Below are 57,671 nucleotides of genomic sequence, written 5' to 3'. Positions count from 1 at the left end.
ATGACTGGTAAAGCTGCTTTTTGTGCAGTACTTTGCATATATTGTCTTCGTTTTAGAAAGCATTTTTGCGAATCATAGCACTGCCTCCAAACTTTTTCTGCAAATCAATTGTTTCAAGCTTGGCAGACTGGTTTTTTTTCTATATCATCCACCGCCATGGTGAGGTGTCCGAGTGGCTGAAGGAGCACGCCTGGAAAGTGTGTATACGTTTATAGCGTATCGAGGGTTCGAATCCCTCTCTCACCGCCAAGATTCATAATCATGTAGCCACATGATGTCTTAAAAGGTTTAAATCCGAAGGATTTAGACCTTTTTTGTTGGCTGTAATTAAATATCATGCTGCAATTTCACTATTGGCTATTCCTCAACGCCTTCATTTTTAGCTCCTAGAAAAGAAAAAAATATTTAATCAGATTCTTTAATTTTTACAGCTTAATGAAAGAAAATTCATTAAGATTTCGGCTAAATTCCATTTTTAGAAGTTACAGCAATTTTAATTTTATGAATCATTATCAAGCTTGTAATATTCTGCCAATTGTTTGAAAAGTGATCTAATATAAAATGTGTAATCAGAGGCTCGCTGTAGTTTCTTTTCCAATTTAATACCTCCTTCCTTATGATGGAGGTATTTTTTTTATTTAAAAAAATCAGTTCTTATACAGTGGTGAATTCTCTTATACTCTTATTATTCAGCCCCGGATAACAACTAGAAAAGACGATGAAAAAACTAACCTTTACTACCCTGCTCGTTATGTTTGTTATTGCTGGTTGCCAAAAGCAGCCTGAGCAGGCAGAAGCCGCAATGTCGACAGATAAAAACTCTGTAGATGTCATTCAGTTTGAACAGGCAGATCAGAAAATCAGTGGTTTTCTGGACCAGTTAGATAACCCGGCTACGCCTATGGAACTTCGCAAGAAAATCATTTGCGAAGATTATCCTGAGGTGTATTTTAAAGAATATGTACCTGCCTTTATAAAAATTGCGCCAGAAAGCACAAAAGAACAGTTAGCACAGGATTTGAAGCTGGCACTGGATTTTTATAAGAAGAAGGACAATGTCGTTTGCTAATGCTTGTCTTTTAATTAATGAACAAATGAATTGCCCTCTTTTCCCTATATATACTTCATGAAAGTTATACAAAAAATTCAGTTACTGAATTCTAACTTGGCATAAAAATAGCTTAATTTTATTGTCATCATCGCTATGTTATGTTGCTCTTAGCGGGCACATAAAAGGAGAACAAAAACCAGTAGATCCAACCAACCACGCCATTGATCTTGATTCAAACTAAAAGCTAAAAGATAGACACACTGCTATTCGGGAGCGAACATGAATAACAGCGCAAACTATGCCAAACAGATCAAAAATGCTAAACGTGGCGGTTACACTCCGACCATTGCCAAAGACGTCAACAAACACAAGATTCAAAAAGCCCTCAGACTCATCGAACAGTGGAGAAGCCTCGCTCAAGAACTCAAACCCCAAATGCAGTTTGACATGGCCTTTACCTTGGAGGAATGTGCTCAGGATCTGGACCGTATCCTAAAAAGCCGATAAACCTAGTTTTTATTCATCTCTGAAACCAGTTTAAATTTTCCACCCTCGCCCACACTTTCGCATGTGGGCGATTTTCATGAATCCAGCTGATGTATTTCAAGTTTTGCAGCTTTTCGTATCATGTAGAATTCAATCAAACTTAAAATTTTACCAAAGCATTTAAACGGTTATTTTTTGGCTTGCATCACCTCAAAAAATCTGTAGAATGCACACCACAACGCCGGCATAGCTCAGTTGGTAGAGCAACTGACTTGTAATCAGTAGGTCCACAGTTCGAATCCGTGTGCCGGCACCATTTTCTTAGCCTCGCTTTTTTAGTGAGGCTTTGATGTTTCTGGAGTCTGCATTTTCTTCGGGCTTAATCTTTTCAGGCACTGTTCTAGTGCTTTGCTTTCGCGCTGATCTGCACATACCGCACCACACCTTCTTCAAAAAGCTTTCGGCATAGTTTTGCGGTCATCTGAATTTTAAATTCATCTAGTCTGGATGCCTTCACAGACTGAATCATTTTTTTTGAATTTAAATCCTGCTGTACATACCTGGCAAAACCGGCAAATACTGATTCTGACAGATCTTCAACCTGAACATCTGTGAATTCAAACTGATCCAGACATTCATATAGCGCACCCAGCGGCATCAAATCACTTAAATTGACATCTGCTGATTTCAGCAAAAGCTGGTATTTACGCTTTTGAAATGAATTTAAAGTTTTCCAGCGCTCAGACAAGACCAGATGATGAAAACCGATTCGTGCTTTTGAATTCAAAACTGGGACTATCTGTTCCAGCAAGCTTGGTACGCTATTGTGATAAGCCGCATCCAGACACAGCACAGCGTTAAATTTATGTGGGAAATGGATATCTTTTAGTCGAAGAAAAGAAGCATGATAAATTGCATTCAGTTCAGGTAAATACTGCTGAATCCTGGTAACACAAGTTTTCTGTAGCTCTACGCCTGCCAGGTATTGCACCTGATAGTGCTGCTGCCAATGCAGCAGACTGGCACCCTGACCGCAGCCAAGATCCAGTAATTTATCTTTTGAATTTAAATGAATGGTTTCAGCCAGATGATTAGCCAAAGCCTGACAAGCAGCAACATAGTCTTGCTGCCCTATCTGCCAGTAACCAAGATTGCTCCAGGGCAATAGTGAAGTATCTCCAAGCAATGCTGCATTAATAGCATATTTATGCTCGGGTAGACGCTGCCGAAAGGCCTGGAACAGTTTCATGCTTAATAACCGAGTTGTGGTGCAACCTCAATATTCGGTTTTAATCCCTCGAATGGCAATGGTGCACCAAAGATTTCTGCAATCTTCATCGCTGAAGTAACTGCAGATTCCAGAATTGGCAAGCCATCACATGACCATGAACCACAATAGAATACCTTACGGCCCTGATCCAGATGACGTTGCTGTAATTCCTTGTTCAAGGCTACAGTATGCGCATCAACCACTGCGCGGGTCAGTGTCACAGAAGAAATAATTTTCTTCGGATCGATATCAGTCACCGGGCGCCAGGTCTGGAATACCGGAGATTTACCTACCAATGTTGGTTCAACCGCATTGAGCCATACCGTGAACTGCTGACGGGTAAACTTGCGGTCCATCATATAGCTTAGTACTGCCCAGTCTTTACGTTTCGGCGGCATCACGCTGGTATCGGTATGAATCACCAATTGCCCCTGCTCAAACTGGAATTTTTTCAATAATTCAATATCTGTTGCAAACTGGTCTTTATCAAGAAATTCCTCGATCTTGTTGGTGGGTGTAGCAACGATGACACGGTCAAATAACTTGGAATAACCCGCCGCATTTTCTACACGGACCTGATCACCCTGCTGTTGTACCAGCGTAGTTGCTGCACCACTGACAATGTCGATGCCTTCAATCAGTTTATCCACCAAGGCTGGTGTACCGCCCTGCATACGCAATAATGCATCGCCATCTGTCAGCTGACGCAGGAAAATCAATAAGGGCTTGGCTGGCCATTCACCAATTGTTTTCGGGTTACAGGTACAGATGGTATACAGTACCGGCATTACCGCACCATGCCAGAATACTTCTTCAATATCATTGCGATTAATAAATTCTGCCAGGCTGATATCCTGATTCTTAGATTTAAAGAATTTGTTCAACGCTGTTTTCAGTTGTAATAAGCCTTTAACCAGACGCCAGCCATACTGCTGAAGGCCTTTACGGTTATTGATAATCGGAAAGTTACCAATCCGGCTACGCGAAGTTGTCAGCCAGGTTTCAGTCCGATCCTCAAATAACCAGCTGCACGCCATATAAGTGCGTACCGAATAGGTCTTGATCCCCAGATGAGTCGCAAGACTTAGCGTATTTTTCCACAAGTACGGATTCATCACACGCAAAGGAGCATCTACTAGTCCACCTTCAAACTCGAGGCTGTGACTGTCCATGCCGCGCCCTTGCAGCGCTTCGAAAATAGTGATGTGATGTCCTGCATCCTGAAGAATTCTGGCTGTAGCCAGTCCGGCCATGCCACTACCAATTACTGCGATATCCAAACTGATCATCCGTCATTGAGAAACTTTTAGAAATTATGTACCAAGCCTGCCGTAATTAGGCTATTAAAATCTTCCAGATTGCATTTTTTTCAGATGGACTAAAGCGCTTGAAAATTCATAATTTTTTACATTTTTAATATAAAAAGTTAACACTGTTTAAATTTATGCTTTTATTGATATTTTTTGTATTTTTAAAAAAATTATCCTTTAAAAACAATATATTTAAATTAACCATTTTTTTAACTTTCGTTTTACAAAAGATACAAGAAGCGCTATAATTTTCTGCATAATAAAATGATAACTCCATCGCCCTCCACAGTGTTGAAGTTATTTAAAAAATCTTATAATCAGAAGAACTTACAGCGCATAACTATTTAAAAGCCTCTGCACTGCAGAGGCTTCTTTGTTTCTGGACTGACATTTTTATTCAGCAGCTACCGGAATTTCTCCAAATTTACCCTGATTAAAATCCTGGAAGGCTTGGACAATTTCTTCCTTGGTATTCATCACAAAAGGACCATAACCTTGAATGGGTTCCTTCAAGGGTTCACCGGTCAAGACTACGAATTTGCTGTCCTGATAAGCCTGAATCTGGATTATAGGATCGCTATCCTGAGCAAATATCACAATAGAACTGTCCAGAACTTTCTGGCCGGCATTCACTACCAGCTCTCCACTCAATAGCACCAGCAAAGCATTATGACCGGCAGGTATCTGCAGCATCGTTTCATAATCTGCTTTGAGCTCACCGTCCCAGACATTGACCGGACTAAAGGTATGCGCCGGACCATGATGCCCATCAAGTTCACCAGCGATGACCCGAATATGCCCTGCACCTTCATCCATTTCAATCCGGGGAATATCAGTTGCAGTCAGTGCCTGATAACGCGGTGTAGTCATTTTGTCTTTGGCAGGTAAATTTACCCACAGCTGGACCATTTCAAACAGACCACCATTCCGGGCAAAGTCTGGAGAATGGAATTCTTCATGCACCACGCCTGCACCTGCAGTCATCCACTGTACATCACCTGCCTGAATCGTACCGCCACCACCGCCAGAATCCTTATGCGTTACTCCACCCTGATAGGCGATTGTCACGGTTTCAAAACCACGGTGTGGATGTGAACCGACACCCTGCTGCACCGTAGTCGGATCAAAATGATACGGCGCTGCATAATCCAGCAGCAGGAACGGACTGATGACCTGACCAAGACGGTCATAAGAAAACAGGTTTTTAACCGGAAATCCATCACCGACCCAATGCATGTGTTGATTACGGTAAACGCCTATGACTTTTTTCATCTTTTTACTCCTATCTGAATAGGATGAACATGCAGTCATTGTATGCGTTGTGGACAGCTATCGATACTAGGCCAATGAAATGCAGTATCCCGAATATAAGACAATACTGGTGTCAGTACTGGTACCCTACAACTGGTTTATACCTTATGTAAAAACCAGCGTCGGGTGATGAAAAAACTGATAGAGCATCTGATTGAAGGTTTGCGTGCCGTAGCCGAAAGTCATAAAGGCTATATGATTTAATTGTCCTTTCATTTTCGAATAACCATAAAAAAATCCAGCGCTGAAGGCTGGATTTTTTTAGATTTGATAAAGATTTATCGAATTAGATTTTACCTACCAGGTCGATTGAAGGAGCTAGGGTTGCTTCGCCTTCTTTCCATTTTGCAGGACATACTTCACCTGGATGAGCATGTACGTACTGAGCTGCTTTTACTTTACGAAGCAGTTCCTGTGCGTCACGACCGATACCACCTGCGTTGATTTCAATGATCTGGATTTTACCATCCGGATCGATCACGAAAGTACCGCGGTCAGCCAAACCTTCAGCTTCGATCAGCACTTCAAAGTTTTTCGCCAGAGTCCAGGTTGGATCGCCAATCATTGGATACTGGATTTTACCAATCACGTCAGACGTGTCATGCCAAGCTTTATGGGTAAAGTGCGTATCCGTAGATACACCATAGATTTCTACACCCAATTTCTGGAATTCAGCATATTGATCAGCAAGATCGCCTAATTCTGTTGGACAAACAAAAGTGAAGTCAGCAGGATAGAAGAATACAACAGACCATTTGCCTTTCATGTCCTGCTCAGATACTTCAATAAATTGACCATTGTGATAAGCAGTTGCGTTAAATGGCTTAACTTCAGTATTGATTAAACTCATGTGATTTTTCCTATCAGTTCGCGGGAATTCATTCGATGAACTAATAATACGCAAAAACCAATAATAGATAAAACCGTAACTTTTTATAAAAACTATCGGTTTTTTAGATTTATAAATTCTATTAATTTTTTACTTATTATCTTTTATTCCAATTTAACTCCTGACCTTTACCGAGAAAAATGCTGTAAAGAATCCCAAACTGACTGTGCCAAAGCAGATGCATGTTTTTGCGGAGAATCCTTGACTCGACCTGCCAGCCAGGCACGACAATAGCTTTCTGTCGCGCCAATTACTAAAGAGGTCAGTAAAGCAGGTGGGACAGCTTGCAGACAAGCGGCATCTGACTGCTGGGCCAGCCATTTCTTTAAATCCTGATTACGCTGGCTGGTACGCTGTTCCAGATCCTGACGCAGTTCTGAGGTATGTACCACATGATGAGCCGCATAGAGAAAACGGGCAAAGTCTGGATAACTGATGACCCAATCAATATAACTTCGAATAATGGCATGAATACCCTGTTCAGCACTTTTCGCTTGGGATAAAGCATCTAAACGTCGGCTGGACTGGTCCTTTAAAGCGGCTAGATACAGCGCAGCTACGATCCCATCCTTGTGATTAAAATGATGATAAATTGCGCCAACACTGGTTTCTGCCCGATCCCGAATCATTTCAATTGTCGTTGCAGCTATGCCACTTTGTAAAAATTCCTGTAGCGCACAATTCAGAATTTGACGCTTTAAGGCCAAGCGTCCACCTGGATAACTCCCTTCCAATACATCCATACCTTGCATTCTCCTTAATGTGCTCGGCACCGTTAATCATTAACTTGTCTATTTTAAACACTTTTCTTGTGAGTCCTGCAAATACAGAATATTATTCTGTATGAGGATCTTATTATTATTCACCTCTTACGCAGGATCGCGACCATGAGCCAGGCTCTAAAAATATGGAAAACCTTTCACAAAAAACCAGGTGGTAAATACATATTTTCCAGATTACTTTGCATCAAAATACCTTATTTCAGCAGTATTTCCCCATTGCTCGAAACGCTTGCTCCGTATTATTGCGAAGTGAGCATGAAGAAACATGCGGCTGTACTCAATCATCTAGATACAATCCATGCGATTGCCATATGCAATCTGGCTGAACTGGCAGCAGGTACCATGACCGATGCCAGCGTCCCCAAAACCCATTCCTGGATTCTAAAAGGTATGCAGGTCGAATATCTTAAAAAAGCAACGACCGATTTAAGAGCCATTGCCACACCTGCAAAGTTAAATGTTGAATGGCATGAAATTGCTGAATACCAGGTTAATGTTGAGGTTCTGGATATGGCACAAGAAACCGTATGCCGTGCCCTCATCACAATGTGGGTATCTCCTAAAAAGAAGAAAATAAATAAACGTGCTTAAAAAAACCCGTCGGGTGACGGGCTTTTAAGGATGCTCTTCTGTTTTAAATTTTAATCAAAATGGTAAGTCATCATCCAGGTCTGCTGCAGGCGCTGCAACTGGAGCTGGTGCAGATTTTGGCGCAAAACCGCTTGGGTTATTATTGCCATAGCCATTACCACCCGCAGGTGCATTATTGAAGCCACCTTGCTGTGGTGCATTATAACCTTGTTGACCAGCATTGTTATTGCCATAGCCGCCCTGGTTATTGTTGAAACGTGGCTGTGCAAAACCGCCATTGTCTGACTGTTCACCTTGAGGACGGCCAGAATCCAGCATTTGCATCTGCTCACCACGGATTTCTGTGGTGTAACGCTCTTGACCACTTTGGTCTGTCCACTGACGGGTACGTAGTGAACCTTCGATATAGACTTTAGAACCTTTACGTAGATACTGCTGTGCAATTTCACCTAAACGGTTATGCAGCACAATGCGGTGCCATTCTGTTTGCTCTTTACGCTCACCAGTGTTCTTATCCGTCCACGAATCACTGGTCGCGATAGAGAATTGAGTGAGAGAACCCCCATTCGGGAAAGTTTTTGTTTCAGGATCTCGACCTAAAGTACCTACTAAAATAACCTTATTTACACCACGCATGAGACCTATACTTCCTATTTGTTTCTATATTTTACTTTATAAGAGTTATGCTTAAATGGCTACCTCTTTACCCAACAAGTGCGTTAATTGTTGTCGCGCAGTATCATTAATCTGCTGTTTATCAACCTTGACGTAGGCCACTTGCTGTTCAGGCATCACCACGACTTCTTCAATACCATGAATAGATAAAAGCTGTGAAGTCCATTCATCTGTTTGTCGATTTTCAGGCAGGCTTAAAACCAGGGACGAAAGATAGCGCGGCTGAGCCAGACCAAAACTGATGAGCAGCCAAATTATAGCAACCGCAGTCAGAATACTCCAACCCATGGAAGTGTCATTCAGCAACAAAAGTTGTCCGCCTAGCGTACCGCCAAAGAAGGCACCGAGGAACTGACTGCTGGCATTCACGCCCATCGCTGTTGCCTTGGACTGAATTGGCGCAACCTTGGATAACCACGATGGTAATAAGGCTTCCATTACATTGAAGGCAATAAAGAAGATCCCTAAACCAGTGAGCAGGATATATTTCGATTCAAAGCCAAAAATCAGTACCAATAGGCCAACGATAATTCCCGCAATTGCAGTCAGGAAAATACCACGCATTTTGCGGTATTTTTCCGCCAGAATAATGCTTGGAAAAGCAAAGAACAGACTAATTACGAGTAAGGGCAGATATACCCAGCCATGACTGTCCAAAGGAATATTAGCGAACTCGATCAGCTGCGAAGGCACATAGATAAACATTGCCGTGAGTAACAGATGCAGGCTGAACACCGAAACATGCAAACGATTCAGGTCGCCCATTTTTAGGACTTGTTTCAGCTGGATCAGATACCCCTGCTGAAAATTACGATGATGACGGGTCACTTTTGGCACCATCAGCAGCATCGCAATTGCCGCCAGCCCCATCACGGTAGTCACCCAGAACAGCCCTGAAATACCTACCAGACCCGTTAACCAAGGACCTAAGGTAAATGCCACCACAAAAGATAAGCCGATACTCATGCCCATGGTTGCCATGGCTTTCATGCGGTTTTCTTCACGGGTCACATCGGCAAGCAATGCCATGACCACCGCCGAAACCGCACCGCCGCCCGCAATGGCACGCCCAATAATCACTCCATAGATTGTGTCCGACATGGCGGCAATTGCACCACCCAATGCAAATAGCAATAACCCGATGACCACCAGCGGTTTGCGACTGAAACGGTCTGCAATCAGGCTAAATGGAATCTGTAGAATGGCCTGAGTCAGACCATAAACCCCTACTGCCAGGCCAATCAGTGCCGGCGTAGCATATTCATATGACTGTCCTGCAACCGAAAATACAGGGATAATCATAAACAACCCCAGCATGCGCAGTGCAAAAATGCTGCTAAGCGCAAAGGTTGAGCGACGTTCTAGGGCATTCATCATAAATTATGGCAGTTCAATTGATGGATCTTCAGGCGAAGATTATAGGACATTCGGCCGGGATGGATGCAGGAATTTTATTTGAAATAAAGATGATGCTGATCTAAAAAATAAAAAAGCGCAGCCGGAGCTACGCTTTTGCATCAGGATCACAGGCCTTAGTGATGTAAAGCCTGACGTTTCTTGTACTGAATCGAGGCAATCACGGCCCAGACAATAAAGGCCACCCCGATCAGGCCGGTCACTATTTCCGGTACATGTACACCAGTACCGCTGGCAATCATGATGAAAGCCAAGGCGCCAATCGCGTAATGCGCACCATGTTCCAGATAGATATAAGCATCCAGCGTGCCTTTTTCCACCAGATAAATCGTCATTGAACGGACAAAGATCGCACCGATTGCCAGACCCAGCATGATGATTACCACGTCCGAGGTAATTGCAAAGGCACCGATCACGCCATCAAAACTGAATGAGGCATCCAGGACTTCCAGATACAGGAATCCTCCAATACCAGCTTTCACCACGCCAGTAGGTACGCCATTTTCATCATGACGAACTGCATTGCCATTTTCATCCACTTCAGGTTCACCACCGAGCATATGACTCAGCACCTGCACCCCGATATAAATCACAATACCCCAGATTCCCGCCATGGTCACGACCAGACGCTTGGCTTCATCGACATTGGCTGCCATGATTAACAAGGCCACCAGCGCAATAAAGACCGACATTGCCGGAACACTAGCCAGGTTGGATAAACGGCGTTCTACTCTTCTGAACCAGTGCGTATCCTTTTCTTCATCCAGAAAGAAATTCAGGAATACCATCAACAGGAAGGCACCACCAAATGCCGCAATTTCAGGATGATGTGCCATCAAACGCGCTGAATATTCTTTTGGATCATTCAGGGCCAGACGTACCACTTCCATAAAGCCCAGGTCTGCAGTCACTGCAACAATGACCACCGGGAAGATCAGACGCATCCCGAAAACTGCAATCAGAATACCTACTGTCAGGAATAGCATTTTCCAGAAATGATCCCAGCCACGCAGGACAGATGCATTGACAACCGCGTTATCAAAGGACAACGACACTTCCATAATCGCCAGAATGGCGGTAATGGTCAGTGCTGTGAACATGGTTTGCAGGCCCGCTTCCGGACCATGGGTATAACCCCAATAAGCAGACAAACCAAGGCACACGATCGAAAATGCGATTGAGAAACCAAAATGTTTCAACATACAAATCGACCTTAGATAAATTTCATTGAGTGTATTTCTTTTATTGTAGGGAAATACCAAGACTAAAACTTGTCTCAATTATGAAACTTTTGCTGCATAAACCAAAGCACTTCCTGAACCATTTTTGCGTATTTTCTGCTTTTCAAATCTGTCGATCTTTTCAACGGGTCGATCTTTGCTATAGTGCTGCATGCTTTGACTTCAACTGCTCAGGATTTCAGTATGAGTTTCTCTCAAGACGTATGGCAACGTAACCTCGAACTTTATCAAAAGACCTTGGCACTGCCTTTTAACCAGCAGCTGGCACAGGGCACATTGAACCGTGATGCCTTCAGTCATTATGTGATTCAGGATGCGCATTATTTGCTGGCCTATGGCCGTGCACTGGCAGTCTGTGCCGCCAAAGCCTTTGAGGCTGATGATGTGATCCAGTTTAGTGAAGCGGCTAAAATTGCGATTGTGGTCGAGCGCAGCCTGCATAATGGCTTTATGCAGGATTTCGGTATCAGCAAAGCCCAGTTCGAAAATACGCCGTTGACGCTGGCCTGCCATCACTATACTTCCTATTTGCAGGCAACTGCCTGGGCCGAAAGCTATCCGGTGGTGCTGGCAGCCCTGCTGCCATGTTTCTGGATTTATGCAGAAGTCGGCAAGGATATTGTCGATAAGGCCGCAGCCAATAATCCTTATCAGGCCTGGATTGATACTTACGCCGGGGAAGATTTCCATACTGCTGTACGCAATGTGATTGCAACTGTGGATCGCGTAGCAGCGCGTGTCGATGCCGACACCCTGGAAAAAATGCATACAGCCTATACCCATGCAGCGCGTCTGGAATGGTTGTTCTGGGACAGCGCATTTGAGCAACGCCAGTGGCCTGGTCTGGATTGATACAAGCTGAATTCAGCCCTGTTCAATACGGGGCTTTTTATTTTTTCTACAAAATTCTAAATAATACAAAATAATTTTAATTTTTATCTTGGATCAATGCTCTGCAATTCTACGCACTCTGTGTTTTTTTACAGAGCTTAAATCCATGTTCAAATGCTTTTATTAAAAGCAGGGCCAAAATTTTAATCGGAAAAAATACCTCGTACATTTTTAACTTATTGCTTTGGTACTGATCTTTTGACCAATCACCGACATAACTTGACGTTTAAAATACTTTTATTTGCACTTGAACATTTTTCATCCGGTATCATATAAGGGTTTTTGATGAATATTCTAGGATCATTGCATGAGCCAAAGCCACATCCGTATTCGAGGCGCACGTACCCATAACCTTAAAAATGTGAACCTTGATATACCACGCGACAAGTTTGTGGTGATTACGGGACTGTCTGGTTCAGGTAAGTCATCACTGGCATTCGATACCCTGTATGCCGAAGGTCAGCGCCGTTATGTCGAGTCATTGTCTGCCTATGCACGCCAGTTCCTGTCCCAGATGGAAAAACCGGAAGTCGATTCGATAGAAGGCTTAAGTCCGGCCATCGCGATCGAGCAGAAGTCGACCAGCCACAACCCGCGTTCAACCGTGGGCACAATTACTGAAATTTATGACTATCTGCGTCTGCTGTATGCTCGCGTCGGTACACCTTATTGTCCAGAACATGACCTGCCGATGGTCGCGCAAACCGTGAGTGAAATGGTGGATGCGGTAAAAGGCTTGGAAGAAGGTACTGGCCTGATGCTGTTGGCGCCCGTTGTACGTGAACGCAAGGGTGAATATTCCGCATTATTTGAACAGTTACAGAGCCAGGGTTTTGTACGCGCCCGCGTGGATGGCGAGATCATGGAAATTGATCCTCCGCCAGAACTGGATAAAAAGAAAAAGCATACCATTGAAGTGGTGGTTGACCGCTTTAAAGTGCGTGATGATCTGGGTAATCGTATTGCCGAGAGTTTTGAAACTGCACTTCGTCTGGGTGGCGATATTGCCATTGTCTCCCGGATGAAAGGCGAACGGCCAGATCGTGTTTTCTCAGCCAAACATTCCTGCCCGAAATGTGATCGTGCTGTGGCGGAACTGGAACCACGTCTATTCTCGTTCAACAATCCATTTGGTGCCTGCCCGGTTTGTGATGGCCTCGGTACACGTAGCCATTTTAGTGCAGATAAACTGATTCCAAATCCTGAACTGAGTATCAGTCAAGGCGCAATCCGGGGTTGGGACCGTCAGCGTCCATATTATTACAGCATGATCGAAAAGGTCGCCAATCACTTTGGCTATTCGCTGGATACGCCGTGGAATCAGCTCGAAGCCGATGTTAAAAAGAAATTCCTCTATGGTACCGGTCGTGAAAAGATTGACCTGAGCTATATTGACGAACGCGGTCGCCGTCATAATCGTGTGATTGCTTTCGAAGGTGTACTGCCGCATTTAGAACGCCGTTATCGTGAAACTGAAAGCAATTATGTCCGTGATGATCTGGCACAGTACTTGTCCAATGCCGCCTGTGATGCCTGCGATGGTTCGCGTCTGAATGAAATTTCACGTAATGTCAAAATTCTGGACAAGACCATTGCTGACATTACCCGCATGTCGATTGGTGACGCCGAAAGCTACTATCAAGGTTTGAATCTTGAAGGTGCCCGCGGTGAAATTGCCGATAAGATTTTTAAGGAAATCCGTGAGCGTCTGCACTTCCTGGTGTCTGTTGGTTTAAATTACCTGAGTCTGTCCCGTTCAGCTGAAACTTTATCTGGCGGTGAAGCACAGCGTATCCGTCTGGCATCTCAGATCGGTGCCGGTCTGATGGGTGTCATGTATGTGCTGGATGAACCCTCGATTGGCCTGCACCAGCGTGATAACGACCGTCTGCTACAAACCTTGGTACGTCTGCGTGATCTTGGTAATACGGTATTGGTCGTTGAACATGATGAAGATGCGATTCGTGCCGCCGACCATATTATTGATATTGGTCCAGGTGCCGGCGTACATGGCGGTCATGTGATTGCTGAAGGAACCTATCAGGAACTTGCTGAACATGAAGATTCCCTGACTGGTAAATATCTGTCTGGCAAGCTGAAAATTGAAGTACCGAAAAAACGGACCCAACCACCAAAACCGGAAGAACAGATCAGGCTGATGGGTGCAGCAGGCCATAACCTGAAAAATGTCGACCTGACCATTCCATTAGGGGTGATGACCTGTGTCACGGGTGTATCAGGTTCAGGTAAATCGACGTTAATTAACCGCACCTTGTTGCCACTAGCAGCAACACAGCTCAATGGTGCGACTACTCAGACCTCAGAGAAATTTGATTCGATCGATGGTCTGCAATTCCTGGATAAAGTTGTAGATATTGATCAGAGTCCGATTGGACGTACACCACGTTCCAACCCAGCGACTTATACCGGTCTGTTTACTCCGATTCGTGAACTGTTTTCACAAACACAGGAAGCCAAGGCACGTGGTTATGCAGCCGGCCGTTTCTCGTTTAATGTGAAAGGTGGTCGCTGTGAGGCCTGCGAAGGCGACGGTATGATCAAGGTAGCAATGCACTTCCTGCCGGATATGTATGTGCCTTGTGATGCCTGTCATGGCAAGCGTTATAACCGTGAAACGCTGGAAGTAAACTACAAAGGTAAGAACATTTCTGATGTACTGGAGATGACTGTTGAAGATGCCATGCATTTCTTCGATGCCATTCCAGTGATTCACCGTCGCTTGGAAACCTTGCATCAGGTTGGCTTAGGTTATATCCGTCTGGGTCAGTCTGCGACAACACTTTCTGGTGGTGAAGCACAGCGGGTGAAACTGGCACGTGAACTGGCAAAACGTGATACCGGCCAAACCCTGTATATTCTGGATGAACCGACGACTGGCCTGCATTTCCATGATATTGCCAAATTGCTAGATATCCTGCATCAGCTCCGTGACAAGGGTAATACCATCGTGGTGATTGAGCATAACCTGGATGTGATTAAGACTGCGGACTGGATCGTGGACTTAGGTCCTGAAGGTGGTTCAGGTGGTGGTATGATTATCGCGGAAGGTACGCCTGAAGAAGTGGCAAAGAGTAAGACTTCGCATACCGCGCGGTTCTTAAAGCCGTTATTGAAATAAGGAATCTCCCCTAGCCCCTCTTTTTAAAAGAGGGTTAGGGCGGATTCTAAAGAATTAGATTTTGCTAAAACGGTGATTTATTCATCGTTTTTTCATTTTAAAAACATGGATATATAAATTAAAAGACATTAAAAATATATGAACTAAACCTCAGCCACTGCATTACGCCCTTGACCTTTAGCCACAAACAAAGCCTTATCCGCTTTGGTAAACAGGCTGATCCAAGACGGCGCGCCTATCGCCACCCCCACACTGACCGAAACCTGAATCTGATCGCCATTTTCACTTAAAATATAAGCATCCTCTACTTCGCTTCGAATCTTATCGGCAATCTTACGGGCATTATCGAAGTCAATATTTTCAATCAGAACCAGAAATTCATCCCCGCCATAACGTACCAGTAAATCAGAAGTACGGACATTGTCCTTCAGGCACTGCGCCACAAACTGAATGACTTCATCTCCGATAATGTGTCCATACTGATCGTTCACCTGCTTAAAGTGATCAATATCAATAATCATCAAACACGTCTGACTAAACTGTGAAGGATGTGATTCCAGAAAACGAGTGTATTCCTCCAAGGCGAACCGATTCGCCAGTCCGGTTAAAGGATCGGAATGAGCAATATTTTTAAGCCTGAATTCTAAGGCATCACGTTGCTGCAACATCTGTTGCAACCTTTGAATGGCAGTAAATAAGGATTCAGATTTAGTATGGGCATTCGATGATAAAGCTTTGGTATCACCATTTTCCGAAAGCGTAAACAGAATTTGACGCGCTTCTATCAGCGGCTGAAATACACTTTTACGTGCAAAAATCATCGTCGCAATTGCTGCTCCTAAAGACACGAATGAAAGTAAAACTGTCCAGAGCAATTGCTGCAAATGAGAAGATTTTTCCCGCTCTGCAACCTGATTGCTGTACTCAAGTAAATAGCTTTGCAGGTCAACAACGGTAGCAAATTTATCAACCATCGCATTGGTGAGTTCTGTTCCTGTCAAATGATAAGGAACCTGCTGAATGCTCTCTTCCACCAGACTTGAAACGATCGGTAAGCCTTTTTGAATAAATACCGTATCGACAGCATTATGCAACCGGTTGAATTCTTCAGTCTTGTCCTCTTCCGGCTGCAATGTGCCGATTAAATCCCAAAGATAATGGATCCGATATTGGACTTGCATAGCACGGGTTAGGTTTGCAGCAGGAATCGGTTGGTCGAAAGTCACATAAGCCATGATTGTAGAGGCGGCACGCCCTGCCTGATCCCTCAAGTCAGATAAAAATAAAATCTGAGAAATAAAATTATTTTGTGAGGTAGAGGTGGTATTAGAAGCAATTACTACTCCTTTTAGGATAGTACGACAACTGTCCCAGGCCTTAAACATTGCAGCAATCGCTTGATCAAGTGCTTGAGCATTACGCTGTTCCCAAGGAATTTTTGCATAACGATCGATCTGTAAACGTCCCTGCTCCAGACTTGGTCGAACCGTACTTTCCAAACGTTGACTTAAATGCGGGAAGCCCACTTGCTGTAATACTTTTGCTGTATGCTCGAACTGCTGATCTACTTCTTTACGGTAAATTTCGAGTTCTTGTTGTCGTTGGTGAATTTCTTCAGGCGTACTGGAAAGGACTTTATTGGCAGGGGCTCTTTCCTTGGAAATCTTATTGGCCAGAATGGCAACTTCTTGCAAGGCATGTAATTCGTCAGAAGTACGCACAGCCTTAAGGTAACTTTGAGTGCTATTCACAATGAGAGGAATGCAAATGAACAGCAGACATAAAATAATGACAGACATTGCGCAATAAAGATGTTTACTGATTTGTTCAGAGCGCAGAGTATTCATTGTCTTAGCGTACGCCCTCAGACTAATAATTAATAAAGTATTTGATTTATCTTAATTATTATACAAAAAATCCATTTCTTCAGAAAGAAAAAATTCTTTATATTAAATGCTTTTATATAACTTTACTGAACTCAAAAGTCATATAGATCTTAATTTATGTTCTTATATTTAAATTAAAAATTTTTAATTTCAGCAAATAACCAGCAGATGTATCAAACAATTTCAAAAAAATTGAAATTCGTATTGTTTACTGTTTACATATGCAACAATTAAGTGCATAATGCACCGCATTAGGGCGAATTAAATTTTTCCTCAGCAGATATTTTAATTTACCCGCAAATTTTGGCCAAAAAACCCCAATTTTCATTGAAAATTGGGGTTTTTTTTACCTATTTAATTTTTTATATAATATCTTAACAAAGATAATGCACCATTATAGTGCTTTTATTTCTTTTAAAATATACTTTGATTTGTTTAATATTTATACGTATTGATTAGTCTTTATCTCCTTCACTCATCTCTACTTAAGTTTCAGGCAAAAAAAAGCCCAACCTTGGGGAAAGCTGGGCCGATAAAACACAAAATTCGTGGAGAATCAGGTCAAATAAAGAATTTAAGTAAATACATCATCTAACTTGATGAATTAATTATCGTAACTTTCATGTAAAATGTAAAGCATATTAAATTAGTTGGATTTGATATTTGTCTGTTTTTTACACAAAATTAGATTTAATTTAAATAAAAAATAAATTTAATGAATTAGAAAAGAATTATTGAATCAACTAAATAAGTGATCTAGGCATTCTTAATCATTTATATGGAGAGGTTTGACTCTATAGAATTGGTTTTTCCAATTCTTATATACATTTGAATTAAATTAAACAATAACCACCTGTTATAAATGTGAATTTTCACGTGTTTTATATTATTTCTTTTTATTTAAGTAATTATTTGTTCTATCAGTATTTTTTTTAGGACTAAGCAGTTAAATAATAAATTCACAATCTTTACAAAAACATAACAATTAGAAAATTCATATTTATATGATTTTAAAAGGTTTATTGACTTAATAAATTGTTACAATACAATTACCCCTGTTTTACCTCCCTTTTAAAAAACGGTAATAATCATGAAAAAACTAGGTTTAGCCACTGCTTTATTATTAGCGATGACCGGTGCTCAGGCGTATCAATTTGAAGTTCAAGGCCAGTCAGAGTACATCGACAATACGGTAAATGACAAAGACTTCACTGGTGCTGTTCAAGGTACTTACTATCTCAAGGACGTTGATACTTCTAAAGGTCCTTTAGCTGAAGCAGCATTCCTAAACCAAGCTTCTAACGTTTCTTTAGCTTATACATACGGTGAATACGATGTAGCGGCAGATACTCGAGTTTCAGAAGAAGGTGTAAACCAGACTTCTCATACTTTCGGTGCGAAAGGTGAAGTCTACATTCCAACTAAACTTGTTCCAGCATATGCAAGCGCTTCTTATAGCCATACTATTACTGACGGTAAAGATGGCCAAAAGAATGACAATGGCGATCGTTATGCATTAGAAGTGGGTGTATTACCTATTTCTAACTTCCTGGTTGCAGTAGGTTATACAAGTGTTGCTGACCAGACTTCTTACGATGCTTTCAACATGTTTAACAACGGTGTTGCTAAAGCTGCTCTTGAGACGATGACTATCAATGAAGATCAAGATGCAATTACTGCGCGTACTAAATACGTAGGTGCAATCGATGGTACAAATATGTCGATCGGTTTTGAATCTGGTTTAGTTTACGGTGAAGACACTGCTTATAACCTAGGTACAACGCTTTACCTCAACCCTAAACTAAGTGTTGGCGTTTCTTATATGGAATCTAGCTATGCAGGTTCTCCAGATAAAGCTTTAGGTGCGAACGTAAACTACTTCGTTACTCCAGCAGTATCTGTAGGTGCTAGCTATGTTAATGCTAACTACGAAACTAAAAATGCTAATCTGGATCAAGATGTTGCAACAGATACCCAAACTGTGGGCTTGAATGCTAAATTCCGTTTCTAATTTCTGATTAGATTCTGAATACAAAAAAAGGACACTTTATGTGTCCTTTTTTTCTTGCTCTGATTTTCTATGCGGTAAATGAGAAATATATTGCAGCCCTACCAGTCGAGAGACAATCAGTGCCAGATACATCACGCCAAAGAACATCTGGATCATGGTGAGCATTCTGGCAAATGGACTCACTGGCATAGTATCCGCCAATCCTGTCGCGGACTGCACGCTAAAACTCAAGAACAACAAATCTAACCAGGGCTGATAAGCTTGTAGATCTGGATCAGCAAAACTATAGGGAACCAATAACTGACAGATACTATAAAGAAAAGCGAAACCCCAAGCCATCAAAGTAAAGGCTGCGCCTGCCGCAAATAATTCATCTTTGGTCAGGTAACGGTCATGAAACATATAACGCAATAAACCATAGGATGCACTAAAATAAGCACATGCTTCAAAGGCATGGGCGGTAATTAAGACCCAGACTTGTTTCATCCCGAATAAAACCAATGATGAAAAAAATAGCGCACCAACAACGAAACTTAATCCCAATAAGGTAAATACGGGAGTCTGACGAATAACCCTAGCGATCACCAGTAAAACCAATACGCCTAGTACCCAAGTTGCAGCCCGATAAGGTGCGTATTCATAGCTCAGTACTGACAGGATCAGAATGATGAATTGCAGACAAAGCAGCCATGCAGAAGGCAGGCGCTTAAAGGTCGTCCAGCACATTAACAAAGCTTGCTTCATCTAATCCTTCTTCTTCATGACACTACAATCTGCAGTTTTATTGTTATCTGCTCAAACTTAACATGTAATCATGTCATATGCAGAGCAGTGCTTTGTATCAAAATGATGTATTCATTTAAAAATATAAGCAGTTAAATCACATCTAATTTTTTAGTTTATTAATATAGATTTTTACTTCATCCTTTTACGAGCTAATTATCTATATTTTTATTAAAGAATAAATGAAATTTTTATTATTTATAAATAAGTTAAGGGTTCATATCCTTGTTAAATTTTAAGATAATCCGAATAAAAAAGGACACAATATGCATCCTTTTTTATTCGGTTTATTAGGTTAATTAAGCGATAGCACCACTTAGCGCACCCTGCTCAAGAAGTGTAGATGCCGTTCATACTGATCCAAAATATCCTGCAAAAGATCTTCCCGGGTCCATTCCATCACATCATAGTTTTGCCCACCTTCATTGAGGAAGACTTCAGCCTGAAAATATTGTCCTGCATCTTCATCCTGAGATGGCATAAAACTTGGCGGTAAGATCTGGCGTGCAACCACTGCATAAACGAAATTCGCTTCATCCTGATGATCTACTCGTAAGCAAAGTCCCTGCTCTATTTCATCAATGATGACGGCATGATGACGGCGTTGAAACTCTTTCTGAATACTTAAAAATGCCTGTCTGACTTCCGACTGGATATACGCTGTCACTTCCTGTTCATTATGAGCATAATGCATGATGAGTCCCAAACGCTGCTGCCAGCTACGCGGATTATGAATTGCTCGTGGTGTAATTCGGGCTTCTTGTAATGCATGCATTTTGGTGACTTCCAGCCGCAGTGCTTTGATCAGCCCCCAACTAATCACCAACATGATCAAGGTAAAAGGCAAAGCACTCAACATGGTGGCCGATTGCAATGCAGCCAGGCCACCTGCATATAACAGCACAATTGCCAGTAAAGCCATGATCACTGTCCAGAACAGACGCTGCCAGGTCGGAGACTGATCAGATTTCGCAGTCAGATAATCGGTAACCAGTGCACCAGAGTCAGCCGAAGTGACGAAAAATAACATCACCAAGAATGTGGCGACTACACTCATCACTGCCGAGAAAGGCATCCCCTGCAGAAATTCAAACAGTGCCACAGATGAGTCACGCTGTACTGCCTGCATCAGGTTAATATTCGCTTCATGCAAAATGCTGTAAAGCGCAGCATTGCCCATAAAACCCATCCAGATCAGGGTAAAGCCGGTTGGAATCAGTAAAACGCCCACGATAAATTCGCGAACCGTTCGACCTCGAGATACCCGGGCAATGAACATCCCGACAAATGGTGACCAGGAAATCCACCAGGCCCAGTACATAATGGTCCATCCGCCAATCCAGCCATTAGGCTGATAGGCATACAGATTAAAGGTCATACTGAATAGACCAGACACATACTGTCCGACGTTTTGAATAGTCGTTTGCAGCAGATAAATAGTCGGTCCTGCCAGAAAGACAAAAAGTAATAGTCCCAAAGCCAAAACCAGATTCAGTTCGGATAGGCGCTTAATCCCTTTATCCAGACCAAAAAATACCGAGAGTGAAGCCATCGCACTGACAATAATAATCAGGATGACTTGTACTCCAGTACTTTGCTCAATGCCAAACAGATAGTTCAGACCAGAATTGATCTGTGTTACCCCGAAACCCAAAGTGGTGGCGACACCAAATACGGTTCCAATCGTTGCGAAGATATCGACACCATCCCCGATCGGGCCGTAAATTCGCTTGCCAATTAAAGGATAAAGTGCAGAGCGGATTTTCAAGGGCAGCTGATGCCGATAGGCAAAATAAGCCAAGGATAATCCGACCAGTGTATAGATCGCCCAGGCATGGAGTCCCCAGTGAAAGAAAGTTACACGCATGGCCTGCTGTGCCGCCTGAATAGTTTCCGGTTCACCCGATGGCGGAGTGACATAGTGCATTACCGGTTCAGCAACACCGAAGAACATCAGCCCAATGCCCATGCCGGCAGTAAACAGCATGGCAAACCAGGAGGTATTGTTATAATCCGGCATACTATGGTCCGGACCAAGCTTAATCCTGCCCATGTCCGATAGTGCAATAAAAATCAGCAGAATCAGGAAAATTGCAACAGAGAGTACATAGAACCAGCTAAAAGAGGTCGTCACCCACTGGTTCAGTTGCTGCGTCATCAGTTCAAACGAATTAGGTGCCAGGACCACCATTAAAAGAAATAGTCCAATGATGATGACAGTTGTTAAAAACACACGAGGATTCACATTGGAATACCAGGATGTGGTTCTGGAAGACATATCCACTCCATTTTTGCTTTTTATTAATCAGACCAGATCGGTCCCACATACATTACTCAAAAAAACCTGAATAAAAAAATGTATTTCGATCACATATCGAAACTTAAGTAAAATGATAAGTTATTGTTCTTATTCGCTTGGTTGTACTCCTGTGTTCTTCTCGTAACATGTCATAGAAAAGACTTGATCTTCTATTTTTTCCAAAATTTCGAAATCCAGCTATGCAATAAAGGGACGGAAAAGATGAACTTCCTTATGAGCGTCGGGATCTACAGGTAATAAAAAAGTCCCTTGCGGGACTTTTTTATAGGTGATCAAATCATCTTAGTGATCAGAGGCACCTGAGATACCAATACCTGTTTGTGAACGTACAAACTGTGCATCGAATGCTTTGCGTTCCGCTTGCGCTTGTGCAGAGTTATCTGTCACAGAGAACAACCAGCAGAAGAAGAATGCTAAAGGCATCGCAAATAATGCAGGACCATTGTATGGATTAATTGGTGTATCAGAAATACCCAATGTATCTACCCAAACTGCTTTAGACAGTACGATAAGTACCACTGCTAATACTAAACCTACAAGACCACCTGCTACTGCGCCACGAGTTGTTAAACCTTTCCAGAACATGGAAAGTACAAGTACTGGGAAGTTTGCACATGCAGCCACAGAGAAAGCTAGACCAACCATGAAGGCAACGTTTTGCTTCTCGAACAGGATACCCAAAATCATGGCAAAGATTGCAAGACCTAAAGTCGCAATTTTAGACATACGCAGTTCAGATTCAGGTGTGGTTTGACCTTTCTTAAATACGTTGGCATACAAGTCGTGTGAGATTGCTGAAGCGCCAGACAAGGTCAAACCAGCAACTACCGCAAGAATTGTTGCGAATGCTACTGCCGAGATGAAGCCCATGAACAAGTCACCGCCAACAGCATCAGACAAGTGAACTGCAGCCATGTTGTTACCACCAACCAGCTCTAGTTTGCCAGTCATAGCCATTTTCGCTACATCTAGGAATTGCGGGTTATTCGATACATATAGAATCGCACCGAAACCGATGATGAAGGTTAACAGGTAAAAATAACCAATAAAGCCTGTCGCCACGACCACCGATTTACGTGCTTCTTTGGCATCTTTTACTGTGAAGAAGCGCATCAGGATATGTGGCAGACCTGCTGTACCAAACATCAAGGCAAGACCAAGAGAGATAGCATCGACCGGGTTAGACGCCAAGCTACCCGGACCCATGATTTTGGCTGCATCAGCCAAGCTCAAATCATGCACTTTTGAATAAACACCAATCGCCTGTTCAAACATATTGGTAAAACTGAAGCCCACGCCTTTCATTACCATGAAAGCCATGAAGGTCGCACCAGATAACAGCATTACGGCCTTGATGATCTGCACCCAAGTCGTTGCCAACATGCCACCAAACATCACGTAAGCCATCATCAGTAAACCAACAATAACAACTGCAATGTTATAGTTCAGACCGAATAGAAGCTTGATCAGCTGACCTGCACCCACCATTTGTGCAATCAAGTAGAACGCTACTACAACCAAGGAGCTTAATGCAGCCAAAGTACGCACCGGTTTTTCCTGTAAACGGAAAGAGACGACATCTGACAAGTTGAATTTACCCAGGTTACGCAGACGTTCTGCCACCAGGAACAATACAATCGGCCAACCCACCATAAAGCCTAGAGAATATAGTAAGCCGTCAAAACCTGACAGGAAGACCATTGCGGAAATACCGAGGAAGGATGCAGCTGACATAAAGTCACCGGCAATTGCCAGACCATTCTGAAAACCTGATATCCCGCCACCCGCAGTATAGAAATCATTGGTACTGGTGGTTTGTTTTGCTGCCCATTTGGTAATGAAAAGCGTTGCGCCTACGAAAATCACGAACATGATAATCGCGTGCCAATTCGTGGCTTGTTGTTCAGCTGCACCTAAATCAGGTCCTGCAACTGCCATACCAGACATCAATAATGTTGATGCCGCAAGTGCTTTAAATGAATTCCATTTCATCTTAGTGCAGCCCTTTTTCATGAGTGATTGCTTCAACTTCGCGCATTGCTTCTTCGTTCAGTTGATCAAGTTGGTTATTGGCAATGTAGGAATACACACCACATAAAACAAAAGACAATACGATAATGCCAAGTCCTAATGGAATCCCCCAAGTCGTCACACCACCTGAGACTGAACTCATTAGAAATTCTTTGTTATAACCAACCAAGAGCATGAAACCCACGTATACAAACAACATGATTGCCGTAAGTGTCCAGCTAAGACGACTTTTTTTGGCGACCATTTCCTTGAATTTGGGATTTTGTAGAATCTGTTCTACTTGTCTCTCATCCATAAATATTCTCCTTGCTATGCCCAACCTTAGGCATCCATTTTTTAATTCGAATTATCACCTGTACAAATTAACAAGCTTTATAGGTGGTTGTAATTTAGACTTTGGTCGTTAAAAAATAAGCAATTTGAACGCCTGCGTTCATGATGCTGTATTATAGCCGCATGCTCAGTACACTTCAGGCAATATGAACAGTTGGCTCATCATAGGGGTGCTCACCCTCTATATCGCATTACTCTTTGTTTGTGCATTTTTCGGGGAGAAACACGCCAGTCGTCTCAGCACTCGTGGACGCATGCTATTGTTTAGCTTAACTTTAGGTGTCTACTGTTCTTCCTGGACCTTTTATGGAGCAACAGGTGCTGCAGTACGTGAAGGGATTATTTTCCTACCTATCTACCTCGGCCCACTGCTTTTTGTCGCGATTGGTTATGACATCTGGCGCCGGTTGGGACGAGTACGTCAGCACCATGCCATTTCCTCGATCGCAGATTTTGTCGCGGCACGTTATGGTAAAAGTGGACCACTGGCTTCACTGGTTACCATTCTGGCAGTCATCGCGATTATTCCCTATCTGGCCTTGCAATTGCGTGCGATTGCCCTGAGTGCATCCGTGATTCTGGAGCCTTCAGCGGGAATCGCCAGCACTACCAATAGTGTACTGTTCCTGACCGGAGTTCTGGCTATCCTGGCCATGATTTTCGGTACGCGACAGATTGCCAATACCGAACAGCATGGCGGTCTGATGCTGGCAGTCGCCTTTGAATCTTTCGTTAAGCTGTTTGCATTACTGGCAGTTGCTGGTTTCTTCATGTTTGCTGCACCGGAAAATTTGTCACAGATTGCGGGTGATATCAAAACCACCTTCCATGAAGTGCAGCTGTTTGGCGTGCCAGAAAGTTTCTGGGTACAAACCCTACTCGCGGCATTGGCGATTATCTGTTTGCCGCGTCAGTTCCACGTGGCCGTGGTTGAACTGCGCGATGAAAAGCATATCCGTGGCGCCCGCCGCTGGTTTGCAGTCTATCTGATTCTGACCACCATCGCGATCATTCCAATTGCCAGTTGGGCACTACATGCGGCACCACATTATCTGGCGATTCCAGATGTAGCAGTACTGTCTTTACCTCTGAGCTATAACCAGGACTGGCTGACCCTATTAGCCTTCCTCGGAGGATTCTCGGCATCCACCGGGATGTTATTGGTGTCTTCCGTTGCCTTATCGATCATGCTGAGTAATGACTTGATCATGCCGGCGCTGTGGCGTTTTAATCTGATTTCACGCCATGACAAACGTCTGCCACTGGTACTGAAATTTACCCGACGCATCTCTATCTTAGCTGTAATGCTGATGGGCTTCCTGTTCTTCAATTTCTTTAATGATATTGATCAGCTTTCTATCTTCGGTCTGCTGGCCTTTAGTGCGGTGGCACAGTTTGCCCCTGCCCTGATTGGTGGTCTGTACTGGCGGGGTGGCAGTAAACAGGGTGTCTATGCCGGCTTGCTGACCGGTTTTGCTTTGTGGGCTTATACCTTACTGTTCCCGACTATTCTGCGTAGCCTGCCCGAAACATATCAGCAGTTTAGCCACAACTTTCTCAATTATGGTCCACTGGCGCTCAACTGGCTTCGTCCTGAAGCATTACTGGGTTTTGAATCCTTTGATTCCTTGACTCATGGCGTGGTGTGGTCACTCGGTCTCAATTTACTGCTCTACATTTGGGTGTCACGCATCTTCCGCCCAAGTGTGGCAGAGCAGATTCAGGCGGAAAGTTTCTTCTATTATGAAACAAAGCCACTTCCTTCACAGAGCCCAACCACTGAGGTGAGCTATTCCCATCAGGATGTGGCCCGTTTAAAAGTCGGTGACCTGATTACCCTGGCCAAACGCATTACCGGTGAAGAACCTACCACGCGTGCGTTCAAGCAGTTCTGTACCCAGAATAATGTCGAGCTGAATGAAAATAGCAGTGCCAATGGCATGTGGTGGCGCTTTACCGAGCAATATCTGGCTGGCACAATCGGTGCTGCCTCAGCGCGTACCTTATTGACCACTGCGATGGTAAATAACGGTCTGGCTCTTGGTCAGGTCGCCAATATTCTTGACCAAGCTTCCCAGTGGCAGCGCTTTAACCAGAACCTGATCATGACCATGATCGACCATATGACCCAAGGTGTCAGTGTCGTCGATGAAAACATGTGCCTGGTAGCCTGGAACAACCAGTATCTGAAGCTGTTTGATTATCCAAAAGATATTGTCTATGTTGGTTGCCCGATCGCTGACCTAATTCGTTATAACGCCGAGCGCGGTGAATGTGGGCCGGGTTCGGTCGAAGAACATGTGCGTAAACGGATTCACTGGATGCAGGTTGGTAGTGCACATGAATTCGAACGGATCCGTAAAGATGGCCGTGTGATTCAGATGCGTGGTAATCCGATTGAAGGCGGTGGTTTTGTTACGACCTTTGCGGATATTACCGCCTTCCGTGAAAATGAAGCCGTACTGGAAGCACGTGTGCGTGATCGTACCCAGCAGCTTGCGGATGCCTTGTCCGAACAGCAACTGGCACGTGAACAGGCAGACAAGGCGAATATGTCCAAAAGCCGCTTTATTGCAGCAGCCAGTCATGACCTGTTGCAGCCGATGCATGCAGCACGTCTGTTCAGTACGGCACTGGAACAAAGTGTACAAAGCGAAGAAGATCGCAAGACCTTACAGCAGCTGGACCGTGCCTTGTATGGTGCAGAAAGCATGCTCTCTGCCCTGCTGGATATTGCCCGTCTGGAAGGTGGAACGATTCAGCCGAAGCGTCAAGCCTATCCATTGCATGATCTGCTCAGCGATCTGGAATTACAGTTTAAATCCATCGCAGCACAGCGTGGCATCAAGTTCAGTGTGCATGATGCGCAGTTCTGGATTGATACTGATCCACAATGGATTCGCCGGATTATCCAGAACTTTGTCAGCAATGCACTCCGTTATACTGCCAGCGGTAAAGTGATTGTGGGTGTACTGCGCTCCAGCAGCAAACCGAATCATATCCGTATTGGCGTATGGGATACCGGACCGGGTATTGCTGAAGAACAGCGGATCAAGCTGTTCCAGGAATTTGAGCGCTGTGGTCATACCTCTCCGTGGGGTGAACAAGGTTTGGGGCTGGGTCTGGCGATTGTGCAGCGTATGACCAGCATGCTGGACTATCCGGTACACGTCTACTCTGAATATGGCAAAGGCTCCTGCTTCATGATTGAAGTACCGCTCACTGAGGCACCAAAAGTTGTGGCGGCTCCAGTACAGGCAGTACCGCTGAAGTCCAAAGCCTTTAAAGTGCTGTGTCTGGACAATGATGAAACCATTCTGGAAGGTATGTCGACCTTGCTGACCAAATGGGGATATCAGGTATTTAAAGCTACAGAGCCTGAACAGGCACAGGAGATGATTGAACAGGAAAATATTCAGGTCTGGCTGGTGGATCAGCATTTGAATCATGACCAACGCGGCCTGGACTTTATCGTAGATAATCGTAAGCCAAATGTACCGGTTGCCTTGATCACTGCGGATTCTGATCCTGAACTGCCACAGCAGCTTAAGGAACTGAATATTGTGCTGCTGAAAAAACCGCTGAAACCTGCTTCATTACGTTCATGGTTATCGGGTTTAAAAATCTCAGACAGTTAAGTAGTTATGGTTTCGATAAGTGCCTGCTTTACTGTATAAAGCAGGCACTTTTTATGTTAAATGTCACAAAAAATTTCAATATTTGCATGATTTTTAAGCGCATGTGCCAAAAATATCAGAATCAGGCTAAAAATCCTTACATCAATTGACCAAAAATATCATTTTAAAAATCGCTATGGCAAAACTTCACCATTCCTGACGTGAACCTGTGTGTACTTGGTTACAATATTGTAAGTTATTATTTTATATAGACTAATATAGGATTAATTTGATGGTTTGAACTTTAGTCGTATTTTTTCATGCCCCTATTTCGCTCTAAAAATATGACTTAGAAACGATCAGTATCTATTCATGCCTATATTCTTCATCCGCATGTCAGCTGATCATTTATTACTGCATAAAGGATGACTAATCATGAGCTTAGACACTACTACTGAGATCAATCAGAACCGACAGTTTCATCGTCAATACGGTGCCAATGCCATGCTGCCGGCAATCGACTGGAATAATCTGTTTAAATACAGCAAACTTGATCCTGCTCAAATTGAAGCGCTAGAAACCCTGTATCAATCTGCAGTTCCTCTCGCCCTACAGGTATTTGAAGAACTGCACTTTGATGTGTTTGAGCCTTTTGCCTATAAGCCGCAAGGCCTGGGGCTGTTCGAGCGTCTGGCAGAGCAGGAATCGAAGCTGATTCAGTCTCTGGAAACCGAAGCTGCAGATTTAAGTGAAGATACCCGTCATCAGATCTGGAGCATGTTATTGCGCGGTGGTGCGGTACTGGTATTTAAAGCATGGCTGGCCAAGGTTAAAACTGGTGATGACCAGCTGGACACCTCACAGTTTGATGAACTTTCTGAGCTGCTCTTTATTAAAACCTCGCCAATTGAGCTGGCAGAGCGCCTACGCGTCGATCCAAAGTCAGAACAGGATCATATTTTCCTGATGTATGGCAATGATGTTTACCTGGATCGCTTTAACAGCCTGGAAACGGCTGCGCTGTTTGTCGATCTGGGTGTGTATGATGCAGCTTTTCTAAGTCTGCGTGACGACCGTGTTGCTGAATACCTGATGTCAAAAGGCTATGTGACTCAGGAGCAGATTGATGAACTGCAATGTGCCTTGAACCCGCTGTTCTGTGCTGACCTTACGCCAAAACAGGACTGTATTGCCTAAAAGTAGATATTCAGACCATAAAAAAAGACCTCTGCGGAGGTCTTTTTTGGTGCTTCGAAAAGCTTAAATTTTCTTTTCTTCAATATTCAGCGCATTGATCGCCAAGACAGCCTGGGTACGGTTTTGTACGCCAAGCTTACGGAAGATCGCAGTCACGTGGGCTTTAATGGTTGCTTCCGATACATCCAGTTCATAAGCAATCTGCTTGTTCAGCAAACCTTCTGCTACCATCATCAATACGCGGAACTGTTGTGGGGTCAAAGACTGAATACGTTCAGCCAGTGCAGTTTCATCAGCCGCACGTGGATCGAAGTTCATATTAGCGGGCAGATTTGGCGGTAACCAGATTTCGCCTTCCAGTACTTCACGAATCGCTTCACCAATATGGCTTGGATGTGCTGATTTTGGAATATAACCCATCGCACCATGTGCAATTGCGCGTTGAATGATGCTAACTTCTTCGTGAGCCGATACCACAATAATTGGAAGCGAAGGATATTGGGCACGAACATGCACCAATGCAGAAAAGCCGGAAGCACCCGGTAAATTCAGATCCAGCAGCACAAGATCAGGTTCAGGACCATTTTCCAGGCGTTCATAAAATTCATTGACTGCTGCAGTTTCATGAATTTGTGCTTGCGGTAAGCTATAACGAACGGCTTGAATTAAAGCATGACGAAACAGTGGATGATCATCAACGATTAAAATATTCATAGGACGTGAGAGAGATCTTGTGCACGGTAGCTTATATTCTACCTGTAGTCGGTAGGTCAGCGATATGCAAGACTGTACAATTTTTAAAAATAATATCCAGTTTCTTTACATAAACTCTAGAATATCGGTATTTCACTAATTATTTAATTCTCATCATTTTTTTGTATATACATTATCAGCTGACTAAAATGCTTATTCTTATTCAATATAAGTCAAAATATCAATGTATTAGTTGCGATTCGCTTTCCAAAAAGCAAATATTTCAGTTATATCTCAAATTTAGATAACTTTTCAGCTTTTCCTTATTTTACACCCATGAGCGCATTTTGGATTAATAGGCTCATTCCGAGACTAACCCGTTTTTAGGTTCCAAAATGTCAAATCAAGATCTACAAAAGCCGCTCAATATCGTTGCCGTTTCTGGTGGTTTAAATCATCCTTCTAAAACTGAAGCGCTGGTACAAACGATTATTGATGAGCTGGGTGAAGCCACACCTATCAATGTACATTTCATTAAATTCAGTGAAATTGGTCAGTTACTGGGTGGCGCAATCTACCGTAACCAGTTACCGCAACGCGTTCAGGATGATTTGGCAGCTGTAGAAGCAGCGGATGCACTGATCGTCGGTACTCCAGTTTACCGTGCCTCTTTCACTGGCCTGTTCAAACACTTCTTCGACTTTGTAGAGCAAACGGCACTGGTGGATGTTCCTGTCCTGTTAGCAGCATCCGGTGGCAGTGACCGTCATGCACTGGTGCTTGAACATCAATTACGTCCATTATTCAGCTTCTTTCAGGCACAAACATTACCAATTGGTGTGTACGCAACGGATCGTGACTTCACACCTGAATATACCATTCACAGCGAACTGCTTCGCGCACGTATCACACTGGCTGTCGCACGTGCATTACCAATCCTGGAATGGACACCCGCCAAAGGTCAACGTGCTGAAGTGATTAAAGAAAAGTCTCAACAAGCCAACCAGAACCTGGGTATCAATAAACAGATCGAACAGGAAGAAGTGCTGCCTTCAGCAGCAGTGCCTAGCCTGGATGCAGCAGAGTCCCGCTTACACAGCAAAAAAGCACCAAAAACTCAAGTTGCTTAACGAAGAACTTCTTTAGAGGGTGAGAAGAATGTCAAATAACAAACATATTACTTTTGCATATTGGGTTCCAAATGTGAGCGGTGGTCTGGTGGTGAGTAACATCGAGCAGCGTACCGACTGGAGCTATGACTATAATGTACGTCTGGCACAGACAGCGGAAAAAGCTGGCTTTGACTATGCCCTGACCCAGATCCGTTTTACTGCAGGCTATAACGCAGAAAATCAGCATGAATCAGTCAGTTTTAGCCACGGTATTCTGGCCAAGACTGAACGTTTGAAAGTCATCGCTGCGATTCTGCCAGGTCCATGGAAACCTGCGCTGGCTGCTAAACAGCTGGCAACCATCGATCACCTGACCAATGGCCGTATTGCAATTAATGTAGTCAGTGGCTGGTTCCGCGGCGAGTTTGATGCAATTGGTGAAGAATGGCTGGAGCATGACCAGCGCTATGCCCGTTCGGAAGAGTTTATCCGTAGCCTGAAAGGGGTCTGGACCCAAGATCATTTCAGTTTTGATGGCAAGTATTACCAGTTTAATGACTATAGCTTGAGTCCAAAGCCGGTACAGAAACCGCATATTGAAATTTTCCAGGGGGGCAGCTCCCGCGCTGCACGCGATATGGCTTCGCGTGTATCCGACTGGTACTTTACCAATGGCAACACACCTGAAGAACTGAAAAAACAGATTGATGATATCCGGGAAAAGGCCAAAGCCAACAATCACCAGGTGAAAATCGGTGTGAATGCCTTCGTTATTGCGCGCGATACTGAGGAAGAAGCACAAGCAGTACTGCAGGAAATCGTTGCCAAGGCCAATGTCCAGGCAGTGAGATCTTTTAGTGATGCAACGCGGGAAGCAGGTGCAGCAACCGCAGAAGGTGAAGGTAACTGGGCCAAGTCTACTTTTGAAGATCTGGTTCAATACAATGACGGCTTCCGTACCAACCTGATTGGTACACCGCAGCAAATTGCTGAACGCATCATCGAACTGAAAAAAGTCGGTGTGGACCTAATTCTGTCTGGCTTCCTGCACTTTATTGAAGAAGTTGAATATTTTGGCCAAAAGGTCTTGCCTTTGGTCCGTGAACTTGAAGCACAACAGGCAACAGCTGTGCAACAAGAAGACGCTGAGCTCGTATAAGTATTCTAACAAATCTCAGCGCTTTCCATTCACTCCCCTAAGGCTCGGCTTAGGGGATTTTTTTATCTGGGCAGAAAACCAGGCAGTACAGTACAACGCTAGCCGGATTCTGTATTCCTCCCTACAATGTGATGCAATTGCAAGAATAGATGTTTTAACTATGTATACCGGTATTGTCCAAGGCCTGGAAAAGGTCGTCGAAATTCGCAAAGGCGATGGCTTTGTTACGATCATTGTCAGTGATCAGCAAGGTTTCTTTGCAGATGTGTTTATTGGTGCCAGTGTCGCAGTAAATGGTGTATGCCTGACCGTGACCACGATTGACCGTGAACAGCAACAGATTCATTTTGATATTTCTAATGTCACGCTTGAACTCACCACCTTAAAATCGCTTAAAGTCGGTGATGAAGTGAATATTGAACGTTCAGCAAAAGTGGGTGCGGAAAATGGCGGTCATAATCTGTACGGACATATTGAAGGCACAGCTCAAGTCACTCAGATCGAGCGTCGCGGTGAAACCTTGCATATCGACCTGCAGATTCCAGCTGGCAATATCAAATACTTTTTCCTAAAAGGTTTTATCGGACTGAATGGCTGCAGCCTAACGGTGAACTATGTTGATCGTGTCAAAAGTGAGATTTCGATTGACCTGATTCCAGAAACCCTACGCCTAACGACCTGGAAATCTGTTCAGGTTGGTGATGAAGTGAATTATGAAATTGACCAGATGACCCGAACTCTGGTAGATACGCTGGAAAATATCCATCTCGCCAAAGGCTAATACCTTCAGAGCTGATAGTGACAAACTTCAGCTCCTATCACGTTAATATTTCTCTACTATTTCTGTTTGATCAGATTATCTAGAATGCATGGCATCTTATTGATTTAGAAAACTATCATGCATCTGATCTGGTTCCGGAACGACTTACGCCTTCATGACCACGCTGCCTTATGGCATGCAGCACAAAGCAGGCAATGTCTGGCGCTGGTCATCCTGTCACCTGAACAATGGCAACTGCATCAGGATGCACCGATCAAGATCGACTTCTATCTGCGCCGGCTAAAAATCGTGAAACAGCAGCTAGAAGCATTGAATATCCCTCTTCTGATTTTAAATATTCCGCTCTGGCCAGATATTCCAGAGCAACTTTTGGCACTATGCCAGCAATTTCAAATCAGTACCGTGTACTACAATATCGAAACCGGGCTTAATGAGCAGCAGCGTGATCAGGCTGTCGAGCAATTATTGCAACAGCATCAGATTAGTTGTGAATACTATGAAGATCGTACCCTGTTTCCTTTAGGTTCGATCCGCAATCAGAGCCAGCAGCCTTATCAGGTGTTTAGTGCATTTAAAAAGAAATGCTATGAACGACTGCTTATCGATGTGCCTTCCTGTTATCCAGATATTGAAGCACAGCCTAAGTTACAACTCGATCTTTCTCAGTTTAATTTTAATTTGGATAAATTTTCTAAGGCTTATCGGCCAGAAACAGCCAACCCGTATTGGCCAGTTGAAGATAAACACGCCTTTGAATTACTGAATGAATTTATCGCAGACCGGCTAAAGGATTATAAAACCGATCGGGATTTTCCAGCGATCGATGGTACCAGCCAGTTATCGCCGTATTTAAATATCGGTATTCTTTCAATCCGGGAGTGTGTGCAGGCTTTATTCACCTCTTCTCAAGGTTATTTCCAGCTTGAAGATGTCGGTCAGCAGACCTGGCTGGATGAACTGCTCTGGCGTGAATTTTACCAGCATACCCTGCACGATTTTCCTAAAGTGTCCAGACATCAGCCATTTAAGGAAAATACCAAGGCGATAGAATGGCGTGATGCTCCAGAAGATTTAGCTGCCTGGCAGCAAGGCCGGACGGGGATTCCGATTGTTGATGCTGGTATGCGCCAGCTGCTGGCAACGGGCTGGATGCATAACCGGGTACGTATGATTACTGCAATGTTTCTGAGCAAAAACCTGTTGATCGACTGGCGGCTGGGCGAAGCCTGGTTTATGCAACATCTGATTGATGGTGACCTAGCTGCTAACAATGGCGGCTGGCAATGGTGTGCCTCGACCGGCATGGATGCAGCACCTTATTTCCGGATTTTTAATCCGGTGAATCAGTCACAGTGTTTCGATCCCAACGGCGACTATATCCGTGAATGGGTTCCAGAACTGGCACATCTGGATGCTAAAACCATTCATGAACCTTATGCCAAAAATCCAGATTTAGGGCTGGATTATCCAAAACCGATTGTCGATTTAAAACAGTCCCGCGTCCGGGCAATTGAAGTATTTAAACAAATTTAAGTCAAACTACTAACCAATAAAAAGCCTCCAAATGGAGGCTTTTTAAAAGATGAATCAAGAATAAAAACTTGGATCAGGCACTTTACCCGTCAGTACCCATTCACCTACTTCCTGATATTTATAATCCACCGGATCATGCAGGGTCTGAGTGCGTACATTGCGCCAGAAACGGTCCAGATTTAGCTTGGCTGTCGTTGCTCGTGCGCCCATGACCTGGAAAATATTCTGGGTAATATACAGTGAAGTATTAGTTGCAGCGATTTTTGCGGTGGCAATGGCAATAGATACTTCACCACGCTCTTCAACTGTTAGATCAGGGCCAACATTCCAAGCCTTTTGCAAAGTCTGAATGGCTTTATTTGCCAATAGACGTACACCTTCTAGCTGTACATAAAAATCGGCAAAATGCTTCTGGGTAAAGGGATCATTGACTGCGTTTTCAACCAGTGATTTCGACCAGGCTTTCTGACTTTGTACAGTCTGCTTGGCTACTTCAAAGGTCCCTTCCGCTACACCGAGGAACATATGCACAAAAATCAGCTGGGCAATCAATGGACGCAGGCTGGAATATGGTGTACTCAATGGCCCTGGATTCAATAACAGCTCATCTTTATGAATTTTCACCTGTTCAAAATGACTGGTCCCACTGTCGGTTTGACGCTGGCCCATATTGTTCCAGTCACCCAGGAAGCTGACGCCTTCACGCTGGGTTGGAATTACGCCAATCAGTAGTTGGCCCTCTTCGTTATAACCTGAACAGAGCAGGATGTCTGAGTCGATTGAACCGGAACAGAAGCTCTTGTCTCCATGGAAAATATATTCTTGGTCAGAAGTTTTACTAACTTTCGTACGGCGATCCAGCGGGTTTAAGGTATTGCCCCAGAATAGGTTTTTACGTGCAGTCTGTTCAAACCATAAGCCATATTGTTCCGGCTGTGAGAACAGCTGTACCGTCGCAATCAGTAAATGATGAAAGCCATAAACATGTGCCAGTGAACTGTCTACGCGTGCAATTGCCTGAATGGTCTGAAAAATTGTCTGCCAGTCTGCACCCTGCCCGCCATATTGCTTTGGAATAGACAACCCCAGCAAGCCACTGTCACGAATCAGGTCGCGTTGCTGCTTGGGATTGCCACCCTGTTTATCACGTTCAGCTGCGCTCAAGGCAAATTGATCTGCCAGAGACTGAGCAATATCAAGCGGAGATTGATTCAGGTATTGTTGTCGCACATTCATTCTTTTGTACTCATTTTAGCTATCTACAGCATGCCAGAAGCTTAACAGATCAAACTCGGAGCCCATATCCGAAAGCATGCAGAGCTTATCAGTGATATAAAAATACCGGCTAAAGAAAGCCGGTATTCTCTTGATTTTATAAAAATTTAAGCGGTTCTTTGCACTTCGGCAATCAGGTTATCCACCACCTGTGGTTCGGCTAAAGTTGAAGTATCACCTAAGCTATCCAGTTCATTCGCTGCAATTTTTCTCAAGATACGGCGCATGATTTTACCAGAGCGGGTTTTCGGTAATGCCGGCGCCCAGTGCAGTGCATCTGGCGTCGCGACTGGTCCAAGAATCTTGCGCACCCAGGCCACCAGTTCAGCACGCAGTTCTTCCGTACTCTCGGTTCCTGCCTGCAGAGTCACGAAAGCACAGATACCCTGACCTTTAATATCATGCGGCATACCCACGACTGCAGCTTCAGCTACAGACTCATGTGCCACCAACGCACTTTCAATTTCAGCTGTTCCCAGACGATGACCTGACACATTCAGCACGTCATCGACACGACCGGTAATCCAGTAATAGCCATCTTCATCCCGACGCGCACCATCACCCGTGAAATAGGTGCCCGGATAAGTCGAGAAATAAGCCTCGATAAAGCGTTCCGGATCACCCCAGATGGTGCGCATCTGACCTGGCCAGGAATCTTTGATCACCAGATTACCTTCCACTGCACCTTCCATCTCTTTGCCTTCAGCATCAACAATCGCTGGCTGCACACCAAAGAATGGCCGGGTTGCAGAGCCCGGTTTCAGATCGGTCGCACCCGGTAATGGGGTAATCATGAAACCACCGGTTTCGGTTTGCCACCAGGTATCCACGATTGGACAGCGACTTTCACCTACCACACTGTAGTACCAGTTCCAGGCTTCCGGATTAATCGGTTCCCCGACTGAACCGAGCAGGCGCAGGCTGCTGCGGTCACTTTCACGGACAAAGGCATCCCCTTCACGCATCATGGCGCGAATCGCAGTGGGTGCGGTATAGAGAATAGTGACATTGTGTTTGTCCACGATATGCCCGGTGCGTGCCCAGCTTGGATATTGCGGAACCCCTTCAAACATGACTGTGGTGGTACCATTCGACAATGGACCATACAGTACATAGGAATGACCCGTAATCCAGCCCACATCAGCGGTACACCAGAACACGTCATCCTGCTTGATGTCGAAAACTTCGCGGAAGCTAGAGTTCACATACGTCAGATAACCACCGGTGGTATGCAGTACCCCTTTTGGCTTGCCTGTTGAGCCTGATGTATACAGAATAAACAGTGGATCTTCTGCATTCATGGGTTCAGGTGGGCAGATCTCATTGACTGTCATGATTTCCATGTGATACCACAGATCCCGACCTTCTTTCATTTCGATCGGATTACCCGTGCGATGCACCACCATGACATGCTCTACTGATTCAGTACCAGCAATTTTCAGGGCTTCATCTACATTGGCTTTCAGTGGAATGGGCTTGCCGCCACGCATACCGGAGTCAGCCGTGATGACCATTTTCGCCTGACTGTCCTCAATACGGCTAGCCAGCGAGTCTGGCGAGAAACCGCCAAATACCACGCAATGTACTGCGCCGATACGGGCACAGGCCAGCATGGCAATCGCAGCTTCAGAGACCATTGGCATGTACAGCACCACACGGTCACCTTTCTTGATGCCATTTTTTTTCAGAACATTGGCAAAGCGGCAGGTTTCATCATACAGCTCATGAAAAGAGATAATCTTGTGACGGGATGGGTGATCGCCTTCCCAGATAATTGCCGGCTTATAAGGATGCTCTTTTAGATGGCGGTCCAGACAGTTGGCACTGACATTCAGCTGGCCATCAGCAAACCATTCGATCTTGAAATTATCTTTGTCGAAGCTGGTATCTTTAACTTTGGTAAATGGCTTGATCCAGTCAAGGCGCTGGGCTTGCTCGGCCCAAAATTCATCCGGTTCTTCAATAGAGCGCTGATAGCGTTCGAAATATTCAGCCTCGGTGGTCCGTGCGGTTTTTTTAAATTCTGCTGGTACAGGATAGATCTCTTTCATTATTTACTTCCTTGATCTTATTCCCTCTCATCACGAGAGGTTGATGCCACGTTATTGATTGTTTTTTATGCATAGCTCAGTATGAACGGCTTATCTCAAATTGGACAATCATGCTTTGGTCGTATTCTGATCAATTCATTTAAAACATAGGTTTACAGGTGAATCCAATACATTCCTGTCTAGTTTTCGTATCTCACCATTCCGTTTAATCTTATAATAGTGTTGAATTTTTATACTTCCTTACAGGCAAACATGTTTGCCTGTTTTCAATTACTTGAACTGGCTCAGCCCATGAACTCTAAAGATACTTCGCCATTCTTCTCCCGCTCTCCGGTACCTTCCAATGATAATCCGCTATCTCTTGAAGGGCGCTTTGGCCGGCTCAGCTTTATTGGCTGGTACGCTTTCCTGCATATCATTTTTTTCTTTGCTTCGATTGCCCTCAGTCTGGTCAGCGGTATTTTCAGCCTGACCACCTTGTCTCTGGATAATCAGCAGTTTGTTGATGCACTGACTGGTTTGGCTGGCTTGGGCTATCTGCTGTTGGTTGTGTTCTATCTGTATTTCTATATTGTGGTAGTGGCACGCCGCCTGCATGACCTAAACAAATCTGGCTGGCTGATGCTGCTGATGCTAGTGCCGGTGGTTAATATTTTATTTATTTTCTATCTGCTGCTGGCAAGAGGCACAGCAGGACATAACCGCTTTGGTGCACCGCGACCAACTGCAGTCTGGGAAAAAATTCTGGCCTGGCTGATGATACTATTGACCGTGTTAAGTCTATTTGCTGCTAGCAGCATGGTATCCTTTATGATGGGAAGTGGTGAGCTAGAAAGTCCACAGGAAGTGATCCAGCAAGGGACAGAATATTTTTAAGCTTATGTTAAATTTTGCTATCACCCGCAAGGGCTATGCAACTTTCTATTAAGTTCAATGTAAAAATCAGGCAAAATAATGCGATTTTTTTATAATCGGGATACTCGTGGCTGAAAAAGACAATGCTCTAAGCCAAGTGACTGAAGAGACCACTGAGCTGTTGCATCAAGCAACTGAAAAAACTGCTCAGACCGTCATTGAGCACACGGCTAAATATAATGATGCGTATTCAACCGTCGATAAATTTATTGAGGCGTTTTGGGAGCGCCTGCCTTATATCTGTATCGCACTGGTAGTTTTCAGTATCTTTTACCTGCTTTCGAAACTGTTCAAGTTTTTTGTACGTAAAGCGATTGGTGAACGGAGTTACAGTAAACAGAACCTAGTATTGGTACTTAACCGTGTCGGTACATCTGCAATTCTTTTTATTGGCTTCCTGATTGCCATGGTCATTGCCATTCCAGGCTTTACACCCGGGCAGCTGATGAGTGCCTTGGGGATTGGTTCGGTGGCGATCGGTTTCGCCTTCAAGGATATTTTCCAGAACCTGTTGTCCGGCGTGCTAATTCTGCTCGGTGAACCGTTTAAAATTGGCGATGACATTATTGTCTCAGGCATGGAGGGTACGGTAGAAGATATCCAGATCCGTGCAACTTTCCTGCGCTCACCCGATGGCCGCCGTATTGTGATTCCAAATGCAACGGTATATACCAGTGCCGTGACGGTAAATACGGCTTATCCGCGCCGCCGCTGTCAGTTTGTGGTTGGAATTGGCTATGAAGATGATGTGCAGAAAGCCAAGAGTATCATTATGGCAATTCTGGACAAGGATCAGTTGATCCTCAGCCAGCCTGCTTTTAATGTCAATGTGACTCAACTGGCTGACTTCTCGATTAATCTGACAGTAACCTGGTGGGTCGATACCCAGGAAAATTCGACAGGTAATTCAATCAGTACCGTTCAGGAACATGTGATTGAAGCCTTCGCGGAACATGGCATTTCAATTCCTTACCCTGTACAAGAAGTAAAAGTGTACCGTGGTGAAAATATTGAAGATGCTTCAGGCCGTGCTAAACAGTCGACCTAAGACATAAGGGATTACTGTTTCAGTACGGATAATACGGTTGCCAAGGCTCACAGCTTGGCAACCGTTTTTTATAAGTAGATCTATTTCATAAGGAATAAAACCGCCTTCTGGTCCAATCACCACCGTACACCGATGCTCAATTGCAAAAGGCATTTTGCTTTCAGCATAAGGATGCGCCACATAACCCGGGCAATCTGTACTAATCAAGGTCGGTAGTACATCTTCTACAAAGGGCTTAAAACGTTTATAGAGTTCAATTTTCGGCGCAATCGTATCCCCGGCCTGTTCCAGTCCCAGCTCTATATAATGATCTAACTGTTGTAAAAATGGAGTTTGCCAATAGCTTTTATCAACCCGATAGCTATGCAGCAGAATGATCTTCTCCACCCCAAGTGTCACCGCATCCATTATCAGACGACGCAGTACCTTTGGACGTGGTAAAGCCACAATCATCGTCACTGGCAACTTCGCAGGCACAGCTTCTTCTTTTAAGGGTTTCAGACGAACTATTTTTTCTGTAATTTCGATAATTTCTGTGAGATACCGTTTCCCTTCACGGATACCCACTTTTAGCGTATCACCGACTTGAATGTCCAAATGTGTCTGCAAATGTTCCAATTGGCGTTTGGCACTGATCGTCCAAATCTCAGATTGGGTTTGACGAGGATCAAGTAGGACGATGTTCATAACTAAAAACCAATCAAAAGATTTAATTCAGTAACGCATTGTCTGCACGACAATCATCAGCACAACAATGAGTCATATAGGAATAACAACTCGCCATTGGCATTCGTGACAGGTGACATGGATGTCACCCGTTTGATTAGGGTACATGGATGTATCCTCAATCAAACAAAAGATTTTTGCTAATTTTCATCTCTGAAAAGTAGGTCATCTCTACAATTAAACTTTTAGTAGTAAACCGATATATGCGAGTGTGGTGCAGTTTTACAAATACTGATCTATTACTGCAATATGCTTGGCAAGCGAACCCTGATTCTGCTGCATAATCTTTTGTGCTGCGGTATTTAAACTTTCTGCCTTGGAGGAATTATTTAGAATCTTCAGCAAAGTTGTAGCTGCCTGCTGAACATTCTCTACCACTTCTACAGCTTGAGCTTCAACAAACTCATCGACAATGGTCTGGAAGTTAAAATAATTCTTACCCAGAATCGTAGGTACATTTAGTGCAATCGGCTCCAGAATATTATGTCCACCACCTGGCTCATTTAAAGAACCACCGACATAGCAGACTTGGCTAAGTGCATACCACAGCCACATCTCACCCATTGAATCTGCCAGATAAATCTGGGTATCCGCTTCAATTTTCTGTTCCAAACTACGGCGTTGGGTGGTTAAGTTGAGAGCCTGCGCGGCCTGAAACACTTCATCAAAACGTTCCGGATGACGTGGCACCACAATACACAGTAAGTTTGGATCAGTATCTAGAGCTGCTTTTAATTCGGCCATCAGCTGCTGCTCTTCCGGTGCATGGGTACTGGCCAAGGTAATGATCTTACGGCCTTGTAAAGTCCATTCCCGTTTTAACTCACTCGCACGCTCAATAAACTGCTGTGGTGCCGTGATATCAAACTTGATATTGCCTAAAACCTGGGTTTTTTTAGTTTCGATGCCTAAATCAATATAACGTTGTTGGGTTGCAAGATCTTGAGCCAATAGCTGCTGCATTGCGTTCAGCATGCCACAGGTTAGCCCTTTGACCTTGCCATAACCTTGAGCTGATTTTTCTGAAAGACGGGCATTCAGCAACAGACAGGGCACCTTATAATTCTTTGCCTGATCAATGAGGTTTGGCCAGAGCTCGGTCTCCATCAATAATAGCAATTTAGGCTGATATTTCTGATAAAAATCCCGAATCAGATGTTTTTGATCGGCAGGTAAATAAACTGCCTGAAATAAATTTAAATAAGGTTCTTTAAGAAAAAGAGATTTAGCGCGTGCCTGACCTGTTTTAGTGGTATTGGTCACCAGCACCGGATGGCCTGATTTTAAATAATATTCAATCAGTGGCTGTGCCGCATTGGTTTCTCCAACCGAAACCACATGAAACCAGATGGCATGTTTGTTTTTGGGGGTCTGAAACGGACCAAAACGCTCAAGCAATTCCTGTTGTAGTTGTTCAGGACTTTCCGCACGCTTGCGAATACGTGACTGATATAAAGGCTTGATCAGTGTCAGTGCCGCGTTGTACCAAAAAGGAGTAGCCAAATGTTGCCCCGAAATTGAGTGAATCGGCAAAATATAACAGAGCCACATCGACATGTTAACCGATGTGGCTCATTTTCAGATTATTCTATTGTGCTTAAAACTTTTACTTCTGCCAAAGTCGGGTAATCAATATAACCCTCAGCCGCCTGACTGCCGATCATATTTTCCAGTTTTAGCTCGTTCAGCGGTGCATCTTGCAACAGACGCTCGTATAGGTCCGGATTGGCAATATAGGCCTTACCAAAAGAGACCGCATCTGCTTTACCTGAGGCTAAAAGTTCAATAGCATCCTCACGGCTCAAGCGCATGTTGGCAATATACGGCACGCCACCTGAACGCTGTTTCATATATTCAGAAATGCTGTCTTCAGCCAGATATTCACGGGTAAAGAAAAACGCGATTTGACGTTTGCCCAGCTGCTCCATCGCATAACCAAATGTTTCACGTGGATCATCATCACCCATGTCATGCTCGTCACCACGTGGTGCCAGATGCACACCAACACGATCTGCGCCCCAGACTTCGATCAAGGCATCCACCACTTCCAGCAGGAAACGAGCCCGGTTTTCAACGGAACCACCGTATTCATCATCACGCTTGTTGGTCTTGGTTTGCAGGAACTGGTCAATCAGATAACCATTGGCGCCATGCAACTCTACTCCATCAAAACCGGCGTCTTTGGCACGAATAGCAGCCTGCTTATATTGCTCGGTAATGGCATGAATTTCTGAGATTTCCAGCGGACGTGGAAGAACATAAGGGCGCTTAGGACGTAACAGGCTGACGTGACCGGCTTGTTGTACTGAACTTGCAGATACCGGTGTTTCACCATTTAACAGCTCTGGATCAGAAACACGCCCCACATGCCATAGTTGGGCAACGATTAAACCACCCTTCTCATGTACAGCATTGGTTACCAGTTTCCAGCCTTCAACCTGTGCATCTGTAAATAGACCAGGTGTATTGCGGTAACCATTGGCTTCTTCAGAAATGACAGTCGCTTCAGAAATGATCAGGCCTGCACTTGCACGTTGGGCATAGTACTCAGCCATCATCGCGGTTGGGACACGCTCATCGGTTGCACGACTACGGGTTAAAGGTGCCATGATGACACGGTTTTTTAATTCAAGCGCACCCAGTTTCAGGGGGGTATTTAATTCAGCCATACTGACTCCGACCTCCAGATCTATTTTAGAGGTGTTGTTGTAGATGTTCGATGTACTGCTGAATCAAAGCTTCGTTGCGGGAGAAATATGACCATTGCCCATGTTTAGTGGCAGTAATTAATCCCGCCTGCTGTAACACGGACAAATGATTGGACATGGTGGACTGCGAGACTTGCCCTAATTTTTCAATCTGGCCCGCACAAACACCACGCTGAAAGCCGCCACATTCTTCGGCAGACAAAAACTGCTCTGGTGTTTTTAACCATTCCAGAATTTGTCGGCGTGTGGGATTTGCCAGTGCTTTAAAGATCAGATCAAAGTCCATAGTCACATCACATAGTCGTGCGCAACAAAGCTGATTGCAGCATTTATCCCAGTATATCGTATTTTTTCGATTTATATATCGAATATTTTAGATATAAGAGTCACAAACTGTATCTGCTTTGCTACGCAGAGAGTTAAAAGGTCTGTTTACAGGCCTTGTTTTAAGCTTGCTTCAATAAATTTATCCAGATCACCATCCAGAACTGCACCTGTATTTGAATTTTCAACACCAGTACGTAAGTCTTTGATACGTGAGTCATCCAGTACATAAGAACGGATCTGGCTACCCCAACCAATGTCAGACTTCGAGTCTTCTAATGCTTGAGCCGCTTCATTACGTTTGCTCATTTCCAGTTCATAGAGTTTTGCACGTAACTGTTTCCAGGCATGGTCACGGTTGGCATGTTGTGAACGCTGGTTCTGACAGGCCACCACAATACCGGTTGGAATATGAGTCAGACGTACCGCAGAGTCAGTTTTGTTAATGTGCTGACCACCGGCACCCGAGGCACGGTAAGTATCTGTACGAACATCTGAAGGATTGATTTCAATCTCAATATTGTCATCTACTTCAGGCGATACAAACACTGCAGAGAATGAGGTATGACGGCGGTTACCCGAGTCAAATGGTGATTTACGTACTAGACGGTGTACACCTGATTCGGTACGTAACCAGCCATAGGCATACTCACCTTCTACACGGATCGTAGCAGACTTGATCCCGGCTACATCACCGTCAGACTCTTCCATCACTTCTGCTTTAAAACCATGACGTTCAATCCAGCGCATGTACATACGCAGCAGCATCGATGCCCAGTCTTGTGCTTCTGTACCACCTGAACCTGCCTGAATTTCCACATAGCATGGATTTGGATCCATTGGATTACTGAACATACGACGGAATTCAAGCTTTGCCAGCTCTTCTTCTGCTGTTGTTAATTCTGCCTGAACATCTTCAAGCATGGCTTCTTCATCGGCTTCTACAGCCAGATCAAGCATGGCTTGTGCATCTTCAAGCTGATTCGCCAGACCATCCAGTACATTCAGTACATTCTCAAGCTCGCCTTTTTCTTTGGCCATAGCCTGCGCACGGTTCTGATCATTCCAGATGGCTGGATCTTCTAATTCACGGAGAACCTCTTCCAAACGCTCTTTTTTCAGATCGTAGTCAAAGATACCCCCGTAGTGTTTGACCACGTTCGTTCAAGTCTTTTAGCTGGAGTAGATAAGGATTAATTTCCACGTGAATTTCTCTCAATCAATAAGGCATAAATTTTTAGCAGGCAATTATATCACAGTCCTTTCCCGCAGTTTGAACAGGACATCTGTATGATTTCTGCCTGCCATAAATATTTATTTCAATAATTCAACTCAATCAATTTAGCAGTGTTGATTCATCTTCATATAGAGAGAAAATGCATTCAAAATGAATTTTATTAACGAAAAATTTCTAATTTTTTAAAACTCAACCAGTCTATTTAATCATAAATTTTCTGATTATTTATTAATCAAAATCTCTAAAATTCACAATCTTTACATAGTTTTAATAAAACAAAACATTGTTTTTTTATTTATATTTCAATGAATTAAAATCATAAAATTACACAAAATTACTGAATTGACATTAATGTAACTTTCCCTTGATTGACGATCTGTCGATTTGGGCTAGACTGAAACTGTAACAAAAAATTTATTAAATCCCAGCCAATATTTCAGAGGGGAGTATCCGCATGAAAAAATTAGCAATCGCTTCAGCACTAATTTCAGCCGTAGCTTTTACGGGTACCGCAGCACATGCTTATCAAGCAGAAATTGGTGCATCAGCAGGCTTAACAGATCCGGACAACGGTAGTTCAAGCGGCTCTTTCGGTGTAGATGGCACTTACTACTTTAATCCTGTACAAACGCGTAATTCACCATTAGCCGAAGCTGCTTTCCTTGATCGTGCAAGTAATGTGAAAGCTGAATACCAATATGATGAAATTGGTGATGCTGAAGCACATCGTTACGGTGTCGGTGCAGAATACTTTGTACCGAATTCAGACTTCTATCTAGGTGGTAAGGTGAGTGGTCATGACTTGCAAGACAATGATGACTTCGATAATGACCTAACGACTTATGCTGCAGAAGTGGGTTACCTTCCAGCACCAGGCTTATTGATTGCTGCTGGTGTGAAAGGATGGGATAACGACCGTGATGACGGTGTAGATCCAACACTTCGTGCAAAATATGTGACTACCTTAAGCAACGGTAAAGACATTAACCTTGAAGCTGGTGCCGCTTTTGGTGATCTCGATGAGTACAACCTGAAAGCTGACTACTTTATCGATAAAACTTTAAGCGTTGGTGCTGACTATCAGAACAATGACCTTATCGACCGTAGTGAATTTGGTGTGAGTGCACGTAAATTCATCAACCAGCAAGTTAGCCTTGAAGGCCGTGTAGGCTTTGGTGAAGCAGGTAATAATGACTACAACAAATTTGGTGTAGCTGCAAAATACCGCTTCTAATCTAAGTTAGACATAGCTTTAATAAAAAAGCCCTTCTTCGGAGGGGCTTTTTAATGCACCAAAATAAGACCAATGGTCTTGACCATAAGAATAAAAAACATACAATTTGTTACAAGTATAAAATTTCAAGTTTTATCAATAACAACCGAGACTTTTACATGTTAAAAAAAATTGTACTTGTAACTGCCCTGCTGGGTACATTTGGTTTGAGCCATGCTTATCAGACTGAAGTAGGTGGCACTATTGAGATCCTAGACCGCGACCAAGGTGGTTCAGATGTAGGTTTTTCGATTGATGGCACTCATTACTTCAGCCCAGTTCAAATCAAAAATTACCCTTTAAACGAAGCTGCATTCTTAAATCGCGCGAGCAATATAAATGGTGCTTTAAGTTATGTAGATGACTCAGAGATTTTTGGGATTCAAGCAGGTATTAAATACTTTGTTCCAAATTCAGATTTTTACTTGAGTGGTAGTCTTTCTCATTTTGATAATGATTTTGGGGATTTAACCAGTTATAGCGCTGAAGCAGGCTACTTACCAGTTCCTGGTTTATTAGTTGCTTTAGGACTTATCGGCATTTCTGAAGATGACGCAGATGATGAAATTGATCCAACGTTACGTGCGAAATATGTAACTCAAGTTGGAACTTATGATATGAATTTTGAAGCTGGTGCCAGTTTCGGTGACATCGATGCGTATAATCTGGGAGCTGATTTATATCTAGATAAAACCTTTAGTGTAGGTATTGGATATACTGATTCTGACTTAGAAGGTACTGACGTATTTAGTATACGTGCTAAAAAATTCTTTTCTCAGCAATTTAGTTTAGAAGGTGGTATTACTTTTGGTGACAATGCTGACATCTTCGGTGTACGTGGTGCCTATCGCTTCTAATTAAATATTACAGAGTATAAAAAAACCGCTCAAAAGAGCGGTTTTTTTTATTTACTGTTCCAGATGTGCAATCCGCATCTGCAAACTGACATTTCCATTGAAGATATTTTTATCCAGTTCATAGACCAGACGTACACTGTCCTGCATTGGGTCAAACTGATATTTACTGGCTGCATTAAAAGCAATCGCATCCACCACCTGTCCATTTTCCAACGCCACTCGCAGCTTCAGATGTACCTCTTTAAGCCAGCGATAATCCAATACTTTAAATATGCCTTCAAATATAGGTTGTGGAAATTTCTGTCCCCATGGGCTCAGATTATGCAAAAGATCTACTGTATCAATCTGAAATGCAGAGGCTGGCAACTCACCATCAGTCCATAACGTTGCAGTAAACAGACTTTCATCCATACTGCCAATTAACTGTTCAAAGGTCTGCTTAAATTCAGCAAAATGTGCTTTTTTAATGGTCAGTCCTGCTGCTGCTGCATGCCCACCAAAGTGACTGACAATATGTGGATTTTGTTCAGCCACCCGCTCAATCGCATCACGGATATGAATCCCCTCAATTGAACGTGCAGAACCCTTGATATGAATGCCATCTGCATCTGCAGCAAAAACAATACTTGGACGATGAAACTGTTCTTTTAAACGTCCAGCGACAATTCCAATCACGCCTTGATGCCAATGCTGTTCAAACATGATCAGGGCAGCTGGCAGCTCTGTTTCATCCAGCTGGATTTTTTCCAGTTCAGCCAGCGCCTCCTGCTTGATCTTGCCTTCGACCTGACGGCGCTCGACATTGAGCTGATTCAGCTGTTCTGCGAGTGGATAAGCAGTTGCCAGATCTTTAGCGAGCAGACATTCAATCCCGATATCCATGGTTTCCATACGTCCAGCCGCATTAATGCGCGGACCGAGTACAAAACCGAGATCTTGGGCTTTTAACGTTGCTGCATCCCGCCCTGCGATTTCCAGCAGTGCACTAATCCCTGGACGGCATAAGTGCTGCTGAATCCGCTTCAGTCCAGCATCAACCAGAATGCGGTTGTTATAGTCCAGGCTAGCTACATCTGCATAGGTTCCCAGTGCCACCAGATCCAGATAATTGGTGATTACTGTAGAAGACTTACCAAGCTTCTTACGATGGGTAGATAGATTGGCTAATACATAGAAAGCCACGCCTACCCCAGCCAGTGCCTTGCTTGGAAATTCACAACCGAGCTGATTTGGATTGACCACCGCTTCAGCAGCAGGTGTCGGTTTGGTGGTAAGATGGTGATCAGTGATGATCACTTGCATACCATGATCTTGTGCCTGTTTTACCCCGTCATGACTGGAAATACCATTATCCACAGTAATGAGTAGATCAGGGGTAAAACTGGCAAATGCCAGATCAGCAATTGCCGGCGTTAAGCCATAGCCATATTTAAAACGGTCGGGGACCAGATAATCAACATCCGCTCCCATATCACGCAGTGCCAGCAGCATTAATGCGGTACTGGTGGCACCATCGGCATCATAATCACCGACAATCACGATTTTCTGACCTGCATCAATCGCTGCATCGATCAGCTGAATGGCTTCCGGCAAGCCTTTCATGCTCGGTGCCAACAGATGCTTGAGTTTCAGCTCCAGCTCCTGCTGCGATTCCACTCCACGGCGTGCCAGAATCTCTGCAATAAAAGACGGTACGTCCTGAAAAGATTCAGGACGGGTCAGTAAAGGGCGCTGCTTGATTTCAAGTTTTGGCATTTATGGCATCAGTCGCTGCAATGTCCAGGCATCGTCATTCTTGGTATAACTCAGACGATCATGCAAACGATTTGGACGTCCTTGCCAGAATTCATAATAATCAGGTACTAAACGGTAACCACCCCAGAATTCTGGCTTATCAAGCTGTTCCTGGTTCGCCATCGTATCATGATAGTCCCAGAAACGCTGCTGCAGCTCATCACGACTGGCAATCACACCACTCTGGGGCGTACTGACATGCGCAGCAATCTGACTGTCACGTGGACGCTTATGATAATAATCTGTGGATTCTTCTTCAGAGATTTTAACTACACGCCCAGAAACACGGATTTGTCGTTCCTGCTCCTGCCAGTAAAATAGCAGCTCAGCATAAGGATTTACCTCAAGATCCATCCCTTTCTGGCTATCATAATTGGTATAGAAAGCATAGCCATCTGGAGTCGCCCCACGTAGCAAGACTGTGCGTACATGCGGACGACCTTGCGCATTTGCCGTAGCCAGTGACATGGCATAAGGCTCATGCAATTGCGCTGCCAGGGCATGGTTAAACCAGAGCAAAAACTGTTCATGTGGATCCAGTTTAACCTGATCCTCAAGCAGCTCGCCTTTCTGATAATTCAGGCGTAGTTCACTCAGATCTTTAATTAAATCAGTCATTCCATCTCTCTATAATCAGTCAGCAAGTTTAGGCAGCATTGGCACGTATAGCATCTGCCAATGAATGGGCCAGTGTAGTGACTTCATCCAGGTCTTCGCCTTCCACCATAACACGAATAACCGGCTCAGTACCTGACTTACGAATCAGCAAGCGGCCACGGCCTTTCAGCTGTTGTTCTGCTTTTTCAAATTCAGCAGCAAGCGCAGGGACGGCGTACGGATCAAACATGGCATCCAGACGTACATTGACCAATACGTTCGGTAACAAGCGGAAATCAGCTACCAGTTCATGCAGGGCTTTCTTCTGCTCGACCATCACTGTCAATACTTGTAGCGCAGCAATAATGGCATCACCCGTGGTGCTCTTGTCTAATGTCAGGATATGACCGGATGGCTCACCGCCAGTGACCCATCCCTTTTGCTCCAGACCTTGTAATACATAACGGTCACCCACCTTGGCACGCAAGAATGAGACTTGGGCTTTTTCTACAGCCAGTTCCAGCGCCATATTACTCATGAGTGTGCCTACAATTCCTGCTGGCTTATTTTTGGCCTGAGTCGCAAGGATATACAGAATATGGTCACCAGTAATCTGCTCACCGTTTTTGTCGACCATAATGACACGGTCAGCATCTCCATCAAAGGCAATCCCAAGATCAGCCTGATATTCAACGACTGCTTTTTGCAGATTCTCAGGATGTGTTGAGCCACAGTCTTTATTGATATTGAGACCATCAGGATCATCAAACATTGCAATAACTTTTGCGCCCAATTCACGGAACACTGCAGGACCCACGTTATAGGCTGCCCCATTGGCACAATCCACTACAATCGTTAAATCATTCAGATCTAAATGATATGGGAAAGTCGATTTACAGAATTCGATATAACGACCATTAGCATCTTTGACACGGAAACTTTTACCCAGGTTCGCCGTATCTTCAATACTTATTTCTTTTTCGAGCTCCTGATTAATTTCATCTTGTAAGGCATCCGGTAGTTTCTTGCCTTCACTAGAGAAAAATTTAATCCCGTTATCAAAATACGGATTATGAGAAGCTGAAATAACAATACCCAGACTGGCATGCAGTGCACGGGTCAAATGGGCAATTGCAGGAGTCGGTAATGGACCCAGTAAATGTACATAAACACCTGCCGCATTAAGGCCCGCCTGCAAGGCAGATTCCAAAATATAGCCTGATAAACGGGTATCTTTCCCCATCACCACCAGCGGTTTATTTTTCTTGCTATGTCGCTTGAGTACCTTCCCTGCTGCAAAGCCTAATTTAAGTGCAAATTCAGGGGTAATCGGCAATACGCCAAACTTGCCACGAATACCATCGGTACCAAAATAACTCATTGTTGTCTCTCTTCTTAGTGGATGAATTACACCATCCATTTTTACAATGAGCAACACTTTACACCAAAATAAAAAAGCCGTCATTGCTATGACGGCTTTTTTCGAATGAGTGCAGAAAGGAAATTAGCCAACGCGATAGTTTGGCGCTTCCTTGGTAATCGTCACGTCATGTACGTGAGATTCAGACATACCTGCAGAAGTGATTTTCACAAACTTCGCATTTTGACGAAGATCTTCAATCACTGCAGAACCGGTATAACCCATAGATGAACGCAGACCGCCCATCATCTGATGCACAATGTTACCCATTGGGCCTTTATAAGGTACACGGCCTTCAATGCCTTCTGGAACCAGTTTCTCGGCACCTGCTTTAGAATCCTGGAAATAACGGTCTGCAGAACCTGTTGCTCCAGCCATCGCACCTAATGAGCCCATACCACGGTAAGCTTTATAGTAACGACCCTGGAAGAACTCAACTTCACCTGGTGCTTCTTCGGTGCCAGCCAACAGTGAACCCACCATGATGGTGCTTGCACCAGCGCCAATCGCTTTTGCCATATCGCCAGAGAAACGGATACCACCATCAGCAATCAATGGAATCTGTTCTTTCAATGCATTCGCAACTGAATCGATTGCAGAGATTTGTGGCATACCAATACCCGCAACAATACGCGTCGTACAGATGGAGCCAGGACCGATACCCACTTTAACAGCATCTGCACCAGCATCCAGAAGTGCAAGTGCAGCATCACCCGTCGCAATATTACCGCCAATCACCTGAACTTGTGGGAAATTCTGTTTTACCCAACGTACACGTTCAATCACACCAGCAGAGTGACCATGTGCAGTATCGACGACAATCACGTCTACACCAGCTTCAACCAATGCTTCAACACGGCTTGGTGTTTCTGCACCCGTACCAACCGCAGCACCCACGCGTAGGCGACCCAGGTCATCTTTACAGCTGTTTGGATAGCTTTCAGCTTTGCGGAAATCTGTAACCGTGATCAAACCTTTCAGTTCTTGCTGTTCATTTACAACCAGAACTTTTTCGATACGGTGTTTTTGCAGTAAGGCCTGGATGTTTTCTTTCGACTCACCTTCACGAACTGTGACCAGACGCTCCTGACCTGTCATGATGTTGCTGACTGGCTGTTCAAGATTGGTTTCAAAGCGTGTATCACGACCTGTCACGATACCAACCACTTTGCCATCTTTAACAACAGGTACACCGCTAATATTGTTTGCCTGAGTTAAGGCAATCAACTCACGAACGGTAGTTTCTGGGGTAACAATGATTGGATCTTTCACCATACCCGCTTCGAATTTCTTCACACGACGTACTTCAGCAGCCTGTGCAGCAATATCCATGTTCTTGTGCAGAATACCGATACCACCATTTTGCGCCATTGCAATCGCCATACGGGATTCAGTCACCGTATCCATAGCTGCAGACACAAGAGGAATATTCAGGTTAATGCCGCGAGTCAGGCGTGTCTTTAGAGAGACATCTTTTGGGAGAACAGTAGAGTAGGCAGGGAGTAATAGGACATCATCGAAGGTTAACGCGTCTTGAACGATGGTCAACATAACAGTCTCACTGGTAATTTCCGTGCGCCATTATAAACAAATTTAGCTCTAAATTTCATTGCAATTGCAAAATTTATTTTGTCGAAATCTGGACTTAGATCTAATTTAACTGGCTAAATTTATAAATTCGACTATTCAATCAACAGTTTAAATATTCCAGCTTGGCAAGAAGAATAATTAAGCTTACAAAATCATTTATACACTTCTTCTTTTCCACAGATAGTGAGATAAAAAACAGATCATGGAAAAATAATCATTTGCCTGCAACATGGCAGATTCGAGGCTCACTCATACCAACACCTATACCCAATAAAAAAGCAGAGCCTAAGCCCTGCTTTTGTAAATCTTGCATGCAGATTTAGCTGACGCGTTCAAAGTTATTGTCATTCCCAGCTTCATCCCGATCGATCTGGATGAATGGAATCATATTATGGGCAATGCGGGCTTTATTACACTGCGCATCTGCAACCTGTACTTCCTTACATGAAGTACTGCGTAGCTCATACATACCACAACTGACCTGCTCACCAATCGTACCTTGTAATGCAATACAGCGCGGATTTTTCTGATTGGTCCCGGCCATACACGAATACACCGATGTAACAGGTTCCGTATAGTGCTCTGGCATAGGAATGCCCTCTGCCCAGTAAAACGACACCCTGAAATGGGCGCAACATGCGCCACAACTTAAACATGCATCCTGTGTTGGAACTTGAGACAACATTTTTTATAAATTCTCGTCATCAAAAAGATTTTTTGGAATCCGAAAATATAAAAAATGTTGTTTTTTCACTCAAGTATTTTTTTAATTTTTCCTGTTATTCCGGACAGGTAAATACCGTTTCATCCATTAAGTCAGTGCCACATTCCAGGGTTTCAATCCAGTCCAGAAACAGATTAATCTGCTCTTTGCCCACAAACGGTGTACCGTGCTGTGGCACGATCATTTCTACATCCATGGTACGTACCATTTGCACCCAGAGACGGATCACCTTGTTATTACACATATAACGCTGGTGAAAACCCTTCATTTTCGGGATATGCGCCGCAAAGTTTTCCAGTGGACGCGAAGCGTCTTCGACCATAGACGCGCCCATATCGCCTGAAAACAGGATTTTTGCAATCGGGTCATAGAATTGGAAATTACCGACTGAATGCAGAAAATGAGCAGGAATTGCCACAATATTGGAATTGCCTAGTTTGATAATCTGGCCATGATCCGGCAGCTCCACCAGACGATCTAACCAGTTACCTTTCATGCGGTCACTCATAAAGGCCGAGTTCAGGTGCGGCAAGAAACGTGCCCAGAGCTTGGACGCGACCACTTTGGCATCGGTATAGACTAACCAGCGCGGCATCGAAGTGATAATGTCCGGATCCTGATGCGAGGCCATGACATAGTCCAGATTGGCCAGACGGGTATACTTGTTCAGTTCCATGGTGAGCGGCACATAAGTCAGGTCACCCCCCGGATCCAGTACTGCCGCACGGTTATTATCAATAATTAAAAACTGGTTGGCCTGAACGCCTTCACCTTTTACCAGGCTGGTAAAACTAATGCACTTGTGGATGCCATCATCGAATAAAACCTGTGATGTGGTACGTTCAAAAGCCATAACTTTCCCCAATTTTATACATTTAAAAATGATTTTTGTGTTGTTGTTAACATATAAGTATTCAGAGAAACTTACAATAAATAAAAATGTCTATATAGCCTTATTTATCAGCATTTTGATAGCTATTTCACAATAAAAAATCCCGAGTTTTTAGCTCAGGATTTAATATATTATTCTTATGAATTAGAAATAATAATGTTTGAGCAAGGTACCAATACCAATCAACAAGAAGATCAACGCACCAATTTTGTGAATCAAGGCGATTGGCAGGCGGTTTGCCAGCTTATCCCCAATAAAAACTGCCGGTGCATTGGCAATCATCATACCTATTGTGGTTCCCAGCATTACCCAAAGCACACTGTCAAAACGTGCTGCCAGGGCTACAGTTGCAACTTGGGTTTTGTCACCAATTTCTGCCAGGAAGAATAGGATAAAGGTCGCACCAAACACCCCCAATTTTTGCCATTTATTGATGCTAGAAGATTCATCACCAAGTTCATCCGGAATCAGCATCCAGATCGCCATTGCAATAAATCCAATTGAAACAACCCATAACAACACATCTGGACTCATTACCGTGGTAATCCACTGACCCAATACCGCAGACAAACCGTGGTTGATCAAGGTCGCTAGCAAGATCGCAACAAGAATAGGAACAGGCTTTCTGAATCGCGCGGCAAGCAGCAAGGCAAGCAATTGGGTCTTATCGCCCATTTCGGCAAGTGCTACGACGGCAGTTGAAAGAAGGAATTCGTACATGTGTCTTTCTCTGGCTGGCATGTGCTACCGATGACTTACCCTTCCCGCCAGCCAAAATCTGCAGAATGGTAAATCAAAGGTCTTGCCAACAAAAGAAAGCTTCAAGAAGCTCATTTGGTTCTTTGCTATGATGACCATGTCCGCTTCAGGACAAATATGTTGACCATCACCCTTTCGCTTTGCGCAAAAGGCGGCTACTCCCCAATGAAGTAAGCTCATTATAATCAAGAGCATCCATATTTACAAATCGTAATATAAAAAAACCCTGCCGGAGCAGGGTTTTTCTATTAAAGCATTAATGCATTAGATCAATAGGCTACGAATATCTTTTAACAATTTGCTTAACTTATTGGTGAAGCGTGCCGCATCTGCACCATTAATCACACGATGATCGTATGACAAGGATAATGGAAGCATTAAGCGTGGATCAAAGCCCTCACCATTCCAAACCGGTTGCATGGTCGCAGGTGAAATACCTAGGATTGCAACTTGTGGCCAGTTCACAAGTGGGGTAAACGCTGTACCACCAATTGCTCCAAGACTTGAAATCGTGAAATTCGCACCTTGCAGATCTTTCGGCGAAAGTTTCTTATCACGTGCTTTTTGACCCAGTTCACCCAATTCTTTCGAAATTTGCTTAATGGATTTTTGATCTGGATTACGCAGTACAGGAACCGTCAAACCATCTGGTGTTGCGACTGCAATCCCCATATGGATTTCGTTACGCAACAGGACTGACTTACCGTCATCTGACAAATGACCTGCAAATTCACGCTCTTCTTTCAGCAGGTGTGCTACTGCCTTGATAATGAATGACATAATAGTCAGGCTTAGGCCTTCTTTCTTAAAGTTGCCTTTCAGCTCATTACGCCATGCTTCAAGTTCAGTAATATCGGCCAAGTCGAACTGTGTCACTTGCGGGATGTAATTATTGAGAGACAACTGCGGAATAGAAACCTGCTGCAAACGCGTCAAGGCTTTCTCTTCCACGCCACCAAATGCATCAAAGCTTGGTAGTTTTGGCAAGCCTGCGGGTGCAGCCGCGGCTGGCGCAACTGCAGCAGGTGCCGGTGCAGTCAGACGTGTTTTCACATATGCAAACAGATCTTCTTTCATCAGGCGCGCATGCGGACCAGATGCTTTGACTTCAGCAAGTACCACACCCAGCTCACGTGCAAGCTTACGAACTGCGGGACCGGCATAGACTTTGGCATTGGCAGCGTTCTGCTCTTTGGTGAGCTTGTCTGCATTTTGCGTTTCAGGTGCAGCAGCAGTCTCAGCTTTTGGCGCTGCAGCTGGTACAGGTACAGCTTTAGCTACTGACACTTCTGCTTTTGGAGCCGGAGCTGTCGCAGGTGCTGACTGCCCTGCAGCTTCAATCGTAATCAGTGCAATGCCTTCAGAAACGTTCTGGCCGAGCTCGACATGAATTGACTTGATCACACCTGCAGTCGTGCTTGGCACTTCGACAGTCGCCTTATCCGATTCCACCACGATGATACTTTGGTCTTTCTCAACCTTGTCACCGACCTGTACCAGAATTTCTGCTACAGCAGCTTTGTCGACACCCAAGTCAGGTACTTTCACTTCCACATCACCCGCAGGCGCTGCGGGTGCTTGTGTAACTGTTTCAGCTTTGGCTTCAGGTGCTGCTGGTGCAGAAGCTTGTTCAGCCGACTCAGGAGCTGATTGCTGAACCGGTGCTGAAGCCGCAGTTTTCACGGTCAGGATAACCACACCTTCTTTAACGGTATCGCCTTCCTTAATTTGAATAGCTTCTACTGTGCCATCGATGGTGCTTGGAACTTCAACAGTCGCTTTATCGGACTCTACGACCACGATGCTTTGATCAACCGTGATTTCATCACCGACCTGTACCAGAATTTCACCTACCAGTGCTTTTTCTACACCGATATCTGGCACTTTCACTTCAACAGTTGCAGATGCAGCGCTATTAGCAGCAGGTGTCTGGCTTTGTTTAGTCGCAGTGCCCGGCTGATGTGAAGCCACTTCCTGGAGAATTTCATCATCAGGTAATGAAGTCGGCGTATTTTCTGAAGTTTTATCAGACACATCAGCTTGCTGGGTTTCTACAGCATTGGCATCATCTTCAGCCTCTAATTCAATGAGTACTGCACCTTCAGATACTTCATCACCCTGATTAACCAGAATGCTTTTTACCACGCCTGCTGAAGTGCTAGGCACTTCAACAGAGGCTTTGTCAGATTCCAGCAGTACAATGCTTTCATCGATGGCAATGGTATCACCCACTTTCACCAGAATTTCAGCAACTGTTGCCTTATCTACACCAATATCAGGAGTCGTAATTTGCATGATTAGTTCTCCTCCTTGTAGTCAGCAACAGCGTGTAGTTCAGGCGTTGCTTGTGGTGCCCATGCAACTGGACGGTCGGTATCCAGCTCAAAGCTAGAAATCGCATCTTTCACTAAACGCGCATCTACTTCACCTTCGTCAGCCAGTTTCTTCAATGTAGCAACCACAATATGAGCAGCATCTACACCGAAGTAGCTACGAAGTTTGGCACGTGTATCGGAACGGCCATAACCATCAGTACCCAATGCAACGAATGGGCGGTTGTCTGGAAGGTAGGCACGGATTTGCTCACTATACGCACGCATATGGTCTGTTGCAGAAACTACAATACCATTTGTGCCACGTAATTGCTGAGCAACCCAAGACTCTTTCACTTCTTCAGCTAATGGATGTAAACGGTTGTACTCTTCACACGCCATACCATCACGTGCCAGCTCGTTGAAACTAGTTACGCTGTATACGTTTGAATGGATTTGATATTCTTCACGCAGGATCTTCGCAGCTTTGATCACTTCACGCAGAATCACACCTGAACCAAGCAACTGGACAGTCGCTTTCTCGTCTTCTTCCAGCAGATACATACCACGTTTGATGCCTTCTTCAACACCTTGTGGCATTGCAGGATGCTCGTAGTTTTCGTTCATTACGGTTAAGTAGTAGAACACACGCTCTTGATTC

The 57,671-nt window shown here is 44.1% G+C and carries 47 protein-coding genes, 2 tRNA genes and 1 riboswitch (2 of these 50 cut by a window edge); of the genes, 18 read left to right on the top strand and 31 right to left on the bottom strand.

From position 1 onward, the window contains the following. Positions 1-38, bottom strand: the 5' end (the start) of a protein-coding gene (locus C3420_RS02210) for a potassium transporter Kup (RefSeq protein WP_048882208.1). Its footprint begins 1,843 nt before the window's first position; the window shows 38 of its 1,881 coding nt (coding positions 1-38); the start codon lies at positions 36-38; its stop codon lies beyond the left edge, outside the window. A 120-nt stretch (positions 39-158) separates the two neighbouring features. Here C3420_RS02210 and C3420_RS02205 point away from each other — a divergent pair. The 4 genes from C3420_RS02205 to C3420_RS02190 all read left to right on the top strand — a co-directional run bounded on the left by C3420_RS02205 (position 159) and on the right by C3420_RS02190 (position 1,853). Further along, positions 159-249: transfer RNA gene (locus C3420_RS02205), tRNA-Ser, on the top strand. Positions 250-718: 469 nt separating this feature from the next. Then, on the top strand, positions 719-1,069 hold the full coding sequence (locus C3420_RS02200) for a hypothetical protein (RefSeq protein ID WP_103800190.1): 351 nt from the start codon (positions 719-721) through the stop codon (positions 1,067-1,069). A 261-nt stretch (positions 1,070-1,330) separates the two neighbouring features. Further along, positions 1,331-1,558: a hypothetical protein gene (locus tag C3420_RS02195; protein ID WP_004813658.1), complete on the top strand. Its 228-nt coding sequence runs from the start codon at positions 1,331-1,333 to the stop codon at positions 1,556-1,558. A 219-nt stretch (positions 1,559-1,777) separates the two neighbouring features. Then, positions 1,778-1,853: transfer RNA gene (locus C3420_RS02190), tRNA-Thr, on the top strand. A gap of 84 nt (positions 1,854-1,937) precedes the next feature. Here C3420_RS02190 and C3420_RS02185 read toward each other — a convergent pair. The 5 genes from C3420_RS02185 to C3420_RS02165 all read right to left on the bottom strand — a co-directional run bounded on the left by C3420_RS02185 (position 1,938) and on the right by C3420_RS02165 (position 7,060). After that, positions 1,938-2,786, bottom strand: coding sequence for an SAM-dependent methyltransferase (locus C3420_RS02185; protein WP_103800191.1), 849 nt, complete (start codon positions 2,784-2,786; stop codon positions 1,938-1,940). Between the two features lie 2 nt (positions 2,787-2,788). Further along, positions 2,789-4,096, bottom strand: coding sequence for an FAD-dependent oxidoreductase (locus tag C3420_RS02180; RefSeq protein ID WP_103800192.1), 1,308 nt, complete (start codon positions 4,094-4,096; stop codon positions 2,789-2,791). A 414-nt stretch (positions 4,097-4,510) separates the two neighbouring features. Further along, complete coding sequence (locus C3420_RS02175; protein ID WP_004813665.1) at positions 4,511-5,389, bottom strand: pirin family protein; 879 nt, start codon at positions 5,387-5,389, stop codon at positions 4,511-4,513. Positions 5,390-5,714: 325 nt separating this feature from the next. Beyond that, the gene (ahpC, locus tag C3420_RS02170) at positions 5,715-6,278 is read right to left on the bottom strand and encodes an alkyl hydroperoxide reductase subunit C (protein WP_103800193.1); all 564 of its coding nucleotides are present in this window, start codon (positions 6,276-6,278) and stop codon (positions 5,715-5,717) included. Positions 6,279-6,445: 167 nt separating this feature from the next. Next, entirely contained in the window at positions 6,446-7,060 is a 615-nt protein-coding gene (locus C3420_RS02165; RefSeq protein WP_103800199.1) for a TetR/AcrR family transcriptional regulator, read from the bottom strand. A gap of 144 nt (positions 7,061-7,204) precedes the next feature. Between C3420_RS02165 and C3420_RS02160 the strand changes: the two genes are divergently transcribed. Beyond that, entirely contained in the window at positions 7,205-7,690 is a 486-nt protein-coding gene (locus C3420_RS02160) for a hotdog fold domain-containing protein (protein WP_103800194.1), read from the top strand. Positions 7,691-7,744: 54 nt separating this feature from the next. On the opposite strand, the gene ssb is transcribed toward C3420_RS02160, so the two are convergent. The 3 genes from ssb to C3420_RS02145 all read right to left on the bottom strand — a co-directional run bounded on the left by ssb (position 7,745) and on the right by C3420_RS02145 (position 10,983). Continuing rightward, complete coding sequence (gene ssb / locus C3420_RS02155; protein WP_071320869.1) at positions 7,745-8,326, bottom strand: single-stranded DNA-binding protein; 582 nt, start codon at positions 8,324-8,326, stop codon at positions 7,745-7,747. 51 nt (positions 8,327-8,377) lie between these two features. Continuing rightward, the gene (locus tag C3420_RS02150; RefSeq protein ID WP_103800195.1) at positions 8,378-9,742 is read right to left on the bottom strand and encodes an MFS transporter; all 1,365 of its coding nucleotides are present in this window, start codon (positions 9,740-9,742) and stop codon (positions 8,378-8,380) included. Positions 9,743-9,897: 155 nt separating this feature from the next. Beyond that, positions 9,898-10,983, bottom strand: coding sequence for a DUF475 domain-containing protein (locus C3420_RS02145; protein ID WP_103800196.1), 1,086 nt, complete (start codon positions 10,981-10,983; stop codon positions 9,898-9,900). Between the two features lie 222 nt (positions 10,984-11,205). On the opposite strand from C3420_RS02145, the gene tenA reads away from it, so the two are divergent. Together tenA and uvrA are read left to right on the top strand one after the other, a co-directional pair. Then, positions 11,206-11,874 (top strand): thiaminase II, encoded by a 669-nt coding sequence (gene tenA, locus C3420_RS02140; protein WP_048882199.1) that lies wholly within the window; start codon positions 11,206-11,208, stop codon positions 11,872-11,874. A gap of 346 nt (positions 11,875-12,220) precedes the next feature. After that, complete coding sequence (gene uvrA / locus C3420_RS02135; RefSeq protein ID WP_005220621.1) at positions 12,221-15,052, top strand: excinuclease ABC subunit UvrA; 2,832 nt, start codon at positions 12,221-12,223, stop codon at positions 15,050-15,052. Between the two features lie 143 nt (positions 15,053-15,195). Here the strand turns inward: uvrA and C3420_RS02130 are convergent, their stop codons facing one another. Beyond that, positions 15,196-16,899, bottom strand: coding sequence for a GGDEF domain-containing protein (locus C3420_RS02130; protein WP_103800197.1), 1,704 nt, complete (start codon positions 16,897-16,899; stop codon positions 15,196-15,198). A 1,129-nt stretch (positions 16,900-18,028) separates the two neighbouring features. On the opposite strand from C3420_RS02130, the gene omp33-36 reads away from it, so the two are divergent. Then, positions 18,029-18,949, top strand: a complete 921-nt coding sequence (omp33-36, locus tag C3420_RS02125) for a porin Omp33-36 (RefSeq protein ID WP_048882197.1) — start codon at positions 18,029-18,031, stop codon at positions 18,947-18,949. Positions 18,950-18,985: 36 nt separating this feature from the next. Here omp33-36 and C3420_RS02120 read toward each other — a convergent pair whose 3' ends face one another. From C3420_RS02120 to C3420_RS02105, 4 genes are all read right to left on the bottom strand, one after another. After that, positions 18,986-19,693: an ion channel gene (locus C3420_RS02120; protein WP_048882196.1), complete on the bottom strand. Its 708-nt coding sequence runs from the start codon at positions 19,691-19,693 to the stop codon at positions 18,986-18,988. Positions 19,694-20,048: 355 nt separating this feature from the next. Continuing rightward, entirely contained in the window at positions 20,049-22,010 is a 1,962-nt protein-coding gene (locus C3420_RS02115) for a BCCT family transporter (RefSeq protein WP_103800723.1), read from the bottom strand. Positions 22,011-22,334: 324 nt separating this feature from the next. Beyond that, on the bottom strand, positions 22,335-24,044 hold the full coding sequence (locus C3420_RS02110; protein WP_103800722.1) for a cation acetate symporter: 1,710 nt from the start codon (positions 24,042-24,044) through the stop codon (positions 22,335-22,337). Position 24,045: 1 nt separating this feature from the next. After that, positions 24,046-24,378 carry a DUF485 domain-containing protein gene (locus tag C3420_RS02105; RefSeq protein ID WP_004813690.1) on the bottom strand — a complete coding sequence of 111 codons (333 nt, stop codon included), beginning with the start codon at positions 24,376-24,378 and terminating at the stop codon, positions 24,046-24,048. 184 nt (positions 24,379-24,562) lie between these two features. Between C3420_RS02105 and C3420_RS02100 the strand changes: the two genes are divergently transcribed. Both C3420_RS02100 and C3420_RS02095 read left to right on the top strand, forming a co-directional pair. Then, positions 24,563-28,054 (top strand): PAS domain-containing hybrid sensor histidine kinase/response regulator, encoded by a 3,492-nt coding sequence (locus tag C3420_RS02100; protein WP_103800721.1) that lies wholly within the window; start codon positions 24,563-24,565, stop codon positions 28,052-28,054. Positions 28,055-28,468: 414 nt separating this feature from the next. Beyond that, entirely contained in the window at positions 28,469-29,230 is a 762-nt protein-coding gene (locus C3420_RS02095; protein ID WP_103800720.1) for a hypothetical protein, read from the top strand. A gap of 63 nt (positions 29,231-29,293) precedes the next feature. Here C3420_RS02095 and C3420_RS02090 read toward each other — a convergent pair whose 3' ends face one another. Next, positions 29,294-29,944 carry a response regulator gene (locus C3420_RS02090; protein ID WP_004813697.1) on the bottom strand — a complete coding sequence of 217 codons (651 nt, stop codon included), beginning with the start codon at positions 29,942-29,944 and terminating at the stop codon, positions 29,294-29,296. A gap of 374 nt (positions 29,945-30,318) precedes the next feature. On the opposite strand from C3420_RS02090, the gene msuE reads away from it, so the two are divergent. From msuE to phrB, 4 genes are all read left to right on the top strand, one after another. Further along, positions 30,319-31,053 (top strand): FMN reductase, encoded by a 735-nt coding sequence (gene msuE, locus C3420_RS02085; RefSeq protein WP_103800719.1) that lies wholly within the window; start codon positions 30,319-30,321, stop codon positions 31,051-31,053. Positions 31,054-31,081: 28 nt separating this feature from the next. Then, positions 31,082-32,194: a dimethylsulfone monooxygenase SfnG gene (sfnG, locus tag C3420_RS02080; protein ID WP_103800718.1), complete on the top strand. Its 1,113-nt coding sequence runs from the start codon at positions 31,082-31,084 to the stop codon at positions 32,192-32,194. A 160-nt stretch (positions 32,195-32,354) separates the two neighbouring features. Next, positions 32,355-32,975 carry a riboflavin synthase gene (locus C3420_RS02075; RefSeq protein WP_017401381.1) on the top strand — a complete coding sequence of 207 codons (621 nt, stop codon included), beginning with the start codon at positions 32,355-32,357 and terminating at the stop codon, positions 32,973-32,975. Between the two features lie 117 nt (positions 32,976-33,092). After that, positions 33,093-34,508, top strand: a complete 1,416-nt coding sequence (phrB, locus tag C3420_RS02070; protein ID WP_103800717.1) for a deoxyribodipyrimidine photo-lyase — start codon at positions 33,093-33,095, stop codon at positions 34,506-34,508. Positions 34,509-34,562: 54 nt separating this feature from the next. On the opposite strand, the gene C3420_RS02065 is transcribed toward phrB, so the two are convergent. Together C3420_RS02065 and acs are read right to left on the bottom strand one after the other, a co-directional pair. Next, positions 34,563-35,744: an acyl-CoA dehydrogenase family protein gene (locus tag C3420_RS02065; RefSeq protein WP_103800716.1), complete on the bottom strand. Its 1,182-nt coding sequence runs from the start codon at positions 35,742-35,744 to the stop codon at positions 34,563-34,565. A 146-nt stretch (positions 35,745-35,890) separates the two neighbouring features. Then, the gene (gene acs / locus C3420_RS02060; protein ID WP_005220600.1) at positions 35,891-37,834 is read right to left on the bottom strand and encodes an acetate--CoA ligase; all 1,944 of its coding nucleotides are present in this window, start codon (positions 37,832-37,834) and stop codon (positions 35,891-35,893) included. Between the two features lie 252 nt (positions 37,835-38,086). Between acs and C3420_RS02055 the strand changes: the two genes are divergently transcribed. After that, complete coding sequence (locus C3420_RS02055; RefSeq protein WP_103800715.1) at positions 38,087-38,710, top strand: DUF805 domain-containing protein; 624 nt, start codon at positions 38,087-38,089, stop codon at positions 38,708-38,710. A gap of 106 nt (positions 38,711-38,816) precedes the next feature. Beyond that, positions 38,817-39,797, top strand: coding sequence for a mechanosensitive ion channel family protein (locus C3420_RS02050; RefSeq protein WP_048882189.1), 981 nt, complete (start codon positions 38,817-38,819; stop codon positions 39,795-39,797). On the opposite strand, the gene C3420_RS02045 is transcribed toward C3420_RS02050, so the two are convergent. The 5 genes from C3420_RS02045 to prfB form a co-directional block, all read right to left on the bottom strand. Then, positions 39,771-40,484: a 16S rRNA (uracil(1498)-N(3))-methyltransferase gene (locus C3420_RS02045; protein WP_048882188.1), complete on the bottom strand. Its 714-nt coding sequence runs from the start codon at positions 40,482-40,484 to the stop codon at positions 39,771-39,773. The two genes, C3420_RS02050 and C3420_RS02045, sit on opposite strands and share 27 nt — an antisense overlap. Positions 40,485-40,745: 261 nt before the next feature. Further along, positions 40,746-42,026, bottom strand: a complete 1,281-nt coding sequence (locus C3420_RS02040; RefSeq protein WP_048882249.1) for a 3-deoxy-D-manno-octulosonic acid transferase — start codon at positions 42,024-42,026, stop codon at positions 40,746-40,748. 80 nt (positions 42,027-42,106) lie between these two features. Further along, positions 42,107-43,192 carry an alkene reductase gene (locus C3420_RS02035; protein ID WP_048882187.1) on the bottom strand — a complete coding sequence of 362 codons (1,086 nt, stop codon included), beginning with the start codon at positions 43,190-43,192 and terminating at the stop codon, positions 42,107-42,109. Positions 43,193-43,217: 25 nt separating this feature from the next. Beyond that, positions 43,218-43,517 (bottom strand): ArsR/SmtB family transcription factor, encoded by a 300-nt coding sequence (locus C3420_RS02030; RefSeq protein WP_005180779.1) that lies wholly within the window; start codon positions 43,515-43,517, stop codon positions 43,218-43,220. Positions 43,518-43,663: 146 nt separating this feature from the next. Further along, a protein-coding gene (prfB, locus tag C3420_RS02025) for a peptide chain release factor 2 (RefSeq protein WP_099046667.1) occupies positions 43,664-44,759 on the bottom strand; the annotation gives its coding sequence in 2 pieces (ribosomal slippage) (positions 43,664-44,686 and positions 44,688-44,759; 1,095 coding nt in all). A gap of 487 nt (positions 44,760-45,246) precedes the next feature. On the opposite strand from prfB, the gene C3420_RS02020 reads away from it, so the two are divergent. Both C3420_RS02020 and C3420_RS02015 read left to right on the top strand, forming a co-directional pair. Beyond that, complete coding sequence (locus C3420_RS02020; RefSeq protein WP_004813724.1) at positions 45,247-46,026, top strand: putative porin; 780 nt, start codon at positions 45,247-45,249, stop codon at positions 46,024-46,026. A gap of 158 nt (positions 46,027-46,184) precedes the next feature. Next, positions 46,185-46,922 (top strand): putative porin, encoded by a 738-nt coding sequence (locus C3420_RS02015; protein WP_048882248.1) that lies wholly within the window; start codon positions 46,185-46,187, stop codon positions 46,920-46,922. Between the two features lie 51 nt (positions 46,923-46,973). Here the strand turns inward: C3420_RS02015 and recJ are convergent, their stop codons facing one another. The 9 genes from recJ to aceE all read right to left on the bottom strand — a co-directional run. Further along, positions 46,974-48,677 (bottom strand): single-stranded-DNA-specific exonuclease RecJ, encoded by a 1,704-nt coding sequence (gene recJ / locus C3420_RS02010; protein ID WP_048882186.1) that lies wholly within the window; start codon positions 48,675-48,677, stop codon positions 46,974-46,976. Then, on the bottom strand, positions 48,678-49,334 hold the full coding sequence (pdxH, locus tag C3420_RS02005) for a pyridoxamine 5'-phosphate oxidase (protein ID WP_048882185.1): 657 nt from the start codon (positions 49,332-49,334) through the stop codon (positions 48,678-48,680). A gap of 28 nt (positions 49,335-49,362) precedes the next feature. Continuing rightward, positions 49,363-50,694: a phosphoglucosamine mutase gene (gene glmM, locus C3420_RS02000; RefSeq protein ID WP_048882184.1), complete on the bottom strand. Its 1,332-nt coding sequence runs from the start codon at positions 50,692-50,694 to the stop codon at positions 49,363-49,365. A gap of 123 nt (positions 50,695-50,817) precedes the next feature. Continuing rightward, positions 50,818-52,284 carry an IMP dehydrogenase gene (guaB, locus tag C3420_RS01995; protein ID WP_048882183.1) on the bottom strand — a complete coding sequence of 489 codons (1,467 nt, stop codon included), beginning with the start codon at positions 52,282-52,284 and terminating at the stop codon, positions 50,818-50,820. A 358-nt stretch (positions 52,285-52,642) separates the two neighbouring features. Then, positions 52,643-53,008, bottom strand: a complete 366-nt coding sequence (locus C3420_RS01990; protein WP_081405855.1) for a YkgJ family cysteine cluster protein — start codon at positions 53,006-53,008, stop codon at positions 52,643-52,645. Between the two features lie 94 nt (positions 53,009-53,102). Next, the gene (locus C3420_RS01985) at positions 53,103-53,900 is read right to left on the bottom strand and encodes an MBL fold metallo-hydrolase (RefSeq protein ID WP_048882181.1); all 798 of its coding nucleotides are present in this window, start codon (positions 53,898-53,900) and stop codon (positions 53,103-53,105) included. A gap of 183 nt (positions 53,901-54,083) precedes the next feature. Then, on the bottom strand, positions 54,084-54,659 hold the full coding sequence (locus tag C3420_RS01980) for a TMEM165/GDT1 family protein (protein WP_071320162.1): 576 nt from the start codon (positions 54,657-54,659) through the stop codon (positions 54,084-54,086). Between the two features lie 72 nt (positions 54,660-54,731). Next, positions 54,732-54,874, bottom strand: a riboswitch (yybP-ykoY riboswitch). Positions 54,875-54,962: 88 nt separating this feature from the next. Continuing rightward, entirely contained in the window at positions 54,963-56,993 is a 2,031-nt protein-coding gene (locus C3420_RS01970; protein WP_103799763.1) for a 2-oxo acid dehydrogenase subunit E2, read from the bottom strand. 2 nt (positions 56,994-56,995) lie between these two features. Next, positions 56,996-57,671 carry the final stretch of a pyruvate dehydrogenase (acetyl-transferring), homodimeric type gene (gene aceE, locus C3420_RS01965; protein WP_004813745.1) on the bottom strand. It continues 2,027 nt past the right edge of the window, so 676 of the gene's 2,703 nt are visible here — the last part of the coding sequence; its start codon lies off the right edge, out of view — the gene reads right to left on this strand; its stop codon occupies positions 56,996-56,998.

The organism is Acinetobacter sp. ACNIH3 (assembly GCF_002918965.1).
Classification (GTDB): Bacteria; Pseudomonadota; Gammaproteobacteria; order Pseudomonadales; family Moraxellaceae; genus Acinetobacter; species Acinetobacter schindleri.
This window is presented reverse-complemented; position numbering and strand designations above follow the sequence as displayed.

Coding starts and splice junctions, on each gene's coding strand:
- C3420_RS02200 (WP_103800190.1), top strand. CDS start 719: ATGAAAAAACTAACCTTTACTACCCTGCTCGTTATGTTTGTTATTGCT.
- C3420_RS02195 (WP_004813658.1), top strand. CDS start 1,331: ATGAATAACAGCGCAAACTATGCCAAACAGATCAAAAATGCTAAACGT.
- C3420_RS02185 (WP_103800191.1), bottom strand. CDS start 2,786: ATGAAACTGTTCCAGGCCTTTCGGCAGCGTCTACCCGAGCATAAATAT.
- C3420_RS02180 (WP_103800192.1), bottom strand. CDS start 4,096: ATGATCAGTTTGGATATCGCAGTAATTGGTAGTGGCATGGCCGGACTG.
- C3420_RS02175 (WP_004813665.1), bottom strand. CDS start 5,389: ATGAAAAAAGTCATAGGCGTTTACCGTAATCAACACATGCATTGGGTC.
- ahpC (WP_103800193.1), bottom strand. CDS start 6,278: ATGAGTTTAATCAATACTGAAGTTAAGCCATTTAACGCAACTGCTTAT.
- C3420_RS02165 (WP_103800199.1), bottom strand. CDS start 7,060: ATGGATGTATTGGAAGGGAGTTATCCAGGTGGACGCTTGGCCTTAAAG.
- C3420_RS02160 (WP_103800194.1), top strand. CDS start 7,205: ATGAGCCAGGCTCTAAAAATATGGAAAACCTTTCACAAAAAACCAGGT.
- ssb (WP_071320869.1), bottom strand. CDS start 8,326: ATGCGTGGTGTAAATAAGGTTATTTTAGTAGGTACTTTAGGTCGAGAT.
- C3420_RS02150 (WP_103800195.1), bottom strand. CDS start 9,742: ATGATGAATGCCCTAGAACGTCGCTCAACCTTTGCGCTTAGCAGCATT.
- C3420_RS02145 (WP_103800196.1), bottom strand. CDS start 10,983: ATGTTGAAACATTTTGGTTTCTCAATCGCATTTTCGATCGTGTGCCTT.
- tenA (WP_048882199.1), top strand. CDS start 11,206: ATGAGTTTCTCTCAAGACGTATGGCAACGTAACCTCGAACTTTATCAA.
- uvrA (WP_005220621.1), top strand. CDS start 12,221: ATGAGCCAAAGCCACATCCGTATTCGAGGCGCACGTACCCATAACCTT.
- C3420_RS02130 (WP_103800197.1), bottom strand. CDS start 16,899: ATGAATACTCTGCGCTCTGAACAAATCAGTAAACATCTTTATTGCGCA.
- omp33-36 (WP_048882197.1), top strand. CDS start 18,029: ATGAAAAAACTAGGTTTAGCCACTGCTTTATTATTAGCGATGACCGGT.
- C3420_RS02120 (WP_048882196.1), bottom strand. CDS start 19,693: ATGAAGCAAGCTTTGTTAATGTGCTGGACGACCTTTAAGCGCCTGCCT.
- C3420_RS02115 (WP_103800723.1), bottom strand. CDS start 22,010: ATGTCTTCCAGAACCACATCCTGGTATTCCAATGTGAATCCTCGTGTG.
- C3420_RS02110 (WP_103800722.1), bottom strand. CDS start 24,044: ATGAAATGGAATTCATTTAAAGCACTTGCGGCATCAACATTATTGATG.
- C3420_RS02105 (WP_004813690.1), bottom strand. CDS start 24,378: ATGGATGAGAGACAAGTAGAACAGATTCTACAAAATCCCAAATTCAAG.
- C3420_RS02100 (WP_103800721.1), top strand. CDS start 24,563: ATGAACAGTTGGCTCATCATAGGGGTGCTCACCCTCTATATCGCATTA.
- C3420_RS02095 (WP_103800720.1), top strand. CDS start 28,469: ATGAGCTTAGACACTACTACTGAGATCAATCAGAACCGACAGTTTCAT.
- C3420_RS02090 (WP_004813697.1), bottom strand. CDS start 29,944: ATGAATATTTTAATCGTTGATGATCATCCACTGTTTCGTCATGCTTTA.
- msuE (WP_103800719.1), top strand. CDS start 30,319: ATGTCAAATCAAGATCTACAAAAGCCGCTCAATATCGTTGCCGTTTCT.
- sfnG (WP_103800718.1), top strand. CDS start 31,082: ATGTCAAATAACAAACATATTACTTTTGCATATTGGGTTCCAAATGTG.
- C3420_RS02075 (WP_017401381.1), top strand. CDS start 32,355: ATGTATACCGGTATTGTCCAAGGCCTGGAAAAGGTCGTCGAAATTCGC.
- phrB (WP_103800717.1), top strand. CDS start 33,093: ATGCATCTGATCTGGTTCCGGAACGACTTACGCCTTCATGACCACGCT.
- C3420_RS02065 (WP_103800716.1), bottom strand. CDS start 35,744: ATGAATGTGCGACAACAATACCTGAATCAATCTCCGCTTGATATTGCT.
- acs (WP_005220600.1), bottom strand. CDS start 37,834: ATGAAAGAGATCTATCCTGTACCAGCAGAATTTAAAAAAACCGCACGG.
- C3420_RS02055 (WP_103800715.1), top strand. CDS start 38,087: ATGTTTGCCTGTTTTCAATTACTTGAACTGGCTCAGCCCATGAACTCT.
- C3420_RS02045 (WP_048882188.1), bottom strand. CDS start 40,484: ATGAACATCGTCCTACTTGATCCTCGTCAAACCCAATCTGAGATTTGG.
- C3420_RS02035 (WP_048882187.1), bottom strand. CDS start 43,192: ATGGCTGAATTAAATACCCCCCTGAAACTGGGTGCGCTTGAATTAAAA.
- C3420_RS02030 (WP_005180779.1), bottom strand. CDS start 43,517: ATGGACTTTGATCTGATCTTTAAAGCACTGGCAAATCCCACACGCCGA.
- C3420_RS02020 (WP_004813724.1), top strand. CDS start 45,247: ATGAAAAAATTAGCAATCGCTTCAGCACTAATTTCAGCCGTAGCTTTT.
- C3420_RS02015 (WP_048882248.1), top strand. CDS start 46,185: ATGTTAAAAAAAATTGTACTTGTAACTGCCCTGCTGGGTACATTTGGT.
- recJ (WP_048882186.1), bottom strand. CDS start 48,677: ATGCCAAAACTTGAAATCAAGCAGCGCCCTTTACTGACCCGTCCTGAA.
- pdxH (WP_048882185.1), bottom strand. CDS start 49,334: ATGACTGATTTAATTAAAGATCTGAGTGAACTACGCCTGAATTATCAG.
- glmM (WP_048882184.1), bottom strand. CDS start 50,694: ATGAGTTATTTTGGTACCGATGGTATTCGTGGCAAGTTTGGCGTATTG.
- guaB (WP_048882183.1), bottom strand. CDS start 52,284: ATGTTGACCATCGTTCAAGACGCGTTAACCTTCGATGATGTCCTATTA.
- C3420_RS01990 (WP_081405855.1), bottom strand. CDS start 53,008: ATGTTGTCTCAAGTTCCAACACAGGATGCATGTTTAAGTTGTGGCGCA.
- C3420_RS01985 (WP_048882181.1), bottom strand. CDS start 53,900: ATGGCTTTTGAACGTACCACATCACAGGTTTTATTCGATGATGGCATC.
- C3420_RS01980 (WP_071320162.1), bottom strand. CDS start 54,659: ATGTACGAATTCCTTCTTTCAACTGCCGTCGTAGCACTTGCCGAAATG.
- C3420_RS01970 (WP_103799763.1), bottom strand. CDS start 56,993: ATGCAAATTACGACTCCTGATATTGGTGTAGATAAGGCAACAGTTGCT.